This is a genomic window from Scytonema hofmannii PCC 7110, assembly GCF_000346485.2.
Taxonomy (GTDB): domain Bacteria; phylum Cyanobacteriota; class Cyanobacteriia; order Cyanobacteriales; family Nostocaceae; genus Scytonema; species Scytonema hofmannii.
Genome location: NZ_KQ976354.1, coordinates 852,563 through 894,511 on the forward strand (window position 1 = coordinate 852,563; position 41,949 = coordinate 894,511).

44 protein-coding genes (1 of these 44 running past the window's edge) are annotated in these 41,949 nt (G+C 41.3%); 18 read left to right on the top strand and 26 right to left on the bottom strand.

Annotation, left to right across the window (positions count from 1 at the left end; all coding sequences use genetic code 11):
* Together WA1_RS03670 and WA1_RS03680 are read right to left on the bottom strand one after the other, a co-directional pair.
* Window positions 1–448, bottom strand: the 5' portion of a protein-coding gene (locus WA1_RS03670) for a radical SAM protein (RefSeq protein ID WP_158516590.1). The gene continues 350 nt to the left of window position 1, outside the view; 448 of the gene's 798 nt are visible here — the first part of the coding sequence; the start codon lies at window positions 446–448; its stop codon lies off the left edge, out of view.
* An 880-nt stretch (window positions 449–1,328) separates the two neighbouring features.
* On the bottom strand, window positions 1,329–5,222 hold the full coding sequence (locus tag WA1_RS03680) for a WD40 domain-containing protein (protein ID WP_017741577.1): 3,894 nt from the start codon (window positions 5,220–5,222) through the stop codon (window positions 1,329–1,331).
* Window positions 5,223–5,520: 298 nt separating this feature from the next.
* On the opposite strand from WA1_RS03680, the gene WA1_RS03685 reads away from it, so the two are divergent.
* From WA1_RS03685 to WA1_RS03695, 3 genes are all read left to right on the top strand, one after another.
* The gene (locus WA1_RS03685) at window positions 5,521–5,982 is read left to right on the top strand and encodes a hypothetical protein (protein WP_017741578.1); all 462 of its coding nucleotides are present in this window, start codon (window positions 5,521–5,523) and stop codon (window positions 5,980–5,982) included.
* Window positions 5,983–6,242: 260 nt separating this feature from the next.
* Window positions 6,243–6,470 (top strand): hypothetical protein, encoded by a 228-nt coding sequence (locus WA1_RS03690; protein ID WP_017741579.1) that lies wholly within the window; start codon window positions 6,243–6,245, stop codon window positions 6,468–6,470.
* A 203-nt stretch (window positions 6,471–6,673) separates the two neighbouring features.
* Window positions 6,674–7,147 (top strand): TspO/MBR family protein, encoded by a 474-nt coding sequence (locus tag WA1_RS03695; protein WP_017741580.1) that lies wholly within the window; start codon window positions 6,674–6,676, stop codon window positions 7,145–7,147.
* 26 nt (window positions 7,148–7,173) lie between these two features.
* Here WA1_RS03695 and WA1_RS59330 read toward each other — a convergent pair whose 3' ends face one another.
* Window positions 7,174–7,302 carry a hypothetical protein gene (locus tag WA1_RS59330; protein ID WP_272819056.1) on the bottom strand — a complete coding sequence of 43 codons (129 nt, stop codon included), beginning with the start codon at window positions 7,300–7,302 and terminating at the stop codon, window positions 7,174–7,176.
* Window positions 7,303–7,340: 38 nt separating this feature from the next.
* Between WA1_RS59330 and WA1_RS03700 the strand changes: the two genes are divergently transcribed.
* Window positions 7,341–7,814 (top strand): TspO/MBR family protein, encoded by a 474-nt coding sequence (locus tag WA1_RS03700; RefSeq protein WP_017741581.1) that lies wholly within the window; start codon window positions 7,341–7,343, stop codon window positions 7,812–7,814.
* A 203-nt stretch (window positions 7,815–8,017) separates the two neighbouring features.
* Here WA1_RS03700 and WA1_RS03705 read toward each other — a convergent pair whose 3' ends face one another.
* Both WA1_RS03705 and yidD read right to left on the bottom strand, forming a co-directional pair.
* Window positions 8,018–8,725 carry a M15 family metallopeptidase gene (locus tag WA1_RS03705; RefSeq protein WP_017741582.1) on the bottom strand — a complete coding sequence of 236 codons (708 nt, stop codon included), beginning with the start codon at window positions 8,723–8,725 and terminating at the stop codon, window positions 8,018–8,020.
* Between the two features lie 53 nt (window positions 8,726–8,778).
* Entirely contained in the window at window positions 8,779–9,003 is a 225-nt protein-coding gene (gene yidD, locus WA1_RS52230; protein ID WP_081402831.1) for a membrane protein insertion efficiency factor YidD, read from the bottom strand.
* A 61-nt stretch (window positions 9,004–9,064) separates the two neighbouring features.
* Here yidD and WA1_RS03710 point away from each other — a divergent pair, with 61 nt between their 5' ends.
* The gene (locus WA1_RS03710) at window positions 9,065–9,775 is read left to right on the top strand and encodes a diacylglycerol/polyprenol kinase family protein (RefSeq protein ID WP_017741583.1); all 711 of its coding nucleotides are present in this window, start codon (window positions 9,065–9,067) and stop codon (window positions 9,773–9,775) included.
* Between the two features lie 64 nt (window positions 9,776–9,839).
* Here the strand turns inward: WA1_RS03710 and WA1_RS54600 are convergent, their stop codons facing one another.
* Window positions 9,840–10,292: a hypothetical protein gene (locus WA1_RS54600; protein ID WP_148662606.1), complete on the bottom strand. Its 453-nt coding sequence runs from the start codon at window positions 10,290–10,292 to the stop codon at window positions 9,840–9,842.
* Between the two features lie 687 nt (window positions 10,293–10,979).
* Here WA1_RS54600 and WA1_RS03715 point away from each other — a divergent pair.
* Window positions 10,980–11,591: a hypothetical protein gene (locus WA1_RS03715; protein WP_017741585.1), complete on the top strand. Its 612-nt coding sequence runs from the start codon at window positions 10,980–10,982 to the stop codon at window positions 11,589–11,591.
* Window positions 11,592–11,661: 70 nt separating this feature from the next.
* Here WA1_RS03715 and WA1_RS58025 read toward each other — a convergent pair whose 3' ends face one another.
* The gene (locus WA1_RS58025) at window positions 11,662–11,814 is read right to left on the bottom strand and encodes a hypothetical protein (protein WP_017741586.1); all 153 of its coding nucleotides are present in this window, start codon (window positions 11,812–11,814) and stop codon (window positions 11,662–11,664) included.
* A gap of 378 nt (window positions 11,815–12,192) precedes the next feature.
* On the opposite strand from WA1_RS58025, the gene WA1_RS03720 reads away from it, so the two are divergent.
* From WA1_RS03720 to WA1_RS03735, 4 genes are all read left to right on the top strand, one after another.
* Window positions 12,193–13,602, top strand: coding sequence for a nicotinate phosphoribosyltransferase (locus WA1_RS03720; protein WP_017741587.1), 1,410 nt, complete (start codon window positions 12,193–12,195; stop codon window positions 13,600–13,602).
* Window positions 13,603–13,661: 59 nt separating this feature from the next.
* Complete coding sequence (locus WA1_RS03725; RefSeq protein ID WP_017741588.1) at window positions 13,662–14,249, top strand: nicotinate-nucleotide adenylyltransferase; 588 nt, start codon at window positions 13,662–13,664, stop codon at window positions 14,247–14,249.
* A gap of 83 nt (window positions 14,250–14,332) precedes the next feature.
* Window positions 14,333–15,079: an NUDIX hydrolase gene (locus WA1_RS03730; RefSeq protein WP_017741589.1), complete on the top strand. Its 747-nt coding sequence runs from the start codon at window positions 14,333–14,335 to the stop codon at window positions 15,077–15,079.
* 33 nt (window positions 15,080–15,112) lie between these two features.
* The gene (locus tag WA1_RS03735; protein WP_017741590.1) at window positions 15,113–16,840 is read left to right on the top strand and encodes an NAD+ synthase; all 1,728 of its coding nucleotides are present in this window, start codon (window positions 15,113–15,115) and stop codon (window positions 16,838–16,840) included.
* 30 nt (window positions 16,841–16,870) lie between these two features.
* Here WA1_RS03735 and WA1_RS03740 read toward each other — a convergent pair whose 3' ends face one another.
* The 15 genes from WA1_RS03740 to WA1_RS03805 form a co-directional block, all read right to left on the bottom strand.
* A complete protein-coding gene (locus tag WA1_RS03740; RefSeq protein WP_017741591.1) occupies window positions 16,871–17,194 on the bottom strand; it encodes a hypothetical protein in 324 nt (107 codons plus the stop codon).
* A gap of 274 nt (window positions 17,195–17,468) precedes the next feature.
* Window positions 17,469–18,077, bottom strand: coding sequence for a Uma2 family endonuclease (locus tag WA1_RS03745; protein WP_017741592.1), 609 nt, complete (start codon window positions 18,075–18,077; stop codon window positions 17,469–17,471).
* A gap of 230 nt (window positions 18,078–18,307) precedes the next feature.
* A complete protein-coding gene (locus WA1_RS59335) occupies window positions 18,308–18,547 on the bottom strand; it encodes a DNA methyltransferase (protein ID WP_272819057.1) in 240 nt (79 codons plus the stop codon).
* Window positions 18,438–19,289: a DNA-methyltransferase gene (locus tag WA1_RS03750; protein ID WP_272819058.1), complete on the bottom strand. Its 852-nt coding sequence runs from the start codon at window positions 19,287–19,289 to the stop codon at window positions 18,438–18,440. The genes WA1_RS59335 and WA1_RS03750 overlap by 110 nt, the downstream gene beginning before the upstream one ends.
* Before the next feature lie 46 nt (window positions 19,290–19,335).
* Window positions 19,336–20,007, bottom strand: coding sequence for a hypothetical protein (locus WA1_RS03755; RefSeq protein WP_017741593.1), 672 nt, complete (start codon window positions 20,005–20,007; stop codon window positions 19,336–19,338).
* A 334-nt stretch (window positions 20,008–20,341) separates the two neighbouring features.
* Window positions 20,342–20,524: a hypothetical protein gene (locus tag WA1_RS03760; RefSeq protein ID WP_017741594.1), complete on the bottom strand. Its 183-nt coding sequence runs from the start codon at window positions 20,522–20,524 to the stop codon at window positions 20,342–20,344.
* Between the two features lie 390 nt (window positions 20,525–20,914).
* Complete coding sequence (locus WA1_RS03765) at window positions 20,915–22,072, bottom strand: hypothetical protein (RefSeq protein ID WP_017741596.1); 1,158 nt, start codon at window positions 22,070–22,072, stop codon at window positions 20,915–20,917.
* On the bottom strand, window positions 22,023–22,706 hold the full coding sequence (locus tag WA1_RS03770; protein WP_017741597.1) for a sigma-70 factor domain-containing protein: 684 nt from the start codon (window positions 22,704–22,706) through the stop codon (window positions 22,023–22,025). The genes WA1_RS03765 and WA1_RS03770 overlap by 50 nt, the downstream gene beginning before the upstream one ends.
* A 639-nt stretch (window positions 22,707–23,345) precedes the next feature.
* Window positions 23,346–24,068 (bottom strand): ABC transporter ATP-binding protein, encoded by a 723-nt coding sequence (locus WA1_RS03775; protein WP_017741598.1) that lies wholly within the window; start codon window positions 24,066–24,068, stop codon window positions 23,346–23,348.
* Window positions 24,069–24,093: 25 nt separating this feature from the next.
* Window positions 24,094–24,879 carry an ABC transporter ATP-binding protein gene (locus tag WA1_RS03780; protein ID WP_017741599.1) on the bottom strand — a complete coding sequence of 262 codons (786 nt, stop codon included), beginning with the start codon at window positions 24,877–24,879 and terminating at the stop codon, window positions 24,094–24,096.
* Between the two features lie 3 nt (window positions 24,880–24,882).
* A complete protein-coding gene (locus WA1_RS03785) occupies window positions 24,883–25,824 on the bottom strand; it encodes a branched-chain amino acid ABC transporter permease (RefSeq protein WP_017741600.1) in 942 nt (313 codons plus the stop codon).
* Window positions 25,825–25,847: 23 nt separating this feature from the next.
* Window positions 25,848–26,111, bottom strand: coding sequence for a ParE family toxin-like protein (locus WA1_RS03790; protein WP_017741601.1), 264 nt, complete (start codon window positions 26,109–26,111; stop codon window positions 25,848–25,850).
* Window positions 26,108–26,338, bottom strand: a complete 231-nt coding sequence (locus tag WA1_RS03795) for a hypothetical protein (RefSeq protein WP_017741602.1) — start codon at window positions 26,336–26,338, stop codon at window positions 26,108–26,110. The genes WA1_RS03790 and WA1_RS03795 overlap by 4 nt, the downstream gene beginning before the upstream one ends.
* Window positions 26,339–26,356: 18 nt before the next feature.
* Window positions 26,357–27,307 carry a branched-chain amino acid ABC transporter permease gene (locus tag WA1_RS03800; RefSeq protein WP_026134463.1) on the bottom strand — a complete coding sequence of 317 codons (951 nt, stop codon included), beginning with the start codon at window positions 27,305–27,307 and terminating at the stop codon, window positions 26,357–26,359.
* A 115-nt stretch (window positions 27,308–27,422) separates the two neighbouring features.
* Window positions 27,423–28,676, bottom strand: a complete 1,254-nt coding sequence (locus tag WA1_RS03805) for an ABC transporter substrate-binding protein (RefSeq protein WP_017741604.1) — start codon at window positions 28,674–28,676, stop codon at window positions 27,423–27,425.
* A 244-nt stretch (window positions 28,677–28,920) separates the two neighbouring features.
* On the opposite strand from WA1_RS03805, the gene rsmG reads away from it, so the two are divergent.
* The 3 genes from rsmG to WA1_RS03820 all read left to right on the top strand — a co-directional run bounded on the left by rsmG (window position 28,921) and on the right by WA1_RS03820 (window position 31,282).
* Window positions 28,921–29,730: a 16S rRNA (guanine(527)-N(7))-methyltransferase RsmG gene (rsmG, locus tag WA1_RS03810; RefSeq protein WP_201789184.1), complete on the top strand. Its 810-nt coding sequence runs from the start codon at window positions 28,921–28,923 to the stop codon at window positions 29,728–29,730.
* A gap of 284 nt (window positions 29,731–30,014) precedes the next feature.
* Entirely contained in the window at window positions 30,015–30,737 is a 723-nt protein-coding gene (locus tag WA1_RS03815) for an AAA family ATPase (RefSeq protein WP_017741606.1), read from the top strand.
* A 119-nt stretch (window positions 30,738–30,856) separates the two neighbouring features.
* A complete protein-coding gene (locus WA1_RS03820) occupies window positions 30,857–31,282 on the top strand; it encodes a hypothetical protein (protein WP_017741607.1) in 426 nt (141 codons plus the stop codon).
* 84 nt (window positions 31,283–31,366) lie between these two features.
* Here WA1_RS03820 and WA1_RS03825 read toward each other — a convergent pair whose 3' ends face one another.
* The gene (locus WA1_RS03825) at window positions 31,367–32,107 is read right to left on the bottom strand and encodes a superoxide dismutase (protein WP_017741608.1); all 741 of its coding nucleotides are present in this window, start codon (window positions 32,105–32,107) and stop codon (window positions 31,367–31,369) included.
* An 81-nt stretch (window positions 32,108–32,188) separates the two neighbouring features.
* Complete coding sequence (locus WA1_RS03830; protein WP_017741609.1) at window positions 32,189–33,370, bottom strand: aldo/keto reductase; 1,182 nt, start codon at window positions 33,368–33,370, stop codon at window positions 32,189–32,191.
* Window positions 33,371–33,692: 322 nt separating this feature from the next.
* Between WA1_RS03830 and WA1_RS03835 the strand changes: the two genes are divergently transcribed.
* The gene (locus tag WA1_RS03835) at window positions 33,693–33,929 is read left to right on the top strand and encodes a hypothetical protein (protein WP_017741610.1); all 237 of its coding nucleotides are present in this window, start codon (window positions 33,693–33,695) and stop codon (window positions 33,927–33,929) included.
* 233 nt (window positions 33,930–34,162) lie between these two features.
* On the opposite strand, the gene rpiA is transcribed toward WA1_RS03835, so the two are convergent.
* Complete coding sequence (gene rpiA / locus WA1_RS03840) at window positions 34,163–34,873, bottom strand: ribose-5-phosphate isomerase RpiA (protein ID WP_017741611.1); 711 nt, start codon at window positions 34,871–34,873, stop codon at window positions 34,163–34,165.
* A 210-nt stretch (window positions 34,874–35,083) separates the two neighbouring features.
* On the opposite strand from rpiA, the gene WA1_RS03845 reads away from it, so the two are divergent.
* The 4 genes from WA1_RS03845 (at window position 35,084) to WA1_RS03860 (ending at window position 40,751) form a co-directional block, all read left to right on the top strand.
* Entirely contained in the window at window positions 35,084–35,791 is a 708-nt protein-coding gene (locus WA1_RS03845) for an S-layer homology domain-containing protein (protein ID WP_017741612.1), read from the top strand.
* A 190-nt stretch (window positions 35,792–35,981) separates the two neighbouring features.
* Window positions 35,982–37,898 (top strand): 1-deoxy-D-xylulose-5-phosphate synthase, encoded by a 1,917-nt coding sequence (dxs, locus tag WA1_RS03850; protein WP_017741613.1) that lies wholly within the window; start codon window positions 35,982–35,984, stop codon window positions 37,896–37,898.
* Between the two features lie 486 nt (window positions 37,899–38,384).
* The gene (locus tag WA1_RS03855) at window positions 38,385–39,539 is read left to right on the top strand and encodes a KamA family radical SAM protein (RefSeq protein WP_017741614.1); all 1,155 of its coding nucleotides are present in this window, start codon (window positions 38,385–38,387) and stop codon (window positions 39,537–39,539) included.
* Between the two features lie 222 nt (window positions 39,540–39,761).
* On the top strand, window positions 39,762–40,751 hold the full coding sequence (locus WA1_RS03860) for a D-alanine--D-alanine ligase family protein (protein ID WP_017741615.1): 990 nt from the start codon (window positions 39,762–39,764) through the stop codon (window positions 40,749–40,751).
* Here WA1_RS03860 and WA1_RS03865 read toward each other — a convergent pair.
* A partial coding sequence (locus WA1_RS03865; protein ID WP_272819059.1) for an MATE family efflux transporter occupies window positions 40,746–41,949 on the bottom strand: 1,204 nt, incomplete at its 5' end. The genes WA1_RS03860 and WA1_RS03865 overlap by 6 nt on opposite strands.

The window sequence follows — 41,949 nt, forward strand, 5'->3', positions numbered from 1 at the left end:
CAACGCAACTAATTTCTACAGAAACATTGAGTTCTCTCAAAGCTGCGATCGCATCCATCGCTTGTTGCCATGCTCCTTCACTACCGCGACGAGAATCATGCATAGTTGGATTCGTTGTATCCAAACTGATTTGTGCGACTTTTAATTTTCTTAGTACTTCTGTATGGGTTTTAGCCAAGCTTTGAATCTGGAAACCGTTGCTGAGAATGCTGGTATCTAATCCAATGTTTTGAGCGTAGTCGAGTAAGTCAACTGTTTTTGACCACATGAAAGGTTCACCACCTGTAATGTGAACGCTTTTTAAGCCAGATTCATGCATCATTCCTAAGATTGTTTGCCAGTTTTCAAAAGAAACAATCCCTGTTCTTTCCGAGATGCTTGAACTATTAAAGCAATAGAAGCAGTTCTGATTGCATTTCCGCGAGATTTCCAGATTCAAATGAGACACAGCAAGACTCCTTTTATATTGTTTAAATAGGACACACCACACCCTTTTAGATAATGAAAAAAATTCCCTTTATCATGAAAGAGGCAGATAAAAACCCTGATTTTTTACGAAAATTTTTCCAACTATGATACAGCGTTACTTTTTCAACATTTTTATTCTCAAGAGAGGATAATTATTGAAAATAGCTAACGACAAATGAGGGCTTGTCGAAACCCTCAAAATGACTTTTTCCACATACTGTGAAAAGTCAGGTTTAAAGAACAAACTTTACTTTATCATTAAAGAGACTAGTAATTATAAATACTTGATAATTTTTTTAAAGAACAGTAGTACTGTAGATAGGGAGAAAGTCTATCAAAAGCCTTATGTGGCGGGCTTTATTCTTACCTACGTATATTTCCAAAAACAGAATATAGTCCTATAGAACTATACAAAAAATTTATAATTCACTCCAATTCAATCAAATAATTGGCATAGCAAATAAAGACGTTGTATCTCAGGTATTTGTAACATTTGAAATCCGGATTACAAGCCTTAACGAATCGTCTCATTTGCAATCAACATTTTCAGAAACCCGGTTTCTCAAAGAAACCGGGTTTCTAGATTTTGTGTTAGTTTTGATTCTGCTATTTATTGATTTTTTTTATTTATTTTCATTGATTTCAAAGTCTTATTTATAAATCGGTATAAAGTACTTGCAAACTCCCTTTATCCCATAAAATTACCGATCTTCTTCTCCTCTTTCTTCGTGTACTTTGCGTCTTTGCGGTTTATTTAATTAAATAATCTTCGAGCGGGATAGGAGTAGTTATTTATTTATGAAAAACTAGAAATTGATTAATGATTCAAATCCCCTCCTTTTAAGTACAAAATTCACTGGTCACTGTTCAATTGCTCCCAGATCCAAAAACCTATATTTTTCTTCAGGCAAAGCTTTTATACCCCGAATATTCATTCCAGCAAAGGGTTGATTGATAAATTTGGAAACTTCATTTCCTTTGGTGTCCCATAGAATGACTGTTTCATCATGAGAGCCACTGGCAATGAGTGAATATTGAGTGTTCCAAGCAATTGACCAAATCCAGTGATCGTGTTTTTTAGAAAAGGTCTTAATTAACTTGGTTTGTCGAACGTCCCAAAGGTTAATCGCCCCATCATTTCCTCCACTCACGAGAAATTTACCGTCAGGACTGAAGACAACAGAATGTACTTGATCGGTGTGACCTTCCAGTGAAGCAATGCACTTGGAAGTTTGAACATCCCAAAACTTGATGGTGCGATCAGAACTTGCACTTGCTAATAACCTATCATCGGGATTAAATGCGAGTGACCAGATCTTATCTTCATGACCTTCGAGAATATTGATGGCAATCTCAGGGTTACGGCTTGGAGGTGCAAATAGCTTAAAAATATCATCCGTACCGTTATTGAATTTCCGCAGTACAATTTTGCCATCTTCACCCGCGCTTGCCAGGATTCGATTGTCATGACTAAATGTAGAAGACCACACTTGACCATCATGCTCGGTTAAAGTAGCGATCGCCTCAACAATTCCCTCAAGTTTTCGCCAGTTCCCTTCTTGCAAGTTTCTACGGTAAGTTTCCAAATATTCATCCAGTTCCCGCAAATCCCAGAGAACTACTGTATAGTCTGCACTAGTACTTGCAAGGACTCGATTATCTGGACTAAACGCTACCGATCTCACAGGGTCAGTATGCTCTTTAAGAATATCGACTTGAGTTCCTGTCGCTAGATCCCAGAGCTTGACCTGGTTATCCGATCCGCCAGATGCTAAGACTTGACCGTTAGGGCTAAATGCCACTGTCCAAGTTCTGGTAAAGTCTCCTCGCAAGACTTTGATTCGTTCCAAACAATATTGATTAGCTGATTTCTGTTGAATTTGCAGTAGGGGAATTTGCCCATCGTCACAAGCAAGTGCTAACGTTTTTCCATCAGGGCTAAAGGCTAGGTTCCATACCCAACTAGTGAGCCCTTCAAAAACATGAGTTGGCTGTACCCGCCATCTTTTCTCCCCATTCGGGCTGGATTCAATTTTCCAACTTTTTACCGTTTTGTCATCGCTCGCACTGACGAGGATGTGTTCTAGATTGCGAGATGTTTGGTTAAATGCAACACCTAAGACTTTGCCTTTATGTGCTTTCATTTGTTGCACTGCTCTTCCATCTACCAAATCCCACAAGATAACAGTGCCGTCATAACTTGCACTGGCAAGTAAGTCACCATTGTGACTAAAACTAACAGCCCATATGGCATCGTCATGGCTCAATATGTCATCGTTTTGATGTTCGAGCAACTGAATTTGTTCGCCTGTTTCTACTTGCCAAAGTCTCAGGGAACCATTCGCTGTACCTGTTGCTAAAATTTTTCCATTGGGACTAAATGCTAAGGCATAGATGGCACAAGTGTGTAAGCTTAATTCCCATTGGCACTCTAATTGGTTGTTGTGACAAGACCACAGTTGTACGTTCCCCTCATTGGAAGCGGCTGCAAACAATTGCCTTTGAGTTTGCTTGGGACAAAAGGCAAGACGAATTCCGCGAAGATTTTTCAAGTGCAAATCTGTTATTTCTTCAAATCCAACACTTGCATCCCACAGCTTGACCATTCCTTCGTCATTTGTAGCAGCTATGAATCCACGGTCATTACCTCGACTACCACAGTAAAAGTTGGCACTAAACCCAACGGATTTTACTGCACCGCTATGTTCTAAAGGGAGCAAAAAGCTGCGATTCTTCTTACCGTTGACTCGCCAAAGCCGAACTATACCATCGTCGCCACCACTTGCAAGGAGTTCGCCATCTGGGCTAAATGCGAGTGACCACACCCAACCTGTATGCTCTCGTTCAAAAGCGCGATCGAACTGCCAACTCGTACCATCAAATCGCCACAGCCTCACTTTGCCATCAGCATCCCCTACGGCAATCTTTTCTTCTTTTGGACTGAAGGCAATGGTATCCGGACATCCCAATCCTTCAGGGAGAAGGCAGTCAACTAATGTGGTATTTTCAAAGTTGGTGTAGCGTAGGTTGACCCCTTTGAAATTTGCCTGCCGAATTGTGAGTTCAGAGAAATCCCAACCTTCAATATCAATTTGAAGCCCACAAAGCAGGTTAAAGAGATTTCCGGTTGTATAGCCACACCATCGTTCGGGATCGACTTGCAGTGTTGCAATGCATTGTTTGAGGTGATCTGCTAAATCTTGGTTGGTTTTGAAAACTTCTTTGAGTCTAGCTTGTAAGGGTTCTAGGACTGAACGAATTTGTTCTTGGCGATCCTGCTCTTCTGCTGTGGCTTTAACTAAGATGAGTGCATCCAGCTCGTCAAAATGCTGATTGTGAATGTCTTGCAACACGTCTTTAATGACTAATGCCCGACTACCCTCAGCAATAACAGGGTGGACAAGGTAGCGTCTGCGACTATCTAGATCCAGAAGCGATCGCCCTTTCAAAGAGTCGATGTATGCTTTGAGACGTGCCAACAAGTTCTCTGAAAGAATATCTTCTGGCAATTCAGAATAAGCAACTGCCCTACCGTAACTAGCAATTCGGTATAGTAATTCCTGTTCTGGTTGAGTCAAATTCTCGATTAACTCTTGAACCCGAATACCCAAATCATCAGAAACTTTGATATCTTCTAAATAACGGGAAACACTGCCGTCATATCTTGACTGAATATCTGCTGCAACCAGACGAATTCCTAAAGGGCTACCGCCCAATTTGTCAGTTAGCTGTTTTAGTTGATCGGGAGATGGCTGTAAGTTTCGCTTGGACAGAATAGTTTGTACTTCATCGGATTTCAACCCTCGTAAATCAATAGAGCGAATTGGACGTTTAATCAACTCATTATCAGTTTCCTTAAGAGGAAATTCCCGACAGGTAATTATAATATGACTGTTATGTCCTGCCCCAGCAAGCTGTTCTACGAGTTTGCCGTAGTCACCGTATTGCTTAATATCGTATTCACCCACCAAACCTTTGGATTTAAAAACTGTTTGGAAGTCGTCCAGAATCAGCAAACAGCGAAACGATCGCAAGTACTGAATGAGTTGAGAAATTAACTGCTCTAAGGCTTTGACTTCATCTAGTTCTGTATCTGGTATTTGTAGAGAAAAGCAAGTGCTGAGCAGTTCAGAAATAAATTCGTTTAGCTTTTTGGGGCGGCGCAAAGATTTAAAGATAATTGCGATAAATTCGCAGTTGTCTTTATTTAAATTGGCTTGTTCGTTAGCAAACCGATACACAAGGGAACTTTTCCCAATACCACCAGGACCCTTGACAATGGTTAGTTTTGTTTGCTTGTCTAGAGCGTATTCTCCAATCTCTTTAAGTTCATCTTTACGCCCAACAAACACTAAGTCTGAGACATCTAGAGTTTCGTCAAAATGGTTTTGGGGAGTTTTAGGAATATTTTGGTCTAGCTCGGTTGACTGTTGAGACATGGTTTGTAAAGCCAACAATGCATCAGCGTTTGGATGCAACTGCTTGAATCTCACCTCAATTGCCACTCGAAAGTTGGTCTTGTTCAAGCTAGAGTTGAGAACTCGACTTAAAAGTTTCAGCAGCTTTGGACCCGCAGATTGCATCAGATAAGAGAGTTTATACTCGCTTGACTTTGCCATATCTTCATAAGTTTTTCCCTGCCAGATTCCACTGAGCACAAATTTTTCACCCTCACTTAGGGCGCGATTGCGCTCAGCCAATACTGCTTCTTCAATAAAGTTCAGCACTTCTTGGGGGATATGGTCTGCTTGCATAGCTTTCACCCGAATGCGGTTCGACCAATATACAAGAATAAACTAACTTAGCTTGAAACTCTTTTAATAAAAGTTAAGTTTTCTTAGAAGTAGGGAGTGGGGAGTAGGGAGTTGGGAGTAGGGGTGAGGGGGTGAGGAGGTAGAATTCTCCTCATCTCCCCATCTCCTCATCTCCCCACTCCCTTTTTTAAAGACATAACTTTAAGCTAAGTTGACTTAATACCTACTTGACAGGGCAAAATTACTCAGATATCTTTAAGATATCTTTAAAAAAAGATAGGTGTTTGAGGTCTACAATATGCATCCCTCTCCAGCCAAGCTCGACACACCCGAGAAAGTCATCAATTATTGTTGTGAAGAAATTTTAATAAATATGACTTGGCGAGGGGGAGGAAATGGTGTGGTTGTGATTTGTAGTGATGTCATCAAGAACGGTGCGATTAGTGGCTCGATTGAAGGTTGGCAAAATGTTAGTTTTTATATGAACTGCGAGCACATTCAGGTTTATCGTCCCCTGCTGAAGAGGCAATCTTGCTATCCAACGGACGTTTGTGAAGTATTTGGGTTTATAGAGAACGAACTGTTAAGAACTTGGAAAAGTTCTGCTAACGGTTTTGCAAACAACTCCATGAAAAGTTCTGTGAGTGGCAGATTGACGATACGAAGTGAATGTATCAACAATACAGGTCGGGTTCGCGTACTCGTTGGAGAAACTGTTCGTCGGAGGATGTTTGTTGAAACTAAATTTCTCGCTAGTTAGAAAATAGTTCAAATGTGAAGCTTCAATCCTTGTTACAAGGATGGCTCAAATTAATAAAAAAATCCAAGATATAACCTAGCTTTGAGGGTGGTTACCATTCCTGGCAGGTGCAACAGAATTTAGATTCTACGCGCCTGTCATTCTTGTGTTTCCGTCCTGTTTATCAGTGCGTTTTCACTAAAGAGACTGTAGCAACCGTGCAATTGAGTTTTTGTCAACAGAATATATGTTATCAACAAAAACCATTGGAGTGCATAACCATGACAACAAATCAGTACAGCCCTTTGTTCAAATTGACTGTTAAATTTTTCAAGTATTTCCTGTTAGCAGTCTTTGGGTTTGCGATCGTTTGCCTTGTATCAGTGAGTTTTGGAGGTTCAAGTATTGTCACAATAATGTTACCCTTTGTGGGGACTTGGTTTGGTAAGTTGGCAATTCTCTTGTTGTGCTTGATGATTGTGACAGCTTTCCTAGAGTCTCTACGTTAGGGGTTAGGGGTTAGGGGCTAGAGGGACAAGGAGGACAAGGGGGAAATAATATCGCTTATACCCAATTCCCACTCCCCACTCCCCACTCCCAACTCCCAACTCCCAACTCCCTTTATCAAACTCAAGATTGATGAGTTATTTGCCTAAAACTTGACAAAATTGAACTCAGAAATCTTATATGCGAGCCTCGCAAAGGGTGAAGGATGATTAAATCCTGGATGGTGATTGGCGGAGTGGCATTCTTGGTTGCATTAGCTTCTAACATCATTACTCCCGATGATGTTAAATGGTTTAAGCGATTGCAAAGACCGAGATGGCTTACTTTTGAGGCAGCAATCCCAGTTATCTGGACTGTAGTATTTATTTGTGGTGCTTGGTCAGCTTATATTGTTTGGGAAAAAAATCCAGGAACAACTAAAACTTGGTTGCTCATGGTTTTATATCTCCTCTTAGAAATTCTTACAGTCGCTTATAACCCAGTTATGCTTCGACTCCGCAGTTTAAAAGCGGGTACGATTATTGGCGGTACGGGTTTTATTGAAGGAATTATATTAGCACTAGCAGTTTTATCCGTCTCTGGTTGGGCATCACTGCTCATTGTTCCCTATTTACTTTGGAGTCCCATTGGTACGTATACCACTTGGAAAATGATACAGCTTAATCCAAAAGATGCGTAAGTTAGATAGTTGTTAGTTGTTAGTTGTTAGTTGTTAGTTGTTAGTTGTTGGTAGCCACTAACCACTAACGATGACAGGCGAGACGCCTGTCCTACATCACTAACCACTAACAATTCAAACTTACGACTGATTAAAATTATGTACTCAATTGCCACAATTGCCTTGTGTGGCTTGACAAATAAGGTATACCACAATGATTCAATCTTGGATGGTAATCGGGGCTGTCACTTTTTTAATTGCAGTTGGGAGTTTTTTCATAACACCTCGTGATGTCAAGTGGTTTGCACGGTTAACTCGCCCGCGTTGGTTAGTCTTTGAACCACTTATTCCCCTCATTTGGACTGTTATTTTTATTTGTGGTGCGGCTTCTGCTAATATTGTTTGGCAGCATAGCCCAGGCATTTTGAGAAGTTGGATTTTTATGGGTCTGTTTCTCCTGTTGGAAATCCTGACTGTGTCTTACATTCCAGTCATGCTAAGGTGGCGGAGCTTAAGAATAGGAGAAATCATTGGGTCAATTGGCGTTATTCTTGGCGTGTTGCTTACAATTGCTGTTGTACCAATATCTAAACTGGCGGCGTTACTGCTCGTTCCGTATCTAATCTGGAGTCCAGTAGGAACTTATACTACAGAAGAGTTAATTCAACTGAATCCTCAAGATGCTTGAGAGTTGGTGGTTAGTAAGGGCGCGGCGGCCTTGCGCCCCTACAGTTGTTGGTGCTGTAGGCACAAGTCATTGCGCCCTTACAGTGGTCGGTACCGTAGGACAGGCATCTTGCCTGTCATCGTTAAGGCGCGGCGGCCTTGCGCCCGTACAATAGGTGGTACCGTAGGACAGGCATCTTGCCTGTCATCGTTAGTAGTAAGGTTCTAAAATAAACGTCCAAAACGTGCATTGAACGGATTGTCGGGATTCGCTTCATTATTTAGCCAAGCCCACATCTGATCGCCCAAGGAAAAATGCCACCACTCTCTGGGATTGCGCTTGAATCCTGCTTTTTCCATAACACTACAGAGAAGTTGTCGATGAGCGTGATACTGTTGCGCCTGTAAATCGTTAGCGTTGACAAAATGCAACGGATGCGATCGCTCTGACATCTCGTCAATAGGCGACCCCATATCGACAATTGCGCCTGTAGCATCCACCAATGTGATATCAACAGCAGCCCCCGTACTGTGAGGAGGAGGAGTTTTTTCGTCCAAACTGGGTTCAGCCCAAATTTTATAAACCGCCTCCCAAATCTCCTGGAGTTGATTTGGTGATAATTCAGCCTCACTCAGCCCTCTCATCTCCAAGGCTTGAGAAAAAGCATAATTCACCATAAACTGCTGTACCTGTACGGGGCGGTAGGCATCAAAAATTTGGATAAGCCAGTTAGGACGAATTTGCTGAAGATAGTTCTGAGCAACTATCAAGCTATCAACAACGCTTTTACGGAGAAAATAAGGTGAGACTTTGCCATAAGGAGCACCCAACCTTTCATAAGGATGGGGAGATTCCACAGCCAACAGTTCCAAAGGAATCTCTACTAACGGCTCACCACACTCAATAATCAATACTTTATGATACGCTCGCATCTTAACACTGGTCACTGGTCACTGGTCACTGGTCACTGGTCACTGGTCACTGGTCACTGGTCACTGTCCTCCGGTACAGGATCGTAGCCGCCTGGATGAAATGGATGGCAACGTAAAATACGCCTAATCGCCAACCAACTACCTCGCCAGACTCCAAATCGTTCAATAGCTTGGAGAGCATACATTGAACAAGTCGGTTGAAAGCGACAGCTTGGAGGAAACATGGGTGAAATAAACATTCGGTAAAACCGAATCGGCAAAATTAGTAATAATTTCATTATGTTGCTCAAATCTAATAAAGTGGTAGTTAAAGGTTAAAGTTTTTATCTTGTTTTATCTTTGCTAAATTCATTACCTGGTTTAGAATCAATCCCTCCTGTTTACCTACAAATTGCCATTGCGGCAATTTGGGTGTTCTTCATGCTTCTGATTGCATGGCGGGTCAATCGCCTTGAAGATAAAGACCCTGAAGTTGTAAGAAAGATCGTACATATTGGGACTGGGAACATAATCTTAGTTGCTTGGTGGCTGCGTATTCCAGCCAGTGTGGGCATTACCGCTTCGATTGTAGCGAGTGCAGCCACCTTATTGTCTTACCGATTTCCTATACTCCCCGGTATTGATAGCGTTGGGCGCAAAAGTCTCGGAACTTTTTTCTATTCTGCCAGTATTGGTATTCTTATTGCTTGCTTCTGGTCGATACAGCAACCCCACTATGCAGTCTTGGGAGTCTTAGTGATGACATGGGGTGATGGACTAGCAGCACTTGTTGGTCAGCGATTTGGCAAGCACAAATACAAAGTTTTGGGGAGACAAAAAAGTTTGGAAGGCTCTCTAACAGTGACTGCTGTTAGCTATCTGATCGGTAGTTCAATCTTACTTAGCGTACAAGGTAATGTCTGGCAAACTTGGTTGGTTTCTTTGGCAGTTGCCTTAGTGGCTACTGGCTTGGAAGTTGTTTCAATGTTTGGGATTGACAATTTGACAGTTCCTTTGGGTAGTGCCGCAGTCGCTTTCTTTTTAAATACTTGGTTAGTGGGTAGTGGTTAGTCGTTCTACCCACTAACTACTGTACGGGCGCTCTTGCATTGCGCCCCTACTAAACCACTAACATTTAGTATCTGTATTGCCGATAAAAATTCCCGTGACGCGGAACCCCGTGACGATATCCCTTACGTGGATGCACCCTGTAGTGATGATAGTGATAGTGATACACCTTTCGGGGATAATGAACGGGGCGATGATGGTAGACAGGACACGGGCAACGGTAACCCCGACGATGATGCACTCTGTAATGCCGCACTTTTCGATGACGAACTTTACGACAGTGGTAATGTTTAGCTTGTATGAGTTCTCCTTCTGGTTCTAAATTATCTTCAGTTAATAAATATTTTTGTGCTTCAGGTGAGAGGAGATTCATCACGTTGGTGTCAGCCTCTGTTTGACAAGACTGTTGCTGGTTTTTAATCCTTCTATTTGTTTGTGCTGTGGCTGTTTCAAACCCCAAACAACTCAGCAATATTAAGGCACTGACTGCAAACCGCAAATAACTGTTTTTGGACAACATTCTTTCGGTGCTCCTAGTTTTTTGTTCCCTTTTTGTCCCCTGGGAATCCCTTTTGCAAGGTTTTGGCTGAAGCTATCCTTTGTATTTAGTTGAAGAGAAAGCAAAGCCTATAAAAATGGGTTATCACGCATGACAGACAAAGGAGAGTTATTAGCGATCGCAACTCTATTATTGCAATAATCTTTATTATTTGTTAATGTTTGCATTGTTGTAGATAAACAAAATCAACCCTTTTAAACACTGCTAGCGACAGGCTGTAAATGATTTCTTGGAAAGAGCGAAGCAAAAAGATAAACAACACTCGTGTATTTTTCAATACAAATAAAATCTAACTGTATTTATAGACTGATATATAGTAAATAAGTGCGAAGCAGGGGTTCTGACACCTCAATTATCGTATCCCTTGCAGTATTGGTTTCTAACCAAGTTTATGTTGTGATTCTGTAACAATTTTTAATTTATCAATATTAAAAACTATTTCATCAGAAGAAGCTTTTAATCATGAGAAATGATTTCTTCTTACTTATATGTAAAATAGATTACAAAAATCTAACAACCGAGAGAATATAACCAATCAGAAGCCATACCTAGAAAGAGATTAAGATAAAAGCACTGCTCAATAAATTTCAAGACTAAATATGGCAATATGATGCTCAAAAAATAATTTTTTATTCTGCAAAAAATAAAATGAATTTTTTTAATAATTCTGTGCCGCCTTTGCGCCGCAAACAAGCTACCTTAGAAAATTATCATTTACAAGGGTTTCGGCAAGTTAACTGGCAAATAGGCAAAATACAACTGTATTCCAATTTTTACACCCGTCTTGACCAATCTTTTATACTTTGGGGTTTATTGATAGTACCAATGTTTGTCACTGCCCAATTCTTACCTGTTAGTTGGAATTTACAGGCAATTTTGTGGTCTATACTTTCCATTTTTGGTATTGCAGGAATGCTTTACTGGACTCACTATTGGGTAAAGCAAAGACAAGTCTGTTGGATATTATATTGCTGGGTTCTGTTGATGCTATTGGGTGTAGTGTTAACTGATTTGGGCGTTTTCTTAGGCTGGGGAGAAATACTGTTAAATTTATGCCCTATGTGGTTGGGTTTGTGCTCGTTAGGATATTTGTGTACTGGGTTAGCAATACACTCGCGAACCTTACTCTTTACAAGTGTTATTCACCTATTAGGAATTTTGATTTTGCCTTATGTAGCTGGTTGGCAATTTTTATTGACTGGCGCTGTGATGTTTTTCTGCTTGTTTCTATTAGCTGAGTTGGAATGGGATCATTGTTAAAAATAGTTAGTGGTTAGTAGAAAAACAACTAACCACTAACCACTAACCACTAACCACTAACTACTAACCATTACCAACGCTCGGCTGTTTTTTGCTTATAAACCTCACCTGTAAATGGTTGTATGCCAATATTTGGATATGCATCATTAGTAGGAGTAAAAATCCGCATTGCTGCTTCAGAAACAAACTGAGTAAAATCGGCAAGTATCTTGGAGATAGCCATAATACCAATACTCCCTTGTTTGTAATTGCTTGAATTGTTATATCTCTCCAGTGTAGTTGGCAGATTTTTGCTTGTCTCTCATTAGAAATATATTTATACTGTCCGCAACAATAAGAGATAGATGTTTGCAATAGTTAAGCTGCGAAAAGGGTAAAGCTGAGGGGAAAGGATAAGTTTCTCTTACCTTAATGCGCTCATCTTTTTCTTTATTACCACATACAACTATTAAAAAATTTTAAATAATAGATTAAGATAATAATATGCACCACGTAGAAATACGGGTTTCAGGCATTTTCAAAAAAAAACAATCTAGTAGTTGACAAGAGTTATGGTAAAAACTACCATAAATCATAAGCTTTCTTCCAAGGGCGCTATGCCATGACCAGTTTCCCAGTATTGAACTATGCATCTACAGACCGTCAGAAGCAGCAGAGTTTGGAAAATCAAGAGTTAACATTTTCATCTCTTGATTACAGTTTGCTGGCAGACCTTTACCAGTTGACAATGGCAGCTTGTTACACCGGAGAAGGTGTAGAACAACGGCAGGCAAGTTTTGAGTTGTTCGTCAGACGCTTGCCACAAAATTTTGGTTATTTAATTGCAATGGGTCTGGCACAAGCGTTGGAGTATTTGGAAAATTTTCGCTTTAGTGCAACTCATGTGGAAGCTTTACAAGCGACAGGAATTTTTACAAATGCGCCCACCCGCTTTTGGTCAGTCTTGACTGAAGGACGTTTTACAGGAGATGTTTGGGCAGTGCCTGAAGGGACAGCCGTGTTTGCCCATGAACCACTGTTGCGAGTAGAAGCCCCCCTCTGGCAAGCACAGTTGGTGGAAACCTACCTGTTAAACACCCTGAATTATCAAAGTTTGATTGCTACACGGGCAGCAAGATTGCGCGATGTAGCATCTGAGAATGCAACTCTGTTGGAATTTGGAACAAGACGGGCATTTAGCCCCCAAGCTTCTTTGTGGGCAGCACGTGCGGCTTTAGCTGGTGGTTTGGATGCGACATCAAATGTGTTAGCAGCACTGCAACTGGGACAAAAGCCCAGTGGTACAATGGCTCATTCTTTGGTTATGGCATTGTCAGCAATGGAAGGTAACGAAGAAGAAGCTTTTACAGCATTTCACCGTTATTTTCCCGGTGCGCCATTGTTGATTGATACTTACGATTCAATAGCCGCAGCCCAGCGTTTGGCCCAAAAGGTCAATTCTGGGGAAATGGAATTATCTGGAGTCAGGCTGGACTCAGGAGATTTGGTGTCCTTGTCAAAACAAGTGAGATTGCTGCTTCCTGGAGTGTCGATTTTTGCCAGTGGGGACTTGGACGAGTGGGAAATAGCTAAGTTAAAGGCTGCTGGTGCTGAGATTGATGGTTATGGTTTGGGAACGCGTTTGGTCACTGGTTCTTCCGTAAATGGAGTTTACAAACTGGTGGAAATAGATGGTATCCCAGTGATGAAACAATCAACTGGGAAAGGAACTTATCCAGGGCGCAAGCAGATTTTTCGCACTTTAGAGGGGGGTAAGGTGAAAACCGATAAGTTGGGACTGGCTGCTGAAAATTCTTTTGAAAATTCTTTGGAGGAACAACCTTTATTGGAACTCTTTATTAAGGAGGGTCAAAGAGTGCGATCGCCTGAAACCATAGCACAAATTCGGCAGCGCACAACTGCTTCAGTCGCCAGTTTGCCAGATGAAGTCAGACAACTGAATAACCCCGTGTCAGTACAAGTGGATATCTCTACTGCCCTAGAAGAACTGACACAAAAAACCAGAAAATAAACCAGTGACCAGTGACCAGTGACCAGTGACCACTAACTACTAACCACCAACCACTAACCATGAGAATCGCATTATTTGGTACGAGTGCCGATCCACCAACTGCAGGACATCAAGCTATTATCAAATGGCTGTCCAATAAATACGATTGGGTAGCAGTTTGGGCTGCAGACAATCCATTTAAGTCCCATCAAACAAGATTGGAACATCGCGTGGCAATGATGCATTTGTTAATTAAGGATATAGATTCGCCACAGCACAATATTGGATTGGAACAGCAATTAAGTAGTTTGAGAACGCTAGAAACATTAGAAAAAGCAAAAGCTCGTTGGGGAGACGAATCAGAATTTACGTTAGTAGTAGGTTCGGATTTGCTATCTCAACTGCCAAGATGGTATCGAATTGAAGAGTTATTACAGCAAGTACAACTTCTAGTCGTGCCACGTCCGGGATTCGCTATAGATGAATCTAGCGTACATATCGTACAAAAACTAGGAGGAAAAATCGAGTTTGCCAACTTTATCGGTCCGGATGTTTCTTCAACTGCTTATCGAGAAAGTGGCGATAGCGAAGCCCTCACACCCCTTGTCGTTGACTATATTCATAAAGAGCATTTGTATAAATGTTTATCCAAAAATGTAGCTTGTTAAACGAAGTATCATTAATCACTGGTCACTGGTCACTGGTCACTGGTCACTGTTAAAACCCTCACTGCTTTAAACAATTGGTTCCTATGCCAGGACGCAGCCAAAGAAAGTTTGTTGCTCCACTCAATCAACCTCCTTTAGCGGATTTTAAGGTTGGTGTGGATAATGTTATTTTTTCTGTAGATACTGCCCAAAACCGCCTGCTTGTTTTACTAGTGATGAGACAGCAGGAGCCATTTTTGAATCATTGGAGCCTTCCCGGTACTTTGGTGCGTCAAGGTGAGTCTTTGGAAGATGCGGCTTATCGCATTTTGTCAGAGAAAATTAGGGCAAAGAATCTCTATTTAGAGCAGTTGTATACTTTTGGAGGACCGCAACGCGATCCACGGGAAGCAAGTGATAGTTATGGTGTGCGTTATCTTTCGGTGAGTTATTTTGCCCTCGTGCGATTTGAGGAAGCAGAATTAATTGCCGATCGCATGACTGGAATAGCTTGGTATCCTGTAAAGCAGGTGCCACAATTGGCTTTTGACCACAACGAAATTCTGGCTTACGGACACAGGCGTTTGCGAAATAAGTTGGAGTACAGCCCAGTGGCTTTTGAGGTTTTGCCAGAAGTGTTTACTTTGAATGATTTATATCAGTTATATACTACGGTTTTGGGGGAAAATTTTTCTGATTATTCTAATTTCCGCGCACGTCTGCTGAAGTTGGGTTTTTTATGCGATACAGGAATAAAGGTGTCGCGAGGGGCTGGTCGTCCAGCTAGTTTATATCGGTTTGATGCCGAAGCTTTTGCTCCGTTGAAAGATAAACCTTTAGTTTTTATTTAACCGCAAAGACGCGAAGAACGCAAAGAGAAGAAAATGAAGATTGCGATCGCTCAACTTAATCCTATTATTGGTGATTTGCTGGGAAATTCAAAAGAGATTCTGGAAGCGGCTAAAAAAGCAGCGAGTGTTGGGGCTCGTTTGCTATTGACTCCAGAACTTTCGTTATGTGGTTATCCTCCTAGAGATTTATTACTGAATCCCAGTTTTGTGCAGGCCATGGATTTTAATTTGCAACAATTAGCAAGGGATTTGCCGCCTGAACTTGCTGTTTTGGTAGGAACTGTTGATGAAAATATAAAAGCACATAGCAATGGTGGCAAAACGTTATTTAATAGCATTGCTTTGTTGGAAAAAGGTCAGGTACAGCAGATTTTTCACAAACGGCTTTTGCCTACTTATGATGTATTTGACGAAAACCGCTATTTTGAACCTGGATTAAAAGCGAATTATTTTTCTTTAGATGATATTAATATTGGCGTAACTATTTGCGAAGATTTGTGGAATGATGAAGAATTCTGGGGCAAACGCAGTTACACCACAAATCCAATTGCTGACTTAGCCATTTTAGGTGTAGATTTGGTGGTAAATTTGTCGGCTTCTCCCTACAGTTTTGGAAAACAGCGGTTTCGAGAAGAAATGCTCAGACATAGTGCCGTGCGCTATCAGCAACCCGTTGTCTACGCGAATCAGGTTGGGGGAAATGACGATTTAATTTTTGATGGCAGAAGTTTTGCCCTCAACCGTCAAGGTGAAATGGTGTGCCGTGCTTCTGGTTTTGAGAAAGACTTGGTTGTGGTGGAATTTGATGAGGTGCAGAGGGATTTGCAAGTGGGTTCCATTGCACCAAGATATGAGTCTGAAGATGAGGAAATATGGCACGCTTTGGTTTTGGGATTGCGGGATTACGTGCGTAAGTGCAGCTTTTCTAAAGTTGTGCTGGGTTTGAGTGGTGGTATAGATTCTTCATTGGTTGCTGCTGTTGCTACTACAGCAGTTGGTCAAGAAAATGTCCTCGGTGTTCTTTTGCCTTCACCTTATAGTTCGGATCATTCGATTGGTGACGCTTTAGCATTGGCAAATAATCTGGGGATCAAAACTCATATCCTACCTATAGGGAAATTGATGGAAGGTTATGACAATACCTTAGCCGAGTTGTTTGCAGGGACGGAGTTTGGATTGGCAGAGGAGAATCTTCAATCCCGAATTAGGGGGAATTTGTTGATGGCTATTTCTAACAAATTTGGTCATCTCCTCTTATCGACTGGTAATAAATCAGAAATTGCAGTTGGTTACTGCACTCTTTATGGGGATATGAATGGTGGATTGGCAGCGATCGCTGATGTTCCTAAAACTCGTGTTTATTCCATTTGTCGGTGGTTGAACAATCAGGCACTCTTGAGTGGGAAGTGGGGATTGGAGCAAATGTCTTCCAATTCTCAATCTATAATTCCAGAAAACGTCCTGACTAAAGCACCTAGCGCGGAACTTAAACCGGGTCAAGTTGACCAAGATTCTCTTCCGTCCTACGATGTTTTGGATGATATCTTGGAACGCTTGATTCACCGCCACCAATCCCCAGTACAAATTGTTGCAGCAGGTCACGATCCGGTGACTGTGGACAGAGTCATCGATTTAGTGGCGCGTGCAGAATTTAAAAGGAGGCAGGCTCCTCCGGGGTTAAAGATTACCGATCGCGCTTTTGGCATCGGTTGGCGAATGCCTATTGCAAGTAAATGGGTTGGGATGAAATATAGTTCCTGAGCTTCGATAGGGATGGTGAGCAAGATGCAGCTATAATCGTCTTCTATCTTGATATTCATCCCTGTCTTCTCGATCGCGACTGCTTATGCGGTAGTCATTTCTGTCCTCATCATCTTTGTCGCGATCGCTCTTGCGCTCTTTTTTCTCCTCTAAATTCCAATCTTTTGACTCTTGATAAAATTCCGACAAGCCCTCTAAGCTTTCCACTGCACATTCTAGAGCCTCAAAATATCCTAAAACAGCTTCTGCGTTCTCAGGAGAAGTTCTCCAATCCAAGATTTCATCAGATCTATCTTGTAACCTTTCAATCAACTCTATTTGGCGATTTAGCAATTTTTCTATTCGAGAATCCATTGTAGTTACCTCAGTATTATGAGTGATTAATTAAGAACAATTCCGATGAGACAATTGGGATGTAGCGAAGGAGGGAATGCTTTTGAATTGTCCAAGAACGTATTATAAGCTTTTGAGTGACTTTCAAATACTGTAAATTTAAGTAAGTCGTCACAAGTATAGCTAACTAGTGAAGATCGTCATTTGTCATTGGTAAGACCCTGTAGCTTGGGTTTCGTTCCTCAACCCAAGCTACGCAATATATTTTTTTTAAAATTTAAGATTTACTTTATAACTAAATGCTTAAAATCCGATCAACAGTTAATTGTAATTCTGGAAATGTAGGGGAGATTATGCGATCGCTGCCTCTATAGGCAATAGGTTGGTAAACTCCTTTATCATCTAATTGGTAAACAAAAACAGTAGGAACCTTGGGTTTTCCCAGATAAACTCTACTACCAATAGCTAGGTAGTCTGCAATCCAATACTCAGGAATCCTCAGACGTTGATACTCGTCTAGCTTATCAATGTAATCATCTTCCCAGTTTGTTGATACCACTTCCACAGCAACTTGCAATGGTTCGCGTAGTGCAGAGTATGCAGAACGATTGGTACGCCATATGTCCAAGCTGACTACACTGACATCAGGAAAGCGTCCTTGCTCTTGACCATCTTTAGTTACAGTTGCGATTGTAATTCTACCAGACACCTTATAGTTCAAGCTAAGACGGTCAACTTCTTTGTCTAATTGTTTAGCTATAAAATCTGCTACATCATCGTGCTGCCTAGTTGCTTGTATTCTCACAATCTCTCCATTTACCAACTCAAAACGACCATCCTCAGGATACTGCTCAACAAATTGCTCAAAGGTGAGTTTTTGCTTCTGGTCGGTTGGGGTTGCCATAATGCTTTTGCCTATATATAAACAATACTTTTACTACTATGGGAACACAACTATAGTAATCTTAAATCATTTGTGAGAAACAAGATCCCCAACTTCTTTAAGACATTGGGGATCTGAGCGTTTCAATGTAGTTGAACATGATGCCCAAGACAGCAACGTGGCAAGAATCACAAAAGGAACAGATGGTCGTGCTTTCATCTAGAGCGCCTCTAAAAACTTACCTCTAATTTTTAAGAAAATAAATCTAGTTGTTTTGAATCATTATGTAAAATTTTCATTTTTTTCTTTCCCCTAGCTGATTCCCATTCTTCAAGTTTCCCATTTGCTAAATCACTAAGTCGCTTTACTGCTGGCTCAACATCACCAATTTCTGTACCTAGCCAATACCGACGCAACTTTTCTGCCGCATAGAATGTAGTCCCAGAACCGCCAAAGGGATCGATAACTATTTGTCCTGGGTTTGATGCCATGGCAATGATACGTTCTAGCATGCGGAGGAGCTAATTCATTTGCGCCCCTTGTTTTATATTGGCGGTGTCGTACTGGGGGAATATCACTCCATATTTCCTCAAGTTCTGTCCAAAAAGTTTCCTCGGTGCGATCGCCTGATGCATCTTCCCAGACATCTTCAGGAGTATCCCAAATATCCATCAAATTGATGCCTTGGGGATTTAGCTTTTTACGATGTCCGCCGTAATCTCGAATTTCTCCTCCACAGTGTCGGCAAACTTGAATGGGTGTATATACTTTATTGAAAACAGTGGGTTCTCCTTTCGGATAGTAAAGCAATCCATAATGAGCAGGGGACATTCGCTTGCCACGAGGAAAAGCTTTAGGCATCCTGCATGCAATCCAGTGGCGAAAAAGCATACCTTTTTGGTTTAGGTATGCACCATACTCAATACACCATTTAGGCAAGTTAAAAACAAATAAACTACCTCCTGGCTTCAAAACACGAATGCTTTCGCTCAGCCACTGTTTTGACCATTCAAGGTATTCCTCAGATTTCATCTGGTCGTTCACACCTTTGCCGTAATCCTTACCTAAGTTGAAAGGCGGATCGGCAAATACTAGATCGACACAGGTATCAGGAAGAGTATTTAAAAACTTGAGACAATCACCCTGGTAGAGAATACCATAATCGCTTTGATAAACCTCAATTAAGTTCTCATTAGTAGCAGTCAAAGGCGATAAAAGGCGAATGCAAGACATTGAAAGTTTTTTCTTTTACTAGGCTGTCACTAAATTCTAGTAAATATTAAGCTACAGCGAGAAGTACTTGCTGGAATTTCTCTCCTAGCAACAAAACCGCCTCTTCGATAACAAAACGTCGCGGCGTTTCGTTTTGTTCGCTGAGTTGTTCCACAATCAAGCCGACTTTTTCAGAAATTCTGGGTGGCTGGTATTCTCTACCATTACCAGCATATCTCCATGGCGTCGGCTGTTTTTTCGGTTGATTCTCTTTATGTTTCTTGGTTTCGAGTTGAATATCTTTTTTGGAAACCTCTTGGGTACAAGCTTTTTCCAGCATGGACTTTATCACCTCTACTGGCGTCCGACCTGTGGCTAATTTGTAGAGTGCTGATGGGGACAGGTTGTGATTAATTTTATCAAGTTGTTTGGTGGTGAAGTTTCCAAGTATGGGGGCTAGCTTCAATAGCTGGTTGGCAATGCCTGATATCCATCCTAGAGAATTGACCAGGGCTTCTTCATACTGTTTGGGCTTGAGTCTTTCTTTGAGGAATAACAATAATTGCCCAATTTTAGCGGCTCCTAGTAATAAAGACGGGTTTGTGTAGCTAATCTCGCTTATAACTTCCTTTACCAGGTCTTTACCCGGTTTAGCGAGTCTACGGATGAGAAGTTGAACTTCTCCGGCAACTGTTTCAGAAAAATCCACAGCAGGAGCTGTTTCCGGTGCTTTAGTCATGCTAAGATCACTCCAGAATTAAATTTACGTTATTTTTTTGAGGAAGTGCTCTTGCAGTCAACTTGAGCACTTCCTCTTTCACTCATAATACAATATTCCGGAAATTTTTCTTGTAAAATTTTCTGTAGGGTTTTAGATTTTTCTAGAGAAAAAACACTAACTTTACACGTTTAACATGAGCGCGAAAGCAAGCTATATTGTCTAGAAATAAATCATCACATATGTAGTAGACATCCTTGTCCACCTTACTTAGATACTTATGTCGCTACTGCTTAAATAGATTGAAAAAGTTTGTGTAGTATGCGATCGCGCCCAAGAACTAGATTCTTGGCAATCAAGGGGAGCAGACTTCAGCATTGACTCTGAATTTTTTGGACACAGCTAAGCGACGGCGAGAAGTGCTTGCTGAAAGGGCATCTTCGATGACAAAAAGTCGCGGCTTCCCATTTTGTTCGCTCAGTTGTTCTACAATCAAGCCTGCCTTTTTAGAGATTCTAGCTTGATCTTTAGGGAGCATCCACTTTCGGAAGAAACATAGTTCTTTGATGCCAGAAACCTGACTATACCGTTTGTCTAAAAAAGTCGATCTGCCAAAAGTGGATGCTCCCGATATTTACCTGACTTTTCATGGTAAGTCCTCAACCAACGAAATTACGTTACTTTTTCCACAGGCTTATTATCAATAACTTGAATTTATTGATAATAGCTAACGAAAACACAAGGGTTGGAGAAACCGTTACAATTGCCTTTTCCACATAACGTGAAAAGTCAGGATATTTACCCAGGCTAGAACTTTAGAAATTTAAGAAGCGCTCGCTATTCTGCTTGAAACCACTGGTAACAAACTAGCTGAATATCTTCTTCCTCAATGATTTCTGATGGATTGCTTTCTCTTTCTTCTTCAATTTCATGATATTGGTCTTGATCGACAAACAATTCGTTGTTTAAATTCTGCTAGCTTGAGGTCGGAGTCTTGTCCTATTTCTACATTTTTTTGAATTTGCAATAGTTGATGATGAATACTGTTGAGGATATTAAGGTCTGATTGAATCCGACCGCGTAACTCATCAATTTGGTAATCGTTGAGGTCAATTTCTTCCAAAGATTCAATTAACTCATCAACAGAAATATTATCTTCTTCATCTGTCTCTGCTGCTAGAATCTTGCGAAAATTCTTGCTGTCTAGCAGCTTACCCTGTTGTAACAAGGTAAAAAATCTTTCTTGAAAATCCCTCTGCTTGCAGATACTGCTTTCAAATGCAATTAGAGAACTTTCTAGTCGTTTTAGATACAGGGATTTCATTAAAGCAACAAGGGCATCGTTCCGCAGTATGTCATCATCTTCTTGCTTAGTTTTTCGCTTTTTAGGTTCTACCGTTGGTAATGTAGCATTTAGTTCAAAAAGATTGCTAATATTTTCTATTGCTTTTTTGCAACAATAAACTCCTGCTTTTAGCAAGACTGATGAATTTCTCTTATCAAAAGCATTCAGTTCTTGTAAGACATGAGTGTGAAGATTTGCCAAGTCTTGTTGCAATTGTTGTGCTTGACTGTGGTTGTAATTATTACCATTGCTCATGCGAGGTTCTTGTAGAGAAATCCACTGACGAGCAAAATCGACGGCTTCCCGAACGTGCTGGCGAATCTGATTGAGAGCCATACCAGTGATGGTATCACTACTACCACGAATTAGACCTAGTTCCCGTTGTTTGCGTTTGACTTCATCATTAATTTGGGTTTCAGAAGACAATTGCCCCACATAATTTTTAACAACATCTAGCTTGCTTAAATCGTTTTGTTGAATTGGCAATATGAGAGAGTAAATAAGTTGATTTGGCTTTATCCACTCATTCCAAACTGCCTTAGCAGGACCATAAATCATATTTAAACGTGGTGCTTGAGTCCACCAACCTTCGACTTGCTTACCTAAAGCAGTAACATCGGCTTCCCACAGAGTCTGATTTCTGACTGTTTTAATGGCTGTGGTATCTAAGGCGAAACCTTGGTTTCCATAGTTAGCTATAGTTTGGCAGTACCGATAAAGCTGACTCAGACCTTCTCCCAATCTTAGTGAGAGAAGTATTGCTGGAGCGTGAGTATTTGTTTAACAATTTAATTCGACTAATTTGTTGCAGATACCAGCGAACTGAATCTTGGGCTTCGTATTGCTTTTGAGTTTCTCTAAATCTAAGTGCTTCATGTTGAATGTGGTGAAGCGTTTGGGGGTCAAGTGTAAAAGCAGCGATTTTTTCTAATCGATTTAGGTCATGATAACTAGGATCAGCAGTGTTTATCAAACATTTATTAATTTTGAGCCTCAATTTCATTTGAGCATCAAAGCTAATACGAGGACTGACGAGCATTAACTGGCTGTAGTCTCTTGTGCATAATAATAAAAAGTAAGACAATCGCTGACAGAGGTTGTTGGCAATAGCTTGCATTCTATAAGTAACTGTATCAAGCGAAAACCATTCCGATGGTTTAAGTTTAAACAGAAGAACCTGTAACTCTGCATTTCCTTGGTTTGCAATTAAGTAGACCTGATTAACAGCTTGAGTACTTCCCTTTGAAAGTTCTAAATCTGTAACATCTAGCAATTGGCAAATGGTTTTGTACCCAAGTTTTTGAAATATTGCTGCTACTTGTTCTGGTTTTTTTATGTTTTTTACATCATCTAGGTGTAGTAATCTGTCAGGCATCTAATTACAAGAGAAATCATATCGGTCGTTACCAAAATAAAAACGCCTTGCATTCACCCATGACTTTTGCTCTTTGATTGAATTTAACAAATTTCAATAAGTTTTATCAGCCAGTTAAAGACAAAAGTTAACGATTAAGCAAACCAACCTCAAGCTAATTCATTAAAGGTCTTTTGATTGACATTAGGTAGATGCAGATTGGAGGTTGGTCATGCGCGGTTATTAGCAGGATACATTTAGTATATATTATATCGTATTTTTTTTACGTGTGTATATTTAATAAAATGGACTGCAAGGCTCATAGAGCTTTTTGGAAGAGCTTACAAGTACATTCAGTAGATCGGCAAGTTTTTTGAAAGTGATGTTTTCAATTCCGTAAAGTATATTTTATTACATAACTCATCAAAAGTAACAAAAGCTGGCTGCTTGGGATAAATGAAAAAACGCTCTTATCAATTAAGTGCAAATAGTAAAAATATATACAATTAATGCACTACAAGCATAAGCTGTTGCGCTTTTAATTTATACTTCGAGAACGGGCGAGGACGCCCGTCCCACAAGAGCTAAGTTTACTGAGGTTGTGCAAGTTAAAGAATTATTAGCTTACTCCATTACATATTGAGTACAAATGCAAGCTAATTACCCCAAATAAGCCTTCCTGACTCGCTCATCAGTCATCAATTCCGATGCTCTACCTGATAGAGTAATGCAACCAGCTTCCAAAACATAACCGCGATCTGCAATTTGTAAAGCAAGGTTGGCATTTTGTTCAACCAACAAAATAGTCACACCAGTAGCACGTAAATTTTCAATAATGCTAAAAATTTCTCTCACTATAGTAGGTGCTAAACCCAAACTAGGCTCATCTAACAGCAAAAGCTTGGGTCTACTCATTAAAGCGCGGGCTATAGCTAGCATTTGTTGTTCCCCCCCACTTAAAGTTCCCGCCAATTGATTGCGCCTTTGTGACAAACGGGGAAATAACTCAAATTGTTGCTGAATATCTGCTTTAATTTCTGCTCGATCGCTGCGAATATAAGCACCCAATAACAAATTATCATACACAGTTTGCCGTGCTAATACCCTCCGCCCTTCCGGAGAGTGAGCAATACCGAGTTGCACAACTTCATGAGGCTGACGGCGAGTGATATTGCGTCCGTTATACAGAATCTCACCACGACGAGGATTAACTACCTTAGATATAGCGCGGAGAGTCGTTGTTTTCCCTGCACCATTAGCACCTACAAGAGTTACCACTTCACCACTATGAATAAACAAATTAATATTCTCTAAAGCTTGAATACCTCCATAATTCACATAGAGGTCTTTAATCTCCAAAATCCTCAAATTATCAGCGTTCATCAGCGTTCATCTGCGGTTAATATACTTAATCATTACCCAAATATGCTTCAATCACAGCTGGGTTATTTCTGACAACAGATGGTTCCCCCAACGCAATGAGTTGACCAAAATCTAAAACAGCAATGCGATCGCACAAACCCATAACTAAAGGAACATGGTGCTCAATCAAAACGATAGTTAAGTTAAAACTTTCGCGTAGGTTGCGGATAAACTCACTCAGTTGATGTTTTTCATTAGGATTCATACCTGCTGCAGGTTCATCTAAAAGTAACACCTGTGGTTCTAAAGCCAGAGCACGGGCAATTTCTAACCGCCTTTGGTCACCATAGGCAAAGTTTTTAGCTTTTTCTTCTAGGCGATCGCTTAAACCAACAAGCCCTAATAATTCTACCGCTCTTCGTTTGCTGTGTTGTTCTTCTTTTGGAGCAGGAGGCAATCCCAACATTCCCTGTATCATACTACTCTTCGTATGCAAATGCCGTGCTATAACAACATTTTCTAAAGCTGAGAGTTCACCAAACAAGCGAATATTTTGAAATGTCCGCGCAATCCCTAAACCTGCAATTTGATGGGGACGCAATTGAGAAATTTCTTTATCTTGATAAATTAACTGACCGCTAGAAGGTGTAATTAAGCCTGTAATTAAATTAAACAGAGTAGTCTTCCCAGCACCGTTAGGACCAATTAGTCCAAAAATTTCATATTTATTTACATGAAAAGATACATTATTGACTGCTACTAAACCCCCAAAACGGCGAGTTAAGTTTTTTGCTTCTAATAAAGATAATTCAGAATTTTGAGTTTTTGTCATTGGTCACTGGTCACTGGTCACTGGTCTGCGGCGCTTTCTACGGTTCTTGAATAAATCTGGAGTTACAAGACCTTGGGGAAAAAAGATAGTCCCAATAACGATCAGCAGTCCAAAAATAATTAACCTGCCATCTCGCAATAATTGTGCCAACCATGGGGGTATAGCGCTTGTATCTGCCATTGCTCTTAACACCTCCGGTAAAGCTGTGAATACCATACCTCCTACTACCGAACCTAAAAAAGTTCTCGATCCACCAATTAACACAAAAGTGAGGTAGTTGATACTGCTATCAAAGGTACCTTGACGTGAATTCCATGTATTGAGAACATGAGCACTAATAGCACCAACAACTCCTGCAAGAATACACCCTAGAGTGAATGCCAGTACTTTATAGTAAGTCGGATTTATACCCATTGCACCTGCAGCTAATTCATCCTCACGAATTGCTACGAACGCCCTGCCAACTTTTATACGTTCTAAGCGGTAAATAAGCACCATACTTACAATTAATAATGGCAGTGCAATCCATAAATATTCAATTGGTTCAGAGAAAGGTTGCGGGACACCAAAAATACCCACAGCCCCACCTGTAATATCTAAGTTTAGGGCTAAGACTCGCAGGACTTCTACAAAAGCAATGGTCGCGATCGCTAAATAAATCCCCCGCAACCGCAGTGCTGGGACTCCTACTACTACTCCCAGTACACCAGAAACGATACCCGCTATCAACATTTCCAGCAATAGAAGTGGAACAGGAAACACTCCTGTAGTAGAAAAAACAGTTGTAGAGAGAATAGCAGCAATGTACCCACCCAAAGCATAAAAGCCAGGGCTTGCTAGAGACAATTGTCCAGCCATGAGAGGTAAGTACAGAGATAGCCCTAGGAGCGCCCCCAATACCATAGAGACGATAAGAGCTCCATAAGTTGTAAAAAATTCAGTCATAAAGTGTTGTCACTGTAATGTAGTTATGAGAAAAACCTCTCATAATCGTCATGTTTACCAATCCAAAACCATGTGACTGTATCACCCTCCAAAATACCAATAGCTCGGTAGCTACGGGTTATTCTAACAGACCAAATACTTTCCTCCTGATTAATACATTTAAAGTGTAAAGATGGGTGAAATGGGTTTTGTTTCCACAAGCGATATGCTTTTCTCGCACTATTTTTAGCGTCATCGTTTAAAGAACTATAAGTTTCCCAAAAGGAAAGTAAAGTAGCAGACTTCATAACTGGTCATAGTCTAGTGGTGCAGCCTTTCCTTCCGCAATTTCCTGTTTAGCTTGTCGAGCAGCAGCTACAAGTTTGTGCTGAGTTTTTTGAAACGTAGCATCCCATTGCATCTCATCTCTTAAATCTTCAATATACTCCCGGAGATGTTCAACAATTTGGTTTTGTAAGTCTTCAGGTAATGACTCCATCATTTTTACCATGGTGGCAATTGCTGTAGATGACATATTCCGGCTCTCCATAGACTAGACTTTTTGAATAAACCGACGACCAAGTAAACCTTGAGGTCGCACTAACAGCATAATAAACAAAATGCCAAAAGCAACGGCATCTTTATAACCAGAATACTCGCCAGGGACAAACGCCTCTACTAACCCGATAAGTAAACCTCCCAATACTGCACCAGGGATGCTACCCAACCCGCCCAGTACAATCACCGATAAACCCCTCAACCCAAAACCAAGCCCAAAGTAGGGTCCAGCGATGCTGACACTTGTGGCGACGAGAGTTCCCGCCACGCCTGCAATGAAACTGCTGATGAAAAATGTCAGTACGATATAGCGATCGCTATTAATTCCCAATAAACTTGAGGTAGTAGGGTCTTCTGCGATCGCCTGCATTGCCTTACCGTACTTTGTGTTACTAATAAAATAAGTCAGAATTGTCACAACTATCACAGATACGGCAAAAATTACCAACTGAACGCTACGAATAGGAATCGGATTTTCTGCTGTACCAAAGTTGATAGCAGCTGGCAAGTTACCGTAAGTATTTTCTGGAAAAGTATAACTTTCTGCACCAACTAAATACTGTATTAAGTTAACAATAACCACCGCTACACCCAAGCTAGAAACAACCGTTAGCAATGGGTCAGAACCCCGTTGTCGTAAAGGGAGAAAGGCAATGCCTTCAATCGCCACACCAACCAACCCTGCAAAAATACTTCCCAAAATCATGGCGACAGGGAATGGTAATTGTATTGGCAGAGTTGCATTAGCTAGTACACCATTAAATCCAAAAGTCCCACCCATAAGTGCATACGTAAAATATGCCCCCAAGGTAAAAACTGCACCATGAGCCAAATTAATAATGCCTAAAATTGAGTAAACCAGGGTGTATCCCAAGGCAAAAATAGCGTAGGCGCTACCAATAGATAACCCGTTCAGAAATTGTTGTAAAAATAGACTGATGTTCATCTTTTGGGGAGTGGGGAGTAGGGAGTAGGGAGTGGGGAATGGAGAATAATAGCCCATGCCCATTGCCCAATGCCCCATGCCCAAATTCCCACGTTTTAGTGTATGTAATTGATGACTACTTTAAAATTGCAAATTTCCCTTTCTTTGCATTTTTATCCATCGTAATTCGAGCCACATAGAATTCTTTTTGAATCACGTCGCCTACAGGAGTAAAAGCAATCTCACCAAGAGGAGTATTGTACTTGCCTGATAGTAGCTCTTTATTTAATTCTGTACGCAGTTGAGGCAAGGGTAATGTACCAATTTTCGATTTTTTATCCAAAGATTTCAGAGCTTCGACATACACTTGCACTGCTGCAAAAGCTTGACCGCTAAACTGGGGCGGTTCTTCATTATATTGCTTTAAATAAGCAGCACGGAATTCTTTGTTAACTTGTCCAGAATATTCAGGGCTGTAAGCTTGAGCAATAATGACACCATCACAAAATGCTTGACACACTGCGAATACTTTCCCCGTGTTCAGCCCATTTCCCGCAATGATTAAACCTTTATAACCCAATTCCCTCAATTGTCGGATTAAATTCCCACCATCAGCAGCCAAGCCAGAAATAATGATTAAATCTGGTTTTAAATTAATACCATTAGTGGCTTGGGCTTGAAAGTCGGTATCAGTTGTTTGAAATTTTTGAACTGTTATAATTTCCAATCCTTGATCCTTAACTGTTTTCTGAAAAATCTCTGTTTCCGATTTACTAAAAACATCATTTTGTGCGAAAAAGACTGCTACTTTCTTAATGTTAGGATTTTGTTTAAGAGCAGCTTTGACTGAATTAGGTGCAACAATAGAAACAGGTGCGGATACACGCGCAACATAATCACCTATTTCTGGAACTCCTTTTGCAGTATTTGATGCTCCAATCACCGGCACTTTAGATTTTTCGGCAAACGGATCGGCGGCGAAAGCTTGCTGCGATAAAGTTGGACCAACAATCCCAACAACTTTATTTTTGTTAATTAAAGTTTGAAAAGCGTTAATAGCTCCTGCTTCATCACCACTAGTGTCTTGGAACACCAGTTTAATGGGAGTACCATTAACACCACCTTTATCATTAAAATATTTTTCGGCAATTTTTGCCCCAGCAACGCCTTCTTGACCAAGCAAAGCTACGTTACTGGTTTGTGCAAAGGCAATACCGATGGGAATTTCACTAGATGTGTCTGTCGTTATAGCCGTGTTGGTTGTAGAACTCGTACTGGTGTTACCGTTAGTTCCCGTATTGGTGCTATTGGTAGGACTGCTACCGCATGCTGTTAGCAGCATAGCGCAAGTTACGAAAAATGCAGTTGTTAAAGTAGTAGATTTTTTCATGGTCGAATAAGGCAGGGTTTTGTGTATCCTTGATAAACTCAAGGAAGAGATTTGATATATCAGCCAAGGATTAAAATACTAAGCAGTTGTCAGAGTTAATGCAAGATGCTACTGTAAAAAATTCGTAGCATTTTTACTAAAAAATGTAACTTAAAATACTGCTTGATACAGCCATTGGCATAGCAAAAGTGTATCGGTAAACTCTTAAATTGTGAATAACTTGAATTCGCCTTTTTTGCCGGATATGGTAAATATCTGGCAGCAAACCATGAATTGGACTCCCACAGTCCACCAGCAAGAGCTGTTTCAAAAGCTTTACGAGTTAATTTTATCCGGGAACAGCCAGCAGAATTTAACCCGCATTACCGAGCCTCAAGAGTTTTGGGAGAAGCATCTTTGGGATTCTCTACGGGGAATTGCTTTTTTGCTTTCAGGACAAGCACAAGAAAATACAGGGGACACAGAAGAACTCACACCCTCATCTGTCCTAATCTCCAATCTCCAATCCCCAATCCAAAATCCAAAATCCAAAATCCAAAATCCAAAATTCCCCACTTTTATCGACATTGGAACTGGTGCTGGTTTTCCAGGTATCCCAATAGCGATTACTGTTGCTCATGGTACTGTAACTCTTCTAGACTCCACTCGGAAAAAAATTGCTTTTCTCGATCGAGTGAAAGACGAGCTTCACCTAACTAACATTAAAACGGTGACTGGCAGAGCAGAAGAGATTAGCCATCAGATCCAACACCGACAATGCTATGATGTTGCTCTCATCCGTGCTGTCGGAACAGCTTCTGTCTGCGCTGAATATACCTTACCGTTGTTGAAACAAGGTGGGCTAGCCGTCATTTACCGGGGTAATTGGATGGAAGATGAAGCAAAATCTTTAAAAAATGCTGTTCAACAACTAGGTGGGACAATTGAATCTGTTGAAGAATTTACGACTCCCCTCACTCACAGCATTCGTCACTGTCTTTACTTACGGAAAGTAGCAACTACACCATCTCAGTTTCCTCGTGCTGTTGGTGTCCCTACGCAAAAACCTCTTTAAGGGACTTCCAAACAAAAAAGTTTTCAAATATCTCTTGTGGTACGGGCGACACGAGCCGTCACTAGTATAAGACGGGCGGGGACGCCCGTACCACAAGTAGTGGTAATTTATTTCTTGGAAATCCCTAAGCATGGAAAGTCAGATCCCCGACTTCGCAGAAGTTGTCGGGGATCTAGACACAGAAATTGTTACCTATTAGGATTTTTATATACAATTTATGAGACGTTCATGAAAAACTACAATTCTCATAACAATTAGCCATCTACAAACTGACTTCCAACGCCATGAATCAACCTCTTCTTCGCTTTCTAGCTACCAAAAATTATAAAAATTTGTCCTTAGATAAAGAAGCTAATCTCACAAACCTCAATATATTTATCGGGTCAAATGGCTCAGGCAAAAGCAACTTTATCAATTGCTTAAAATTTTTAAAAGATAGCCTAACTAATATTCCTGATGAAAGTCGGGGGATCGGTAGTTTTGAGAATTCAGTTACCCAAATTGGTGGTAATAAAATTTTAGATGGTACTATGGCAAGTCCTGCTGTAGTAAGGCTGGCATATTGTTTTTGGCAAATTTCACAAACTAGTCTTTCCGGAAAAGATAGCGGAATCCTTGATTTGAAAATTTATGTTGATAAAAATACACCTAGAGTTAGCATTGCCCAAGAATTTCTATATAGTGGAGAAGATTTAGATGAATCAGCTGTATCGCCACCTTTCTATTACTATCAATTTCATAATAGAGAAGTAGGAAAAGGTGTTGTATCAGTTTATAAGACTTCACTACAAAATGCAGAAACTCATTTTAAGCCTTTAGAAAATATTAATACTAATTTTTTAGGTCTTTCTTCCATTCCTCGATTACTAGAAGATAGTGAATATCCTCCTGAAAGTACTCCTGTTTACAGAATTAGAAGAGATTTGGTTGAATTTTTTTCTAAATGGCAATTTTACAATGCTAACAATATAAAGGAGTTAGTTATGGAAGAACGGGTCAAAGCTTAATTACTCAAATCAGTGAGCAACTACCTATTACCTTACAATACGAACCAAATCAATGCGATCTAATTTTAGTTTTTGACGATTTAGATTGCCGAAACCCAGAGAATCAAAGAGAAAAAATTTTGGCAGCAATATCAAAAATACCAGAAAGTGCTAAAATTACACAATTTGTTGGGTTTGCTGCTCCTGAACTGGAATCTTGGATTATAGCAGATTGGAATAATTCAATAGCTAGACATTCAGATTTTAGGGACAGACATCAACGTATGCGCTGGTGGCTAAGTACACAAAGAAATATTCCCTTCGATTGTCCAGAATCATTTAGTGAATATAACCCTGAAAGAGACTGTTGTCATGAAAAGCTATCAGAGGCGCTTATTGAGTCAAGTGTTTTAGATGAGTTCGAGCCAAGCGAAACACGCTTTTCTAAAGGATTACATACTCCTTTGCTATTATTGCAAATACAGCCAAATGAAGTTCAACAAAGATGTCCTTTATTTCGCGAGCTTTACAATTATCTTAATAATTTTTGTCAAAATCCTTCTTAAAATTGTCAGCCAAGTTACAAAAGTGAGTGGGGAACTCAAGTTCCCCTTTGAAGATGAGGAGCAATGAGAAACGCGATTCTCCTACTACCTTTTACTTGATGCGGCAAAACGCTTGTTAATCTCATCCCAGTTCAAGACGTTCCACCATGCATTTAAATAATCGGCACGACGATTTTGATACTTGAGGTAATATGCGTGTTCCCATATGTCATTACCCATAATTGGGTAGTTTCCTTCAACTATGGGACTATCTTGATTGGGTGTCGTCATTACAGTCAGGTCGCCATTTTTAGTACGTACTAACCAAACCCAACCACTGCCAAAACGACCAACACCAGCTTCATTAAACTGCTTTTTAAAACTGGAAAAACTGCCAAAAGTTTCTGTAATTGCGGATGCGATCGCACCTGTTGGTTCTCCCCCACCTTTTGGCTTCATAATTCTCCAAAACATCGCATGGTTAACATGACCACCACCATTATTACGTACCGTTGTACGAATATCGTCTGGTACATTGTTCAGATTGCGAAGAAGGTCTGCAACACTTTTCCCTTTGAGTTCTGGATGTTTATTGAATGCCACATTCAAGTTTTTTACATAAGTCGCATGGTGTTTATCGTGATGAAACTGCATTGTTTTTGCATCGATATGAGGCTCTAACGCATTGTACGCGTAGGGTAATCGTGGTAGTTGGATAGCACCTGGTGCATTAGATTTAGGCTGGTTTCCGCTAGGAGTCTTTTGTGCAAAAGCACCAGCATCTAACGCTAAAACCCCGGCCCCAGACCCTAGTAAAAACAAGAAATGACGACGATTAACACTCATAAAACTTTACTGCGACGAATGTTTTCATTGAGCAGTCCTTATTTTCCCACTAACCACTAACCACTAACCACTAACCACTAACTAACTTTGTGACAATCGCTGCCTTGCTTCACCTGCTAACATCTCATGTGCTTCTGTTAAAAAACGAGGAATTTTATCTGCGTGAGGACTGCGACTGAGGCATTCCTGCAAGTCTAATTGACTTATTTTGTCTGCTTGACTACCAGGAAACCAATGACCGCCATTGCCAAGCAAGTTATAACGCATTTTGGCATAGTCCAGCATATCGTATGCCACAGCTAAATTTCTCAACCACAAAATCACTGGAATATTCACATGACCTGGGGTTTTATCATAGGTTGGTAAATTAACATGCCAGGTTTTGACCCAATCTTCTCCCATAACTGCTATTGCTTCTTCTTCCAACCTAGCCAAAATATCTGGCAAAATTTCCGATGCGTTGTCTAGTAAATCTAATGTTTTTAAGTGTTCGTCAAAATCTTGCGGTTTAGCTGCACCCACGCTTAATGTATGAACTTGGGAATGGCTTAAACAAAATAAATCATTAAAGACCATTGGGCTTAAAGGCTTACAAAGTTCTACTAGTTTTTCTGGTGGTTCATATAACATTCCTCCTTTATTAGATGGGCTAATGATAAATACGCCCATGTCAAGGCGGGTTGCAGCTTCAATAGCAGTCCAGTTGGCTTGATTAACGTAATACCAATGTAAGTTAACGTAGTCAAACTGGTTAGTATTTATTGCTTGAATAATAATATCTGTTGCACCATGTGTAGAAAAACCGATAAATTTAACTTTTCCTTGTGCCTGAAGTTTATGTACGAACTCCAAGCAACCACCAGGACGAATGCTGTCATGCAATAATTCAGGATTGTTAATACCGTGTATTGCTAGTAAGTCAACGTAGTCCAGGCGAAGATTTTTTAGCGATTTTTCAAAATCTCGTTGGAATTCTTTAACATCAGCTTTAGGGTTGACTTTGGTTTGAACAATCAACTCTTCGCGCTCAAAAGTTGGCAAGATTCTTCCCAACTGCATTTCAGAACTACCGTAACCACGAGCAGTTTCAATATGATTAATTCCCAATTCTACTGCCCGTCGAATCGTCGCTTCTAGATTTTCCTGGCGATCGCGGGGGACTTGCCACTGTGGCACATCCTGCCATTTATACTGATATCTCATGCCACCGCAGGAAAAAACAGGCATTTTTAACTCTGTGCGCCCAAATCGTCTGTAAAGCATTATTAGACGTTGAATTTTAGATTTTGGATTTTGGATTTTTGGTTGTATGTTAGGACGTTAGTCCACATCAAATACGATCTTGTAAAGAATGGATTTCATTCTGTCAATACCATATTGAGACAAAAAATACAAGACTTGATTCAAGCTTAAGTATTTATACTATCTTGACTTATCTGTACAAAAGCAGTAAGACCATGACGGCACAAAGGGAAAGAGCTTGAATTTAACAATGTACCCGGAAATTTATCGGAGTATTGCGTAAAATGAAACGTTCTCTGTGAAGTCTCGGTTAGTTCCACTAAAAAAATCTCCGGAGGTATCAATGCCACATCACATCAGCACTCAGCCAACCACAAATGTTAATACTTATACTAAGGGTGCTGCTGATGCCTATACCCTCAATCTTATAGGCTTTTTTATCATTTCTTTACCTATAGTTCTATTACTGGGAATGACAACTTATAAAAGATATCGTACTGTTGTTATCCGTCGGCGAAGAGTATTCCTCGAAAAAATGTGGTTAATGGATGCTAAAAATAATACTTATAGACAAGATTAAATTTTAACTAGGGAGTGGGGAGTAGGGAATGTCTCTGTTTCATAATCCCTCGTTCCCATGCAGAGCATGGAAATGCTTTTAAGTAGGCTGCTGCCTTCTGTACTTAGCTGGAAATGCGAGGCAGAGAGAGCCTCTTAGGCTGCATTCCCAGGCTCCGCCAGGGAACGAGAGACGAGAGAATCTCTAACCCCTACTCCCCACTCCCTACTCCCCACTCCCTATTCCCCTTCCTATTACAATTGCCGAACTATCGGTTGACCGTCTTTAACTTCACCAATCAACACTAAGTCAGCACAATTGACAAAAATTCCATTCTCCAATACTCCGGGAATGTTGTTAAGTGTTTTTTCCAGGTTAACGGGGTCGCCGATCGCGTCAAACTTGACATCTATCACCATGTTGCCTTGGTCGGTAATAACTGGACCTGCTTTTTTAACACCCATACGGAGTTCGGGTTTGCCGCCCAATTTCTCAATTGCTCGTGTCACAGGTGCGATCGCCATTGGGATGACTTCTACTGGTACGGGAAAAACAGAACCCAATCGGTCTACCAATTTACCAGCATCGATAACCACAATGAACCTCTTTGCCAGGTAATCAACGACTTTTTCGCGAGTATGGGCTGCTCCACCACCTTTGATTAAATTCTTTTGAGGATCGACTTCATCTGCACCATCAATGGCAATGTCAATGCGATCGATAGCATCTAGAGTGGTTAGCGGGATACCATACTGTTTGGACAGCACCTCTGCTTGAAATGAGGTGGGGACACCGACAATATCTTTGATTTCACCAGACTTCAGGCGATCGCCCAAAAACTGAATTGCGTATGCTGTCGTTGACCCTGTACCCAACCCAACAATCGAACCTGATTCTACCAAAGCGGCGGCGGCTTTGCCGACTTCTTGCTTCATCAACTTGATGGGGTCTGCTGCTGCGGTCATTCCCAAAGCTCCTCAAATCATAAACTATAGTTCAGGGTAAGGGAAAAAGGTAAAGATGAGCAAAACGGTTTTGCGGAAAAGAATTAGAGTTATATGGTTTTGCTATCCAATTACAGTCTGCTGTAATGTGGTTGGTTGGCAACAATACTGAACAGAAATTCGTCACTAAAGGGGTTTGTGGAGCAGTAGTCGCTTAAAGTGTATATAATTATGCGTCAGCTTCTAAGTATCTCATTAGTTGCACTACTACAATCTTTTCCCAATGTAGCGATAAGCCGGGTACGGCTTGCGCCAAAGGCGATCGCACTTGGGCAAGCCAACACCGAACAACGATTTGATCCGATCGCACAAGTCGTTGCTGCCAAATTGATGTCTAATGCTCCAGATGGAAATTTTTATCCAGAAAGGTTTATCAGTCGAGCAGAATTAGCTTCGATTATGGTAAAGGCATTTCGACTGGATAAAAGACAGGCTGCCACTAAAGAAAATGTCAAGGTGACTGATGTGCCCCCGTCCAATCCTGTGTTTAATGATATTCAAGTAGTTTTAAAAACTGATATTATGAGAGGTTACCGGGGAAATTTGTTTTTTCCCAATCAAAGAGTCACTAAAGCAGAAGCATTGGCAATTTTTGCACAAGCTTATGGTGTCTTTCAATTTCCCGATCAAACAGTTAACGAAATTCTTGCCCCATATTCAGATGCGGCTTCTATTCCTACTTGGGCAAGAAAAGCAATTGCCACAGCAGTCAGTGAGGGATTTGTCAATACGGATGAACAGGGCAATGTTTCCCCATTACAACCCATGACTCGTGGAGATATGGCTTTTGTACTGAGTAAATATCTACAAAGACAACAGCCACAACCGGAAACACCGATCGTTCCAGGCGTTAGAATTAGCCCAGAATCCCTACAATAGAAGATCTTGTTTTTTATCATGGTTGTTGGCGTCATTTTTCTTCATTGTATATATTGACAAATTCGTCAAAGCTTGAATATTTACCAATAACTCTTGCGAAAGAGATTAAGCTTAAACATGATTGTGGGTTGACAGCCCTTAGCGTGGGAAAATCAGAAATACAAAAAGTAGAGAGGAAAACCCTATAGTTATGCACCTGAGTGAAATTACTCATCCCAACCAACTGCACGGTTTGTCGATTCGCCAGTTACAACAAATTGCCCGTCAGATTCGAGATAAACATCTCCAAACTGTAGCAGTTACTGGAGGACACCTCGGACCTGGTTTGGGAGTTGTAGAATTGACCCTAGGGCTTTACCAAACCCTGGATTTAGACCGCGATAAGGTTATCTGGGATGTAGGACACCAAGCTTATCCTCACAAACTGATTACAGGACGCTACACTAACTTCGATACTTTGCGGCAAAAAGACGGAATTGCCGGTTATCTCAAGCGATGTGAAAGTAAATTTGACCACTTTGGTGCGGGACACGCTTCCACCAGTATCTCTGCTGGATTGGGCATGGCTTTAGCAAGGGATCTCAAAGGAGAAAAGTTTAAAGTTGCCTCTATTATCGGTGACGGTGCGCTGACTGGTGGTATGGCATTAGAAGCTATCAACCACGCCGGACATTTGCCCAAGACAAACCTGCTGGTTGTCCTCAACGACAATGAAATGTCCATCTCTCCTAACGTTGGTGCGATTCCCCGCTACTTAAACAAAATGCGTCTGAGTCCGCCAGTACAATTCCTTAAAGATAATTTGGAGGAACAAGTCAAGCACATTCCCTTTGTTGGAGAATCCCTTTCACCCGAACTAGAACGCATCAAAGAAGGGATGAAGCGCTTGGCTGTTCCCAAGGTTGGGGCTGTCTTTGAAGAACTGGGTTTTACTTACATTGGACCAGTAGACGGACACAATCTAGAAGAGTTGATTGCGACTTTCCAACAGGCACATCAAATCCCAGGACCCGTTTTGGTACACGTTGCAACTGTCAAGGGTAAAGGTTATGAAATTGCCGAACAAGACAAAGTTGGCTATCATGCCCAAGTTCCCTTTAACTTAACTACAGGGAAAGCAATTCCCTCCAATAAGCCCAAGCCGCCTGGTTACAGCAAAGTTTTTGCCCACACTTTGGTTAAACTTGCCGAACAAAACCCCAAAATTGTTGGTATTACTGCCGCAATGGCAACAGGAACGGGGTTAGATAAATTGCAAGCGAAACTGCCCAATCAATATATAGATGTAGGCATTGCCGAACAGCACGCAGTTACCTTGGCAGCAGGGCTAGCATCTGAAGGTATGCGTCCGGTTGTGGCTATTTACTCTACCTTCTTACAACGCGCCTACGACCAAATCATTCACGATGTTTGCATCCAAAACCTGCCAGTGTTCTTCTGTATGGATAGGGCGGGAATTGTTGGTGCTGACGGTCCAACTCACCAGGGAATGTATGATATTGCCTATCTACGTTGTGTTCCCAACATGGTTCTTATGGCACCTAAAGACGAGGCAGAATTGCAACGGATGGTAGTCACCGGTATTAATCACACATCGGGACCAATCGCGATGCGTTTCCCTCGTGGTAGCGGTTATGGCGTTCCTCTGATGGAAGAAGGTTGGGAACCTTTAGAAATTGGTAAAGGGGAAATTCTCCGGACTGGAGATGATGTGTTGATCCTTGGCTATGGCACAATGGTGCAACCAGCAATGCAAACAGCCGAAATTCTCAGTGAACACGGCATTGAAGCAACTGTGATTAATGCGCGTTTCGCCAAGCCTTTAGATACGGAATTAATTTTCCCACTTGCTCAGAAAATTGGGCGAGTTGTGACTTTAGAAGAGGGCTGTATTACGGGAGGCTTCGGTTCGGCAATTGCAGAAGCGCTTTTAGATGCCGATATAGTGGTTCCGATTAAGCGCATCGGTATACCAGATTTGTTGGTAGACCATGCCGAACCCAACGAATCGAAAGCCGCGTTAGGTTTAACGACTCCCCAAATTGCTGACAGAGTTTTACATGCTTTCTTTAAACGCGAACTTTCTACGACGATTGTTAGTGTTTAGTAGAAAAAACGCTTTAAGATCCCCGAATTCTTCAAGAAGTCGGGGATCTCACCACCGTTGATTTAAGCTGTTGCGCTTTTAATTTACACAGTAGAGCAGGCGGGGACGCCTGCCCCACAAGAGTTAGATTTATTAAGGTTGTGCAAGTTAAATAATTGTTAGCTTACCTACTAACCACTAACCACTAACCACTAACGTATTATTTTTTACTATATATTGTTAGCGATTCATATCAAATACAAATATTTATTTACACTTATTACAGTAATTACCGCAGGTCGTTTCGGAACTAAGTTCGATTAAAACTATAAGCAGCATGTCACCTAATAGTGCTTGGTTAACATTTGTCTGCGCTGCAAGAAACCCGGTTTCTTCCTTGACACCGGGTTTCTGTTCCGCTTCATCCAAGCAGTATTGGCGCGAAACCCATCAAATGTGGGTACTTTTTTACTTCCTGCAAATAAATAGGGATAATATTTAAGTATAATGGTTTACACTGAGTTAAATTCACTTGTAATAAACAACACCAGCCGCCAGGAAATTTGTCAAATTTTTGGAGAAACTTATGACCCAGAACGGTGGAATGACTGGCGCTGGCAAATGAGGCACCGATTAACTAAACCAGAACATTTCCAGCGTTTGTTGCGGCTTGTTCCCTCAGAGCAACAGGGGCTTTTAAAGTCTCCTGAGAAGTTTGCCATAGCTGTGACACCACATTTTGCAGCACTGCTTGACCCAGAAGATCCGTTTTGTCCGCTACGGTTGCAGGTAATACCACGAGAAGAAGAGCTTGTAGTTAATCCTACGGATATGATAGATCCATGCGGTGAAGACCACGACAGCGTGGTACCTGGATTGGTACACCGCTATCCTGACAGAGTGTTATTTCTTGCACTTGACTCTTGTGCTGCATACTGCCGTTACTGTACGCGTTCCCGCCTAGTTAGTCAAGGTGAAATGTACCCTCTCACTCGACGTTTAGATGCGATCGTTGCCTACCTAGAAGAACATACTGAGGTACGTGACGTGCTGATTTCAGGTGGCGATCCTCTGCTCATGTCGGATGAACCCTTAGACAACTTATTAAGACGCTTGCGTGCTATTCCACACATTGAGTTTATACGTATTGGCTCTCGCATACCGAGTTTCTTACCACAACGGATTACCCCAGAACTTGTTGCCGTGCTTCGCAAGCATAGGGTGTGGCTGTCGTTACACTTTTGTCATGTACGGGAACTGACTCCAGAAACGGCGTATGCCTGTGATTTACTAGCTGACGGTGGTATTCCATTGGGAAGTCAAACTGTATTGCTAAAAAACGTGAATGACTCTGAGGAGTCACTCAAGCAGCTGTTTCATAGTTTGCTGAAGCTGCGCGTCCGTCCTTACTACCTCTACCAATGCGACCCAGTTGTAGGTACTGCACACCTGCGGACTAGCGTACAAACAGGTTTGGATTTGATCTCCAAACTACGCGGTCACACCACCGGGTACGCTGTGCCAACTTATGTTATTGATGCTCCTGGCGGTGGTGGCAAAGTTCCCATTCAAAAAGAAACACTGCTTGCTTATGAGAATGGCGCAGCCCTAGTTCGTAACTGGGAAGGTAAGACGTTTACATATACAGATCCGAAGATATAAAGCTTATACCATTTTGAATTTTAGATGCGTGGATTTTGGATTGGAAAGCTTTGCCCAGGCTAATTTCACACGACTACTCCCTTCTCGCTACAAGATTACCGATTTTCTTCTTTTCTTCTCTCTTTCTTTGTGTCCTTTGCGTCTTTGCGGTTTATTTAAATAAGTAATCTTCGGGCGGGACAGGAGTATCTGTCACATTTTTTTTCAAATTTGTATTAAAATATGGGAATTTTTATTGGTCTGTGTTATGACCTCAAGCAAGATTATCTTAACAAAGGTTTCAGCGCCGATGACGTGATGGAATTTGACTCAGAAGAAACTCTTATTGGGTTGGAAAAAGCACTAAACAGTTTGGGTCATCAAGTTGAACGTGTTGGCAATGGTAGAGAACTTGCTTTGCGATTGACAAAAGGCGATCGCTGGGATTTAATTTTCAACATTGCCGAGGGGGTCAAAGGTCGCTCCCGCGAGGCTCAAGTGCCTGCTGTCTGTGAATTATTTGCTCAACCTCACACTTTTGCTGACCCATTAACCTGTGCTCTTACACTTGATAAGGCTCTTGCCAAAAGTGTAGTCCGCGATCGCGGTTTACCTACAGCGCCATTTGAGGTAGTAAATAGCACCAGAGAAGCAGCAGCCGTATCGCTACCGATGCCACTCTTCCTGAAGCCAGTTGCTGAAGGAAGTTCCAAAGGCGTGACAGGACGTTCCTTAGTTAAAGAACGCACTCAGCTAGTGACGAAATGCCAAAAAATCATCGAAAAATTCCATCAGTCTGTACTTGTAGAAACCTTTCTTCCTGGGAGAGAAGTCACAGTAGGCATTATTGGGAATGGTAACGCTGCACGGGTGGTGGGCGTGATGGAAGTCATTTTTACAGATAAAGCAGAGACTTTCGCCTATACTGCTCTCAACAAAGATGAATACTTGGAACGGGTATCCTATCGCCTCATTGCAGATTCCGAACCATTTGCAGCACAAGCGCAGCAACTGGCATTAGATGCCTACCATATCCTTGGTTGTCGCGATGCTGCTCGCGTAGACTTGCGCTGCGATGCTAGTGGTGAGTTGCATTTTCTGGAGATAAATCCATTACCAGGTCTCAACCATGTTCTTTCAGACCTGTCTATTATGGGAGGTCTTGCAGGTTTATCCTACACACAGTTGATTAACGAAATAGTCGAATCAGCATGGCAGAGATATATATCATGAATTATGCTCATATGTCAAGAGGTAAAAACGCAAAGTTAAAAGCACTGCACTCATGAGCAATCCAAGTACCAAACCCAACCATAAACCTGTACTGCCCCAACCCAAAGTGAATGCCATGAGATAACCTCCACCCATACCCACTCCCCAGTAGGCAAACAGGGCGATCGCCATTGGCGTTTGGGTATCCTTTAATCCTATTAAAGCACCAGCAGCAATAGTCTGAATACCATAAAATAACTGCACTATTGCTGCCACTTCCAAGAAAGAAATTGCAGTCCCAACTATCTCCACATTATCCGGATGGCTGCTATCTAAATACAACTCCACAATAAAGTTGGGAAATAGCCAAAAAATGAGTGCCACAATGCTTGCAACGGGAACAATTAGGGCAATACCAACGAATCCGGCTCTGCTTGCCCCCCTAAGATCGTTTTGTCCCTTTAACTGTCCTACTCTCATCATAGTGGCATAGGAAATACCTATAGACACTGTCTCAACAAAACTTTCTGTCTCAGCAGTTATTTCGTGGGCTGCTAAAGTATCTGTCCCAAACCAACCCATGAGCAAGGCAATAGCAGTGAACACTCCAATTTCTGCTGCATACTGCAAACCCAAGAACGATCCAGTTTGGACGATATTTACAAACATATCCTTATCAAACTGACGCCAAGCGCGATCGATTTGGTACTCCTTAAAGTACTCATCGCAACACATCCAAATAGCAGCAGCAATGAAATTCAACCAAAACACAAGAGCGCTAGCCCAACCGATCCCCGCTAAACCAAGAGACGGTAAACCAAATTTACCGAACATAAACACGTAATTGAAAGCTACATTTAACAGTAACCCAACGACTGTAGTGACTATCAGGAATTGAGGGCGATTAAGGGCAGAGCCAACTTCTTTTAACACGCAAAAACCCAGCGCGGCAGGAAAACCCCAAACAATAGCCTGCAAATATGTTTTAGCTAATGATACAATACCTTCTTCTTGACCGGTAAGCAGGAGGATAGAGTCAAAATGCCAAATGACAAACATCATAGGTAAACAGAGGGTAGCAGCTAACCAAACACCCTGACTTGCAGCATGACTGACTCGCTCTGTCTTGCCCGCACCAAAAGCGTTTGCGACACTCGCACCGACGACTGAAAGCGCAGAACGACAAACAGAAGCCAGAGTGGAAAAAGTCACTGCACCC

Excerpts from the sequence above, each read along its gene's own strand:
- WA1_RS03680 (WP_017741577.1), bottom strand. The coding sequence starts at position 5,222 with ATGCAAGCAGACCATATCCCCCAAGAAGTGCTGAACTTTATTGAAGAA.
- WA1_RS03685 (WP_017741578.1), top strand. The coding sequence starts at position 5,521 with ATGCATCCCTCTCCAGCCAAGCTCGACACACCCGAGAAAGTCATCAAT.
- WA1_RS03690 (WP_017741579.1), top strand. The coding sequence starts at position 6,243 with ATGACAACAAATCAGTACAGCCCTTTGTTCAAATTGACTGTTAAATTT.
- WA1_RS03695 (WP_017741580.1), top strand. The coding sequence starts at position 6,674 with ATGATTAAATCCTGGATGGTGATTGGCGGAGTGGCATTCTTGGTTGCA.
- WA1_RS03700 (WP_017741581.1), top strand. The coding sequence starts at position 7,341 with ATGATTCAATCTTGGATGGTAATCGGGGCTGTCACTTTTTTAATTGCA.
- WA1_RS03705 (WP_017741582.1), bottom strand. The coding sequence starts at position 8,725 with ATGCGAGCGTATCATAAAGTATTGATTATTGAGTGTGGTGAGCCGTTA.
- yidD (WP_081402831.1), bottom strand. The coding sequence starts at position 9,003 with ATGAAATTATTACTAATTTTGCCGATTCGGTTTTACCGAATGTTTATT.
- WA1_RS54600 (WP_148662606.1), bottom strand. The coding sequence starts at position 10,292 with ATGTTGTCCAAAAACAGTTATTTGCGGTTTGCAGTCAGTGCCTTAATA.
- WA1_RS03715 (WP_017741585.1), top strand. The coding sequence starts at position 10,980 with ATGAATTTTTTTAATAATTCTGTGCCGCCTTTGCGCCGCAAACAAGCT.
- WA1_RS58025 (WP_017741586.1), bottom strand. The coding sequence starts at position 11,814 with ATGGCTATCTCCAAGATACTTGCCGATTTTACTCAGTTTGTTTCTGAA.
- WA1_RS03720 (WP_017741587.1), top strand. The coding sequence starts at position 12,193 with ATGACCAGTTTCCCAGTATTGAACTATGCATCTACAGACCGTCAGAAG.
- WA1_RS03725 (WP_017741588.1), top strand. The coding sequence starts at position 13,662 with ATGAGAATCGCATTATTTGGTACGAGTGCCGATCCACCAACTGCAGGA.
- WA1_RS03730 (WP_017741589.1), top strand. The coding sequence starts at position 14,333 with ATGCCAGGACGCAGCCAAAGAAAGTTTGTTGCTCCACTCAATCAACCT.
- WA1_RS03735 (WP_017741590.1), top strand. The coding sequence starts at position 15,113 with ATGAAGATTGCGATCGCTCAACTTAATCCTATTATTGGTGATTTGCTG.
- WA1_RS03740 (WP_017741591.1), bottom strand. The coding sequence starts at position 17,194 with ATGGATTCTCGAATAGAAAAATTGCTAAATCGCCAAATAGAGTTGATT.
- WA1_RS03745 (WP_017741592.1), bottom strand. The coding sequence starts at position 18,077 with ATGGCAACCCCAACCGACCAGAAGCAAAAACTCACCTTTGAGCAATTT.
- WA1_RS59335 (WP_272819057.1), bottom strand. The coding sequence starts at position 18,547 with ATGGCATCAAACCCAGGACAAATAGTTATCGATCCCTTTGGCGGTTCT.
- WA1_RS03750 (WP_272819058.1), bottom strand. The coding sequence starts at position 19,289 with ATGTCTTGCATTCGCCTTTTATCGCCTTTGACTGCTACTAATGAGAAC.
- WA1_RS03755 (WP_017741593.1), bottom strand. The coding sequence starts at position 20,007 with ATGACTAAAGCACCGGAAACAGCTCCTGCTGTGGATTTTTCTGAAACA.
- WA1_RS03760 (WP_017741594.1), bottom strand. The coding sequence starts at position 20,524 with ATGCTCCCTAAAGATCAAGCTAGAATCTCTAAAAAGGCAGGCTTGATT.
- WA1_RS03770 (WP_017741597.1), bottom strand. The coding sequence starts at position 22,706 with ATGCCTGACAGATTACTACACCTAGATGATGTAAAAAACATAAAAAAA.
- WA1_RS03775 (WP_017741598.1), bottom strand. The coding sequence starts at position 24,068 with ATGAACGCTGATAATTTGAGGATTTTGGAGATTAAAGACCTCTATGTG.
- WA1_RS03780 (WP_017741599.1), bottom strand. The coding sequence starts at position 24,879 with ATGACAAAAACTCAAAATTCTGAATTATCTTTATTAGAAGCAAAAAAC.
- WA1_RS03785 (WP_017741600.1), bottom strand. The coding sequence starts at position 25,824 with ATGACTGAATTTTTTACAACTTATGGAGCTCTTATCGTCTCTATGGTA.
- WA1_RS03790 (WP_017741601.1), bottom strand. The coding sequence starts at position 26,111 with ATGAAGTCTGCTACTTTACTTTCCTTTTGGGAAACTTATAGTTCTTTA.
- WA1_RS03795 (WP_017741602.1), bottom strand. The coding sequence starts at position 26,338 with ATGTCATCTACAGCAATTGCCACCATGGTAAAAATGATGGAGTCATTA.
- WA1_RS03800 (WP_026134463.1), bottom strand. The coding sequence starts at position 27,307 with ATGAACATCAGTCTATTTTTACAACAATTTCTGAACGGGTTATCTATT.
- WA1_RS03805 (WP_017741604.1), bottom strand. The coding sequence starts at position 28,676 with ATGAAAAAATCTACTACTTTAACAACTGCATTTTTCGTAACTTGCGCT.
- rsmG (WP_201789184.1), top strand. The coding sequence starts at position 28,921 with ATGGTAAATATCTGGCAGCAAACCATGAATTGGACTCCCACAGTCCAC.
- WA1_RS03815 (WP_017741606.1), top strand. The coding sequence starts at position 30,015 with ATGAATCAACCTCTTCTTCGCTTTCTAGCTACCAAAAATTATAAAAAT.
- WA1_RS03825 (WP_017741608.1), bottom strand. The coding sequence starts at position 32,107 with ATGAGTGTTAATCGTCGTCATTTCTTGTTTTTACTAGGGTCTGGGGCC.
- WA1_RS03830 (WP_017741609.1), bottom strand. The coding sequence starts at position 33,370 with ATGCTTTACAGACGATTTGGGCGCACAGAGTTAAAAATGCCTGTTTTT.
- WA1_RS03835 (WP_017741610.1), top strand. The coding sequence starts at position 33,693 with ATGCCACATCACATCAGCACTCAGCCAACCACAAATGTTAATACTTAT.
- rpiA (WP_017741611.1), bottom strand. The coding sequence starts at position 34,873 with ATGACCGCAGCAGCAGACCCCATCAAGTTGATGAAGCAAGAAGTCGGC.
- WA1_RS03845 (WP_017741612.1), top strand. The coding sequence starts at position 35,084 with ATGCGTCAGCTTCTAAGTATCTCATTAGTTGCACTACTACAATCTTTT.
- dxs (WP_017741613.1), top strand. The coding sequence starts at position 35,982 with ATGCACCTGAGTGAAATTACTCATCCCAACCAACTGCACGGTTTGTCG.
- WA1_RS03855 (WP_017741614.1), top strand. The coding sequence starts at position 38,385 with ATGGTTTACACTGAGTTAAATTCACTTGTAATAAACAACACCAGCCGC.
- WA1_RS03860 (WP_017741615.1), top strand. The coding sequence starts at position 39,762 with ATGGGAATTTTTATTGGTCTGTGTTATGACCTCAAGCAAGATTATCTT.